Source organism: Aurantimonas manganoxydans SI85-9A1, from assembly GCF_000153465.1.
GTDB classification, from domain to species: domain Bacteria; phylum Pseudomonadota; class Alphaproteobacteria; order Rhizobiales; family Rhizobiaceae; genus Aurantimonas; species Aurantimonas manganoxydans.
Map to the genome: position 1 here is coordinate 1,394,046 of NZ_CH672387.1, position 56,385 is coordinate 1,450,430.

Below are 56,385 nucleotides of genomic sequence, written 5' to 3' on the forward strand. Positions count from 1 at the left end.
GCGCCGTCTACCAGACGTTTCGAATCGCCTCAACGGACTCGGTGTTCAGTCCATCGGTACGGGATTGGCGATGTAGCGCAGGTCCGGGCCTTCGAAGCCGACCTGTTCGACCGCGATGATGGCGACCGCGGCGAAGCCGCCGTCGGGGCGCTCGAGCACCCGCACTTCGGCAATGCTGTAGTCGAGCGGGCAGCCGCGGCTGTCCGGAATGCTCGTATCCTCATGTACGAGGCGCGCCATGGCGCCGGGGTCGGCGGCGATCTGCACCAGCCGGTAGCCGACCGTTTCGCCGAAATCGCCGCAATGGCTCGGACCGGCAAGCGACAGCGTCTCGATCCGCAACTCGACGGGGCGATCCGGCGAGGGGGCGATGGCGCGGGGCAGGAAGCGTGCCCGGTGCGGATCGTCCGACAGTTCGGTCGCAGGCTTCGCGAAGACGAGCAGGCCTGCCTCGGGCCGGGGATCGTGCTCGGCGAACAGCGGCGCGGCCCGGCGGCGGGCTTCCTCGCGCGCCATGTCGAGGGTCGCGTTCTCATCGTCCAGCCGCACGCGGATCGGCGAGGGGGCGATAAACCGGTCCTCGGCGAGGTCGAGGAAGAAGATCTCGGCATAGGGAAAGCCCGATCCGTCATGGATGCCCGACTGGCCGAAGGCGTAGACCTGGCCGTCGGGCGAGAAGCCGTAGGATTCGAGGGTCGCGAAATCGCCGGCCTTCGCCATGGTCGGGCCAAGGGCGAGGGCCGCCAGGACCAGCCAGCGGAGAAGACCCGTCGTGAACCGCGTCGGCATATGGTCTCTCCCGATGTCGTTGTGTCCGGTCCGCCCTAGGCCGTCGACCAGACCGGCAGCCGATCATACGCCGTCGCGTTCGCCGCCGATACGCCCCGGGCGATGGCGCGCGCCATGGTGGCTGCGGCCGCGGCGGCGAGTTTCATCCGGTCGATGGGGGCCGGCGTGATGCCGCTGGTGCCGGTGGCCGCCGCGAAGACCAAGTCGCCGTCGAAATCGGTGTGGGCAGGCCAGATCGCCTTCGCGAACCCGTCCTGTCCGGCGATCGCCAGGCGCTTGGCCGCCGCCTTGTCGAGCACGGCGTCGGTGACCACGATCCCGATCGTGGTGTTGGTGCCGGGGCGTGGATCGAGCTTGGTGCGGACGGCAACCGCATCCGCCGGCAGGGGCGTCGGCAGGCCGAGCCCGCCGAACTCGCCTTCCATCTCGAAGGGGGCCGCCCAGAAATGCCGGCCGGTGCCGATGGTCGGGGAGCCGACCGCGTTGACGGCGACGAGGGCCGCGACGACGATGCCGCTCGGCAAGAGCGTCGAGGCGGTGCCGAGGCCGCCCTTGAAGGTCGCCGTGGTGCAGCCAATGCCGGCGCCGGCCGTGCCGATGGCGAAGTCGGCGGATGCGCTGCTGGCTGCGGCGTAGCCGAACTCGCGATAGGGCGGATAGCGGTCCCAGCCGGTGTGCTTGTCGCCGCCATTGGCGAGGTCGAACAGGATCGCCGCCGGCACGATGGGCACGCGCACGTCGCCGACGGCAAAGCCGCGGCCGGCCTCCCGCAGGAAGGCCTGCACGCCCGATGCGGCATCGAGGCCGAAGGCGGAGCCGCCCGACAGCACCAGCGCGTCGATGCCGGCAACGGTGTTTTCGGGCGCGAGAAGATCGGTCTCGCGGGTACCCGGCGCGCCGCCGTGAACGGCGACGGAGGCGACCGCCGGCCGGTCGAACAGCACCGCCGTTGAGCCGCTCTTCAGGGCCTCGTCACCGCCATGCCCGACGCGGACACCCGCGACATCGGCCAGGCTGTTGCGCGGTCCTGGACGCCAGACGCCGGACAAGGCTTCAGCTCCCGCCGGCTTCGGCGAAGCGGCCGCCGCGCCATTCGAACACCCGGTAGAGATCGAGATCGGAATCGCCCTTGGCGTCGAAGCCGATCTCGCCGAGACGCGTCGGGAAGCTGTCGGCATTCAGGATGTCGGGCAGGGCGCGGCCGGTCTCGGCGGCGCGGCGGGCGGCCGTCACGGCGATCTCGGTCGCGGCGAAGGCCGGGCCGAAATAACCCTGCGGCGGCAGGTCCGCATTCGCGCCCTCGGCGGATGCCAGTTCGGGGAAGCTGGTGCGCGGTGCGACGGCAATGACGCCCTCGGGCAGCGGCACGTCGAGGCTGGTCTCATCGAGCAGTTCCTCGCCGCCGATCACCTGCAGCGCCAGGCCGTTGGCGGCCGCGTCGCGGATGATGATCGCCACGTCCGGCCGGTTGCCGGCGATGAAGAAGCGGCTGATGCCGGTCCGTTCCAGCCGGCGCACGAGGCCAAACTGCTTCTCCTCGGCCGGGCGGTAATTGTCGACGCTCTGGGGTTCGATGCCGCGGTCGCCAAGGAGCCGGCGCACCGTGTCGGCAAGGCCGCGTGCGGCGATGGAGCCGTCGTCGATCAGGCCCAGCGGCTCGCCTTCCCAGCGATCGGTCAGCGTCCTGGCGATCGCCGCAGCCTCGGCATCGGAGCGCGGCGCGATGCGCCAGACCAGATGGCCGGTGCGCTCGCGCCGGTCGGTCAGCCGGTTGGCCCGCACGCCGACATCGATCACCGGAATGCCGGCCTCGGTCAGCACCGGCAGCGCCGCCTCGATCGCCTCGGTGCAGAGAAAGCCGACCACAGCGCTCGCATTCATCGCGACGAAGGTCTCGGCGGCCTGTCGTCCGCCCTCGGTCGAGCATTTCGTGTCGGCCTCGACGATCTCGATGCCGGCGCCCTGGTCCATCGTGGCGGCGGCGGCCCGCGCACCGGCGACGAGCTGGGTGCCGAGAATCGCCTGGCTGTCGCTCAGCGGCGCGGCGACGCCGAGCAGCACCGGTGGGCTCGCGGTCGTGGCATCGGCCGCCTGGGCGACTGCCGGGGAAGCGGACCAGAGGCCGGCAACAGCCAGGATGGCGAGGAGGGCGGCGGGGCCGAACGGGCCGGGACGGAACTGCAGCATGGTCATGGGGCAAGCCTACAGCAGCGGGCGGGCGAGCGGAATCGGCTTTCGCGGGCAGGCGGGCGCGCACACCGCAAAGGACAGGGCGTTGCCGGTGGGATTGCGGCGCGCCCCCGTGCGAAACCGATCCGCGCGCCCTATGTTTACCCGGAAAGCTCCGGGATTCGCTCCCGCAATGTATGGACGATGGTTTGCTGACGACTTCGACGATCGACCGCGACAGCTTCCGCGACGCGATGAGCCGCTTTGCGGCGGCGGTACATCTGGTGACCACCGACGGGCCGGCCGGCCAGCGGGGCCTGACGGTCTCTTCCGCCTGCTCGGTCTCCGATTCGCCGGCAACGCTCCTGGTGTGCCTCAACATGTCGAGCCCGGAGAACGACCGCTTCGAGGCCAACGGCAATTTCGCCGTCAATCTGGTCGCCGCCGCCGACGAGCCGGTGGCCCGGGCCTTCGCCGGCGAGGGGCGGCTGGCGCCGCAAGAGCGGTTCGCCACGGCCGAGTGGGACACGCTGCAGACCGGCGCGCCCGTCCTCACCTCGGCGCTGGCAAGCTTCGACTGCCGGCTGATCGAGGCGAGCGTCGTCGCCACCCACCGGGTGCTGATCGGCGAGGTCGTGGCGGTTCGTACCAATCCAAGGGCGGCGTCCCTGGTCTATCTCGACCGGGCCTACCGCCACCTCTGACCGGCCGCGAGCCGGCCGACGACGCCATCTGCTTGAAGGAAGCGACGTGACACATTCTTTGCCGGTATCCATCGACGAGACCGAACAGTTGCTCGACAGCCAGAACTACGTGGCGGACCGGGCGCTGGCGACGGTGCTGTTCCTCGCTCTGAAGATGGGCCGGCCGCTGTTCCTGGAAGGCGAGGCGGGCGTCGGCAAGACCGAGATCGCCAAGGTGCTGGCCGCCGCGCTCGACCGGCCGCTGATCCGGCTGCAGTGCTACGAGGGGCTCGATGTCTCCTCGGCGCTCTACGAGTGGAACTACGCCGCGCAGATGATCGAGATCCGCATGCGCGAGGCCTCGGGCGACATTTCCCGCGACGCCATGCGCTCGGAGATCTTCTCCGAACGGTTCCTCATCCGCCGGCCGATCCTGCAGGCGCTGGAGGGCGAGCCCGGCCGTGCGCCGGTGCTCTTGATCGACGAACTCGACCGGACCGACGAGGCCTTCGAGGCGTTCCTGCTGGAAATCCTCTCCGACAACCAGGTGACCATCCCCGAGCTCGGCACCATCCGCGCCGCCGAGCCGCCGATCGTCGTCATCACCACCAACCGCACCCGCGAGATCCACGACGCGCTGAAGCGCCGCTGTCTCTATCATTGGGTCGACTATCCAGCCTCGGATCGCGAGCTCGACATCGTGCGCCGCAAGGCACCGCGCGCCAATGCCGAGCTGTCGGCGGAACTCGTCGCCTTCGTCCAGCGGCTGCGCGGCATCGACCTGTTCAAGGCGCCGGGCGTCGCCGAGACCATCGACTGGGCCAATGCCCTGACCGAACTGAACGCCGTAGCTCTCGACCCGGCGCATGTCTCCGATACGCTCGGGGTGCTGTTGAAATACCAGGACGACATCCAGCGGATGGAGCGGGGCGAAAGCCGCGAGATCCTGACCGAGGTGAAACGCGAACTGGCGAAAGCGTCCTGACGCCATGACGGATTCGGACCCGGAGGATGGCGCGCCGGCAATTGCCGACCCCGAGGGCCGGCTGGCCGACAACATCGCCTATTTTGCCCGCGCGCTGCGCAAGGCCGGGCTGAAGCTCGGTCCGTCGGCGACGCTGGACGCCATTGCGGCGGTGAAGGCCGCGGGGCTGTCCTCGCGTGACGATTTCTACTGGACCCTGCATGCCGTGCTGGTCTCCCGGCACGAGGACGACGCCGTCTTCAACGAGGCGTTCCGGCTGTTCTGGCGCTCGCGCGAACTCATCGAGAAGATGATTGCGATGTTCTCGCCGACCGCGCCGCCGCGGCCGTCCAAGCCCGAGAAGAAGCGCGCCGGCGAGGACCGCGCCGCCGAGGCGATGTTCGAGGGCGCCAAGGAGCGGGTGACGAAGCAGGAAAAGCCGGAGATCGAGATCGACGCGAGCCTCACCGTCTCGGGCAACGAGGTGCTGCGCCGGAAGGACTTCGCCCAGATGAGCGTCGCCGAGGTCGAGGAGGCCAAGCGCGCCATCGCCGCCCTGCGGCTGCCGCAGGACCGGGTGCGCACGCGGCGCTTCCGCAGCGATCCGCGCGGCGCCAGGATCGATCCGCGGGCAATGATGCGCGCGTCGATGCGCACCGGCGGCGATCTCGTCCTGCCCAAGTTCCGTTCACCGCGCGAGGTGCATCCGCCGCTGGTGGTGCTGGCCGACATCTCCGGCTCGATGAGCCAGTACAGCCGGATCTTCCTGCATTTCCTGCATGCTTTGACCGAGCAGCGGCGGGGCGTGCACACCTTCCTGTTCGGCACGCGGCTGACCAACGTGACCCGCCAGATGCGGCACAAGGACCCCGACGAGGCGCTGGCCGACTGCGCCGGCGCGGTGCGCGACTGGTCCGGCGGCACGCGGATCGGCGAGGCACTGGCCGAGTTCAACCGGGTCTGGTCGCGCCGGGTGCTGACGCAGGGCGCGGTGACGATCCTGATCACCGACGGGCTGGAACGCGACAGTGTCGACGACCTCTCGCAACAGATGGAACGGCTGCATAAATCCAGCCGGCGGCTGATATGGTTGAACCCGCTGCTGCGGTTCGACGGTTTTTCGGCCCGGGCGAAGGGCGTGCGGGCCATGCTGCCGCATGTCGACGAGTTCCGCGCGGTGCATTCGCTGGAGGCGATGAGCGCGCTCTGCGCGGCGTTGTCCGAGGGTGGCGACCGCAACACCGATCCGCGCCGCTGGATCGCGGCGGCCGATCGCGCCGCCGCGGCGGCCTGAGCCGCAGGCGGACCGGCAGGATGTGCTTGAAGGAAGACGCAAGATGAGCCAACCCGAATTCGACGTGCTGAAGACCGCGGAAGCCTGGGCGGGCGAGGGGCGCAGCCTCGCGCTGGCCACCGTCGTGGAGACCTGGGGCTCGGCGCCGCGTCCGACCGGCAGCCATCTGGTGATCGATGCCGAGGGCAATTTCGAGGGCTCCGTCTCCGGCGGCTGCGTCGAGGGGGCGGTGGTCGCCGAAGCCGTGGACGTGATCGAGGCCGGCGCGCCGCGCATGCTGGAATTCGGCGTGGCCGACGAAACCGCCTGGCGCGTCGGGCTGTCCTGCGGCGGCCGGATCCGGGTCTATGTCGAACGGGTGAACTGATGGACCGCGCGCTTCTCTCTGAACTCAACGCCGAGCGCGAGGCCCGGCGGGCCGCGGTCGTCGTGACCGAGCTCTCCAGTGGCACCCAGCGGCTGGTGCGCGAGGCCGCGGTCGCGACCGATCCGCTGGCCGAAGAGATCGGCCGGGTGATCCGCTCCGGCAAGTCGGGGATCGTCCAGACCGGCGACGGCGAGGCGTTTCTCAACGCCCATCTGCCGCCGGCGCGCCTCGTGGTGATCGGCGCCGTCCATATCAGCCAGGCGCTGGCGCCGATCGCGCGGCTGGCCGGCTACGACATCGAGATCATCGATCCGCGCACCGCTTTCGCCACGCCGGAGCGCTTTCCCGACATCGCCCTCCATGCCGAATGGCCGGAGGACGTCCTGAAGGGCCGGCCTCTCGACGCCTATACGGCGGTCTGCGTGATCACCCATGATCCGAAGATCGACGATTTTCCGCTGATCGCGGCGCTGAAGGCCGGCTGCTTCTATATCGGCGCGCTGGGCAGCCGGAAGACCCATGCCAAACGCGTCGACCGGCTGGTGGAGGCCGGCATCGCGCCGCATCTGATCGAGCGGATCGAGGCGCCGATCGGCGCCGATATCGGTGCCGCTACGCCGGGCGAGATCGCCGTCGCCATCATGGCCTCGGTCGTCGAGGCCTTCCGCAAGCGCAAGATGTTCGCCAATCGCCGGGGCGAGACCGAGGCCGCATGATCTTCGGGGACGTCGCTCTTGCCGATGCCGAGGGCGCGATCCTCGCCCATTCCAAGGCGCTCGACCGCGGCCGGCTAAAGAAGGGCACGCGGCTGTCGGCCGACGACGTCGCGCGGCTGCGCGAGGCCGGGATTGCGACGGTGGTCGCGGCGCGGCTGGAGCCGGGCGACCTGACCGAGGACGAGGCCGCCGCCGCGATCGGCGCGGCACTGGCCGGCGCCGGCGTGCGGGCGGGGGCCGCCGCCACCGGTCGGGTGAATCTCTTCGCCGAGCCCGCCGGGCTGTTTCTGCCGGATCGCGGCGTCGTCGATGCGCTGAACGCCATCGACCCGGGCATCACGCTCGCGACGCTCGCCGAGCATGCCCCGGTCGGCGCCGGACAGATGGTGGCGACGGTGAAGATCATCCCGCTCGCCGTCCCCGGCGCGGCCGTCGACAGGGCGGTGCGGCTCGTCGCGGACAGGGCGGCCTTCCGGCTGGCGCCCTTCGCGGCGCGGCGCCTGGCGCTGATCCAGACCGAGCTGCCGGGCGTCAAGCCGAGCGTCCTCGACAAGACGCGGCGGGCGACGGAGGCACGGCTGGCGCTCTCCGGCTCGACGATCGGCGAGGAGATCCGCTGCGCCCACGACACGGCGGCGCTCAAGGATGCGCTCGAACGGCTCGGGCCGGCCGACATCACGCTGGTCTTCGGCGCGTCGGCGGTGATCGACGCCGGCGACGTGATCCCGGCGGCGATCGTGGCGGCCGGCGGCGCTGTCGACCATCTCGGCATGCCGGTCGATCCCGGCAATCTGTTGCTGCTCGGCCGGCTGGAGGGGCGCCCGGTGCTGGGCGCGCCGGGCTGCGCCCGCAGTCCCAAGGAGAACGGATTCGACTGGGTTTTGAATCGCCTGCTGGCCGATCTTGCGGTGTCGGGCGAGGACATCAGGCGCATGGGCGTCGGCGGTCTCCTTATGGAGATCGCCTCGCGCCCGCAGCCGCGCGAGGCGCTGCCGAAAAAAAGCGAGACGCAGGGCGCGGCAGATGTCGGATGATGCCCGGCCGGTCGTCGACGTTGTGATCCTCGCCGCGGGCCGGTCCAGCCGGATGGGCGGACCGAACAAGCTGCTCGCCACCTTCGACGGCGTTCCGCTGGTGCGCCGCTCGACCGAGACCGCGATGGCCTCGGGGGCTCGCCATGTCCGCGTCGTCGTCGGCCACATGCGCGCAGCGATCGGCGCGGCGCTGGCCGGGCTCGACGTGTCGCTCATCGAGAACCCCGCCTATGCCGACGGCCTTTCCGCCTCGCTGAAGGCGGGCTTTGCCGCCTCCGTGGAAGCGGGGGCGGACGGCGTACTCGTCATGCTCGCCGACCAGCCGCAACTCAGGCCCGCCGATCTCGACCGGCTGATCGCCGCCTTCGCGCCTGCGGGCAAGGGCGCGATCGTCGCCGCCTCGGACGGGGGCAAGCGGCGCAACCCGGTGCTTCTGGCCACCGGCTTTGCCGACGAGATCGCGGCGATCGCCGGGGACGTCGGCGCGCAATCGGTGATCGCGGCGCATCCGGAGGCGCTGGTCACGGTGGAGATCGGCGCGGCGGCCAGCGTCGATGTCGATACGCCGGAAGCAATGCGCACGGCGGGCGGGACGATCGCCTCCGGCTGACACGGCTCCTCGGCGCGCCATCGCGTCGCAGTTGATCGTTCGGCCTGCGGCCGCATCTGCCGGTCTCGACGTAATCAGGGAAGGCCGGCACGATCATGGGCAGATATCTCATCTACGGCGGCAATGGCGGCATCGGCGAAGCCATCGCCCGGCGCCTGGCGACGGCCGGACACGACCTCGTCCTTGCCGGCCGCAACGACGAGGAACTGCAGGCGCTGGCCGGCGAGATCGGGGCGCAGACGGTGACCTGCGACGTGACCGACGACAAGGCCATCGCCACCGCGGCCGAGGCGGCGGGGGAGATTCTCGACGGTCTGGTCTATGCGGTCGGGACGATCAACCTGAAGCCCTTCGCCAGATTGAAGGGCGAGGACTTTCTTAACGATTTCAACCTGAACGCGCTGGGGGCTGCGAAAGCGATTCAGGCGTCGTTGCCGGCGTTGCAGAAGGCGCCGGACGGGGCGAGCGTCCTCCTGTTCTCCACCGTCGCGGTGGATCAGGGCTTCGCCGCCCATGCCTCGATCGCCATGGCCAAGGGCGCCGTCGTCGGGCTGACCCGCTCGCTCGCCGCCGAGTTCGCGCCGCAGATCCGGATCAATGCCATTGCGCCGTCGCTGGTCGACAGCCCGCTCGGCAAGCGCGTCGCATCCAACGAGAAGATGGCCGAGGCGGTGGCCAAGATGCATCCGCTGCCGCGTCTCGGCCGGCCCGACGACATCGCGGCGATGGGCGAGATCCTGCTCACCGATGCCGGGTCCTGGATCACCGGGCAGGTCATCGGCATCGATGGCGGGCGTTCGACCCTGCGCGTCGCGCGTGGCTGAACGGGGCAGGGGCGGAAGGTCTTTGTCGGTTTGCTCGAGGTCACGGATGCGCGACCGGCTTGCCAGGCTTTAACGAAGCGTTAACCATAGGGGCAGAGCATCCAGGTGCCGGTTCATGCCGGCCGGCACAGCCAAGGAGCTTGCCGATGCACACCCGCAACGTCGATCCCCAGTTCGAGAACATGCTCAAGGGCTTCGGCCTGACGACCGCCGAAGTGCTTTACCGGATGCCGGACCACCCGGACTTCCTGCAGAGCTTTTCATGGCAGTTCGAGGACATGGCTCCGAGCTATCCGCGCCTGAAGCGCTTCCTCGACCATTGGGACCGCGAGATCGAGGCGGCGATCCACTCCGTCCGGGTGATGCATGCCGGCCTGGTCCGGCCGCGCGAGATCCGGCTGGTCAAGGATGGTGGTCACCTGCACTGAGCGCCTGCGCTTGGCATCGCCGCTACCGGATGAGGCTGCGGCGGGCCGGTGTCGCCCATCCTCAGATCAGGCGCAGGCCCTTGAGGCTGGCATGGCCGTTCTTGCCGATGATGATGTGGTCATGGACGGCGATGCCGAGGGGCTTTGCCGTATCGATGATGGTGCGGGTCATCTCGATGTCGGCCCGCGACGGGGTGGGGTCGCCCGACGGGTGGTTGTGGACGAGGATGATGGCGGTGGCCGACAGCTCCAGCCCGCGCTTGACGACCTCGCGGGTGTAGACCGGCGTGTGGTCGACCGTGCCGGTGCCCTGCACCTCGTCGGCGATCAGGGCGTTCTTCTTGTCCAGGAACAGGATGCGGAACTGCTCGCGGGTCTCGTAGGCCATGGCGGCCTTGCAATAGTCGAGCACCGCCGACCAGGACGACAGCACCTCGCGCTGCCTGACGGCCGAGCGCATGGCCCGCTGGTTGATCGCCACGACGATGGCGATGTCGCGGGCGACGCTGTCCTTGACGCCCGGCACCTCGGTCAGCCGCCGCGGCGGCGCGTTCAGCACTTCGCCCAGCGAGCCGAAGCGGGCGATCAGCGCCTTGGCGATCGGCTTCACGTCGCGGCGCGGAATGGTGCGGAAGAGGACGAGTTCGAGCAGTTCGTAATCGGCCAGGGCATCGGCGCCGGCCTCGGCGAAGCGGGCGCGCAACCGATCGCGATGGCCGAGATGATGGTCGCTCTTCGCCGCGTCCCGGGATTTGCGCGATCGCCCGCCCGACGGCGTGCTGGCCTCCTGAAGACCGGTGAGGACCGGTTCGTCGTCGGAGGCCGCGGCGGTCATCGTGCCCGAACTAGCCGGCCGCGGCGGCGGTCAGCGGCTCGACCGTCAGGCCCGGCGTGTCGAAGCCGCCCGGCGACAGGGTGAACACCTCGCAGCCGGTTTCGGTGACGCCGACCGTGTGCTCGTACTGGGCGGACAGCGACCGGTCGCGGGTCACGGCGGTCCAGCCGTCGGAGAGGATCTTCACATGCGGGCGACCGATATTGATCATCGGCTCGATGGTGAAGATCATGCCGGGGCGTATCTCTGCGCCTTCGCCGCGGCGGCCGTAATGCAGGATGTTCGGCGCATCGTGAAAGAGCTTGCCGACGCCGTGGCCGCAGAAGTCGCGCACCACCGAGCAGCGCTCGGATTCGGCATAGGTCTGGATCGCCTCGCCGATGTCGCCGATATGGCCGCCCGGCCGCACCGCCTCGATGCCGATCATCAGCGAGCGGTAGGTCACGTCGCACAGCCGTTCGGCGGCGCGCTTGACCCGGCCGACCGGGTACATGCGCGAGGAATCGCCATGCCAGCCATCGACGATGAAGGTGACGTCGATATTGACGATGTCGCCTTCCTTCAGCGCCTTGTCGTTGGGAATGCCGTGGCAGACTACATGGTTGATCGAGGTGCAGACGCTCTTGGTGTAGCCGCGATAATTCAGCGTCGCGGGCACCGCGTCGTTGGCTAGGCCGAACTCCATGACGTAGCGGTCGATCGCATCCGTCGTCACGCCCGGCTCGACGATGCCGGCCAGCCCGTCGAGGCAGCGGGCCGTGAGCTGGCACGCCTTGCGCATGCCGGCGAAGGCCGCTTCGTCGTAGAGACGGATCGCACCCGTGTTGCGGGTCGGATTCGCTTCGGCTTCGAGATAGGTGGTCATGGCTGGCGCGCGCTGTCGACGATCGGAAGGACGGTCGTGGGTCGGATATCTGACAGATTGATGTCGCACCGAACGGCATGGGCTTCAACCCCTCGTTCGCGGGCGAGGGCGAATGCCGCGGCATAGGCCGGGTCGAGATCGGCGGCGAAGTCCACCCGGTCGCAGTCGGCGCGCTGGACGATGTAGAGCATCATCGCCCGGTCGCCGGCCGCCACCCGGTCGCCGAGTTCGTCGAGATGGCGGGCGCCGCGGGTGGTCACGCAGTCGGGAAATTCGGCCAGCCCCGGCCGGCGCATCAGATGGACGTTCTTGACCTCGACATAGATCGGCTGGCCGTCCGGCGCCTGGTAGAGCAGGTCGACGCGCGACCGGCGGCCGTAGTTGACCTCGCGGCGGGCCGTGCCGAGACCGGCCAGCGGCGGCACCAGCCCGGCGGCGATGGCCTCTTCGGCAAGGCGGTTCGGCAGGGCAGTGTTGATGCCGACCAGCGTGCCGTCGGCCTCGACGATCTCCAGGGTCAGCGGCAGCTTGCGCTTCAGATTGGCCGAGCGCGACAGCCAGACCCGCGAGCCCTCCGCCTTCAGCCCCATCATCGCGCCGGGATTCGGGCAGTGGACGGTGACGGGCTCGCTCTCGCCGTCGATCACCACGTCGGCGAGAAAGCGCTTGTAGCGCAGGACGAGGCGCGCCGGGATGAGCGGGGAAGGGAAGCTGACCATGGCTGCCGATAGCGGCGGTGGTCGGCCGGCGTCAATGCGACGCGCGGGCTCGGGGCCGCCGGCTCAGGCCTTGATCTGCACGTAGCTGCCGGGCGCGTCCTCGATCGGCTTCAGCTTGCGGCCGCCGGGCTTGCGCGCCTTGACCTTCGTGCCGGACAGCGGTGCGATCCATTCCTGCCAGTGCGGCCACCAGGAGCCGGGCGTCTCCTTCGCCGCCAGCAGCCAGTCCTCGTATGTGTCGACCTCCCTGGGGGCCGGGCCCGTCCAGTACTGGTACTTGTTCTTCTCGGGCGGATTGACGACGCCGGCGATATGGCCCGAGCCGGACAGGACATAGGTGACGTTCGAGCCGAAGGCCCGGCAGCCGGTGAAGACGCTGCGGGCCGGGGCGATGTGGTCTTCCTTGGTCGCCAGATTGTAGATCGGGATATCGACCTGCGAGAGGTCCAGGCGGTGGCCGCCGATCTCCATCTCGCCGCGCGACAGCCGGTTCTCCAGATAGCAGTTGCGCAGGTAGAACAGGTGGTTCGCCTTCGGCATGCGGGTGGAATCGGCGTTCCAGTAGAGCAGGTCGAAGGGCAGCGGTTCCTTGCCGCGCAGGTAGTTGTTGACGAAATAGGGCCAGATCAGATCGCCCGAGCGCAGGAGGTTGAAGGCCGTCGCCATCTGCGAGCCTTCCAGATAGCCCTTCTTCTCCATCGCCCGCTCCAGCGTCTGGAGCTGCGGCTCGTCGACGAAGACCTTCAGGTCGCCGGCATGGGTGAAATCGATCTGGGTGGTCAGGAAGGTGGTCGAGGCAATCCGCGTGTCGCCGGTCGCCTTCAGATAGGCGAGGGAAGCGCCGAGCAGCGTGCCGCCGACGCAATAGCCGATCGTGTTGACCTCCTTCTGGCCGGTGGCCGCCTCGACCGTGTCGAGGCCGAAGACGATGCCTTCCTCGATATAGGCCTGCCAGTCCTTCATCGCCTGCCGGTCGTCGGGATTGACCCAGGAAATGACGAAGACCGTGTGGCCCTGGCCGACCAACCAGTTGATGAAGGATTTCTCCGGCTTCAGGTCGAGGATGTAGAACTTGTTGATCCAGGGCGGCACGATCAGCAGCGGCCGCTTGAACACGGTCTCGGTCTGCGGCGCGTACTGGATGATCTGGCACACGTCGTTCTGGGCGACCACCTTGCCGGGAGTCAGCGCCATGTCGCGGCCGACCTTGAAGGTCGAGGCGTCCGACTGGCGCAGGCGCAGGGTACCGCCGCCGGCCTGCATGTCCTCGGCGAACATCTTCATGCCGCGCACGAGGTTCTCGCCGTTGGAAGCGACGGTCTCGCGGTAGAGCTCGGGATTGGTCAGGACGAAATTCGACGGCGACAGGGCGTTGCTCACCTGCCTGAGATAGAATTCCGCCTTGTGGCGCGTATGCGGATCGAGGCCCTCGGTGCGCTCCAGAAGATCGTCGGCCCAGCGCGTCGTCAGGATGTAGACCTGCTTCACGAAGTCGAAGAACAGGTGCTCGCTCCACTGCTTGTCGGCAAAGCGCTTGTCGCCCTTGGTCGTCTCGACGGGATTGACCGGCGCCTCGCCGGCCATGCGCCGGATCGAGTTGTTCCAGACATTCATGTAGCTGGAAAAGAGCGCGGTCTGGGCTTCCACCGCCCGGGTCGGATCGGTCAGCCAGTATTCGGACACCTTCGACAGGGTCTGGACGATCTCGCCCAGCGACACCGGATTGTCCTCGACGATCTCGCCGCGTTCGCGCGGGCCCACCCAGGCCGAGGCCGCCTTGCCGACCTCTTCCAGCACATGCGCCATGTTGCGCGCGAAGGCTTCCGGATCCTTGACGACGAAGTCCGGGTCGGGACCGGCGCCGTTTTGCGGTCCGGCGTCGTTCGGCTGCTTGGTCGTCGTCATGCGGCATCCTCCCATGCGGTGCGGGCCTGCTGGTTCCCAGTCTGGCCCGAGGTGCCCGGCCATTGTGTCGAGGATCGGCTCCCGCCACAATCGGGCCCCCAAGCTTTTGTCAAAGCCCGACCTCTAGGATATGAGGTGTGACGCTGTTTCAAGAAGGCCTGATGGCTATGCTTCCGCTTTCCGTTATCCGTCCGTTCGCGATCGTGCTGGCGCTGCTGCCGGCCGCCGCCTGTCAGTCGGAGAACACGTCCGTCGGCGCCCTGCGGCTCGCGGCCTCGCCGGACGTGCCGAGTTCGCAGCGGACCGACGCGGACGGCTATCCACTGCTCGGCGCCTATCCGGGCCGCGCCGCCGAGCAACTGACCGATGCCGAGGTCCAGGCCGAGCAGGCCCGGCTCGCTGCGACGGCCGGCCAGCATGCCAGCGCGGCGGCGCAGCCGAGCGGCTTCGACGGCAAGATCCAGCGCGCCCAGTCGGTGCGCCAGCAGCAGGCCGCGGAGATGCAGGCGGTCCTGGCCACCGAGCCGACGCCGCGCGACGCCGCCGGCAAGCGGCCGGCGCGCACCGGGCCGACGCCCGAGGAAGTCTTGCGCCAGATCGAGGCCGGGCAGTAACAGGCCTTCCGCCGACCTAAATTTCCGCGACCGGCCCACCTGACGACCGGCCCAATCCCCGACCGGCAGTGCGCCGAGGACCGAATATCATGGAAGAATTTCACAAGATCCGCCGGCTTCCGCCTTACGTCTTCGAGGAGGTCAACCGCCTGAAAGCGACGGCCCGCGCCGGCGGCGCCGACATCGTCGATCTGGGCATGGGCAATCCCGACCTGCCGACGCCGAAATTCATCGTCGACAAGATGTGCGAGGCGATCCGCGACCCGCGCACTCACCGCTATTCGGCCTCCAAGGGCATCGCCGGGCTGCGCAAGGCGCAGGCGGCCTATTACGCCCGCCGCTTCGGCGTGACGCTGAACCCAAATACCCAGGTGGTGGCCACGCTCGGCTCGAAGGAAGGCTTTGCCAACATGGCGCAGGCCATCACGGCGCCCGGCGACGTGGTGCTGTGCCCGAACCCGACCTACCCGATCCACGCCTTCGGCTTCCTGATGGCGGGCGGCACGATCCGCGCGATCCCGGCCAAGCCCGATGCCGACTTCCTCGTCGCGATCGACCGGGCGGTGCGCTACTCGATCCCCAAGCCGATCGCCATCATCCTCAACTACCCGGCCAATCCGACCGCCTTCGAGGCCGATCTCGACTTCTATCGCGAGATCGTCGCCTTCGCGCGCAAGCACGAGATCGTCGTGCTGTCGGATCTGGCCTATGCCGAGATCTTCTTCGACGGCTCGCCGCCCCCTTCTATCCTTGAGGTGGAGGGTGCGATGGACGTGGCGGTGGAGTTCACCTCCATGTCGAAGACCTTCTCCATGCCGGGCTGGCGGATGGGCTTTGCCGTCGGCAACGAACGGCTGCTGGCGGCGCTGGCGCGGGTGAAGTCCTATCTCGACTACGGCGCCTTCACGCCGATCCAGGTCGCAGCGACCGCGGCGCTGAACGCCGGCGACGAGGCGATCGAGGAGGTGCGGACCATCTATCGCCGCCGCCGCGACGTGCTGGTCGATTCGTTCGGCCGCGCCGGCTGGAACGTGCCGTCGCCGTCCTCGACCATGTTCGCCTGGGCCCCGCTGCCCGAAGCCTATCGCCACATGGGCTCGCTGGAATTCTCCAAGCTGCTGATCGAGAAGGCGGATGTGGCCGTCGCGCCGGGCATCGGCTTCGGCGAGCACGGCGACAACCATGTGCGCATCGCACTGGTCGAGAACGAGCATCGCATTCGCCAGGCGGCCCGCAACATCAAGCGCTTTCTTGCCACCGGCGCCGAAGCCGGGCAGAAGGTCGAAGCCATCGGCGCCGGCTCCTGACCTCGCCGGCTATTTCGACGCAAACATCGACAGGGACGTCATGAACAGCCCATTGCGGCTCGGCATTGCCGGGCTTGGAACGGTCGGCGCGAGCCTTGGCCGGCTGATCGAGACCAGGGCCGAGGCGCTGGCCAACAAGGCCGGCCGTGCGATCCGCACCACCGCGGTCTGCGCCCGCGATCGCAGCCGTGACCGCGGCTTCGACAGTTCCGGCCTCGCCTGGTTCGACGATCCGGTGAAGCTGGCGGCAGAAGCCGACATCGACGTCTTCGTCGAGCTGATCGGCGGTTCGGAAGGCCCGGCGCTGGATTCGGTGAAGGCGGCGCTGAACCGCGGCCTGCCGGTGGTGACCGCCAACAAGGCGCTGCTCGCCCATCACGGCGTGACCCTGGCGCGGCTGGCGGCCCGCAAGAAGACCGAGATCCTGTTCGAGGCGGCCGTCGCCGGCGGCATCCCGATCGTCAAGACCATGCGCGAGGCGCTGGTCGGCAACGATGTCAGCCGCGTCTACGGCATCCTCAACGGCACCTGCAACTACATGCTGACCCGCATGGAGAAGGAGGGGATCGCCTTCGACGCCTGCCTCGCCGACGCCCAGCGGCTCGGCTATGCGGAAGCCGACCCGACCTTCGACATCGGCGGCTTCGACGCGGCCCACAAGCTGGCGATCCTCACCTCGCTCGCCTTCGGCTGCGAGCTGGACCTGGAATCGGTGTTCATCGAGGGCATCGAGACGGTGACCAACGACGACATCGCCGCGGCGGCCGAGCTCGGCTACCGCATCAAATTGCTCGCAGTGGCCATGCGCACCGATACCGGCATCGAGCAGCGTGTCCATCCGGCGATGATCCCAGCCGATTCCGCGCTGGCGCGGGTCGACGGCGTGACCAATGCGGTGGCGGTCGACAGCGACCTGCTCGGCTCGATCCTGCTGGCCGGTCCGGGGGCCGGCGGTGAGGCGACCGCCTCGGCGGTGCTGTCGGACATCATGGACGTCGCCGGCGGCACCCTGCGGCCGACGCTCGGCATGCCGGCAGCCAATCTGGCGCCCTACAAGCGGGCCCGCATGCGCGCCCATGAGGGCGGCTACTACATTCGCCTGTCGGTGCTCGACCGGGTCGGCGCCTTCGCCTCGATCGCGCGGCGCATGGCCGAGAGCAAGATCTCGCTGGAATCGATCGTCCAGCGGCGGCGCGACGAGACCGCCGACGCGTCGATCGCGCCGGTGGTGCTGGTCACCCACGAGACCACCGAGGCGGCTGTCCGCAAGGCGCTGGAAATGGTGTCCAAGGACGGGCATCTGTCCGGCGAGCCGAAGATGATCCGCATCGAGGCGCTCGACTGAGCGCTTCATTCGCCGGAGGGCCCGGGAGGCGGCTTCTCCGGCACGGTGACCGGTGACATTGTGCTTTCGCACATCCGGCGCATATCAGGCCTGCACGCCCGGCACTGGCACGATTCGGGCGGCGGGGACGCGACGAGGGAGAGACGCGCGATGACCAGGGCACCTGACGAGACCGGCACGCTGGACCGGATTCTGACGCTCGAAATCGCGCGGGTCACCGAGCGGGCCGCCGTCGCGGCGGCGCATCTGCGCGGTCGCGGCGACGAGAAGGCCGCCGACCAGGCCGCCGTCGACGCCATGCGTTCGGAGCTCAACACGCTGGCGATCGAGGGCGTCATCGTCATCGGCGAGGGCGAACGCGACGAGGCGCCGATGCTGTTCATCGGCGAACAGGTCGGCACCGGCGAGGGGCCGGCGGTGGACGTGGCGCTGGATCCGCTCGAGGGCCGCACGGTCTGCGCCAAGAACCTGCCCAACTCGCTCGCCGTCATCGCCATGACCGGACGCGGCAGTCTCCTGAACGCGCCGGACGTCTACATGGAGAAGATCGCCGTCGGACCGGGCTATCCGGAGGGCGTGGTCGATCTGGCCCAGCCGCCCGAGGTCAATCTGCAGGCGCTGGCGAGGGCCAAGGGCGTCGCAGTCTCCGAGATCACCGCCTGCATCCTCGACCGGCCGCGCCATGCGCCGCTGATCGAGGCGGTGCGCGAGGCCGGGGCCGCCATCCGCCTGATCGGCGACGGCGACATCGCCGGCGTCATCCACACGACGGATCCCGAGCAGACCGGCATCGACATCTATATGGGCATTGGCGGCGCGCCCGAGGGCGTCCTGGCGGCCGCGGCGCTGCGCTGCACCGGCGGCCAGATCCAGGGCCGCCTGCAGCTCAACACCAACGACAAGCGCGCCCGCGCCGAAAAGATGGGCATCTCCGATCCGTACCGGATCTACTCGACCCACGAGATGGCCTCGGGCGACGTCATCTTCGCCGCGACCGGCGTGACCGACGGCAATCTCCTCGACGGCGTGCGCTTCTACAACGACCGCATCGTCACCCACACGCTGCTGATGCGCTCGCGCTCGCGCACCGTGCGCGAAATGCGCGCCTATCACCACGACAAGTCCAAGTTTCATCTGTGAGCAGTCGCGGGGACGGCCTTGCGCCGCCCCGCCGCCATCGCCACAACAGCATCCATGGCCGCACCCCTGCGCACATTTCTCGACGTCGATCGCTCGATCGGCGGTCGCCGCTGGCTGAACGCGCTCGACGAGCGGGCCGAAGGCGCCGCCCTGAAGATGGCGCAGTCGCTGGGCCTGCCGGACATCGTCAGCCGGGTGCTGGCCGCCCGCGGCATCGCCGAGGCAGATGCGACCGGCTTCCTCGATCCGCGCATCCGCGACCTGATGCCCGATCCCTCGCGCCTCACCGCCATGGACGCGGCCGCCGAACGCCTCGCGGACGCCATCGGCCGGCGCGAGAGCGTGGCGATCTTCGGTGACTATGACGTCGACGGCGCGGCCTCCTCGGCGCTGCTCTGGCGTTACCTCAAGCATTTCGGCATCGACGCGGCGATCCGCATTCCCGACCGGATCACCGAGGGTTACGGCCCGAACCCTGCGGCGATGCGCGAACTCGCCGCCGACGGCGCCACGCTGATCGTTACCGTCGACTGCGGCACCGGCAGCTTCGAGGCGATCGAGGCGGCGCGTGCCGAAGGCGTCGACGTGGTCGTCCTCGACCATCACCAGACCGGCCCCGAGCTTCCCGACGCCAATGTGCTGGTCAATCCGAACCGCCAGGACGACCTCTCGGGGCTGGGGCATCTGTGCGCGGCCGGCGTGGTGTTCATGACGCTGGTGGCCGTGTCGCGCGAGCTGCGCCGGCGGGGCATGGCCCAGTCGAAGTTGCCGGACGTCTTCGGCCTGCTCGACCTCGTGGCGCTGGCAACGGTCTGCGACGTGGTTCCGCTCGTCGGGCTCAACCGCGCCTTCGTGGTGCAGGGGCTGAAGGTCGCCCATGCCCAGCGCAATGGCGGGCTGGCGGCGCTCGGCCGGGTCTCGCGCCTGTCCGGGCCGATGGAGACCCATCATTTCGGCTTCATGCTGGGACCGCGGATCAATGCCGGCGGCCGAATCGGCGACGCGGCCCTCGGCAGCCGGCTGCTCTGCCTCGACGACGACGCGGCCTGCGACGAGGTCGCCGCGCGCCTCAGCGCCCTCAACGAGGAGCGCCAGGCGATGGAGCAGACCATGCTGGCCGAGGCCGACGCCGAAGTCGCCGCCGAGATCGGCTCAGGGGAGGGCCCGGCCGTGCTGGTCGTCGGCTCGAACGACTGGCATCCGGGCATTGTCGGGCTGATCTCGGCGCGCCTGAAGGAGCGCTATCGCCGTCCGGCCTTTGCCATCGCCTTCGACGGGTCGGGCCGCGGCACCGGGTCGGGCCGCTCCATCGGCGGGTTCGATCTCGGCCGGCTGGTGCGCGAGGCGGTGATCGAAGGGCTGCTGGTCAAGGGCGGCGGCCATGCGATGGCGGCCGGCGTGACCATCCAGAAGGATCGGCTCGGCGATTTTCGCGGCTTCCTGGAAGAACGCGCCGCCGCGGCCGTGAGCGCATTGCGCGAGGGCGATTCCCTCAAAGTCGATGGCACGGTCAGCGCGGCCGGGCTGACGCCCGACCTCTATGCGACGATCATGCGGGCCGGCCCCTTCGGCTCGGGCCATGCCTCACCGATCTTCGCGCTCGCCCGGCACCGGATCGATTCCTCCTCGATCGTCGGCAATGGCCATGTGCGGGCGACGTTGCGCGGTGCCGACGGCGCGCGCGTCTCGGCCATCGCCTTCAAGACGGCGGACACCGAGGTTGGCCAGAGACTGCTCAGTTCCCGCGACCGGCCGATCCATGCCGTCGGGACATTGTCGCTGGACCGCTTCCGGGGCCGCGAGGAAGTGCGCTTCCGGCTGCTCGACCTCGCCGAAGCCTTCGACTGAACTCGCCGTCACCCGCCGGAACCCCGCGGTTTGCTTGTGCCGAGGGGAGAATTGGCTAGGGTCCGGCCCGAACGATTCCCCATCAGCGAGGACACGCATGAAGTACCGTCCACTCGGCCGGACCGGCCTGAGCGTCAGCGAGATCTGTCTCGGCACCATGACCTGGGGAAGCCAGAACAGCGAAGCCGAGGGCCATCAGCAGATGGACTACGCGGTGGAGGCGGGCGTCAATTTCTTCGACGCCGCCGAAATGTATCCGACGACGCCGATGACCGCCGAGACCGTCGGCCGGACTGAGGAGATCATTGGGACGTGGTTCGCCGCGTCGGGCAAGCGTGACGACGTCGTCCTGGCCAGCAAGATCACCGGCCAGGGCAACGCCAAGGTGCGCGGCGGCGAGCCGATCACCGGCGCCAGCGTCCGGGCGGCGGCGGAGGCCAGCCTGAAGCGGCTGCAGACCGACCGCATCGACCTCTACCAGCTGCACTGGCCGAACCGCGGCTCCTACCATTTCCGCCAGTCCTGGACCTACGATCCGAGCGGCCAGGATCGCGAAGCGGTCGAGGCCAACATGATCGAGGTGCTGGACGCGCTGGACGCTCTGGTGAAGGCCGGCAAGATCGGCCATGTGGGCCTGTCCAACGAGACCTGCTGGGGCACGCAGAAATTCCTGCAGATCGCCGAGGCGCGCGGCCTGCCGCGGGTCGCCTCGATCCAGAACGAATACAGCCTGATGCACCGGCTGTTCGACCTCGACCTCGCCGAGCTGGCGGTGAACGAGGATGTCGGCCTGCTGGCCTATTCGCCGCTCGCCGCCGGCCTCCTGACCGGCAAGTACAGCGGCGGCGCCAGCCCGAAGGGTGCGCGGCTCGCGGTCAATGACAACGCGCTCGGCGGCCGCTACACGCCGGAGAACGCGGTCATCGCCGATGCCTACGGCGCCGTCGCGAAAAAGCACGGCCTCGATGTCTGCCAGATGGCGATCGGCTTCTGCCTGACCCGGCCGTTCATGACTGCGGCGATCATCGGCGCGACCAATATGGACCAGCTGCGCAACAACATCGCGGCGGCGGACGTGACGCTCAGTGATGACGTCCTGGCCGAGATCGACGCGCTGCATCGCGCTCATCCGATCCCGATGTGAACCTTCAGGCGGCCGCCGCGCCTTGCCTGAGGGGCGGCCGCACTTGACAGAGAGGCCGGCGCTGCCGACAGCGTCGGTCGGGACACACGCCGGCACCGGCGAACGCCTTGGGAGGAATGACGATGCACGGAAATGGTTTGAAGACGTTCGCAGCCGCTGCGGCCGTACTGGTCGCGGGGCTCCATGCGACGCCCGGCGCCGCCGAGGAGCGGATCTCCTACAAATCCGCCAAGAGCGGCACGTCCTACTACCAGATGGGTGTCGAGCTCGCGAATGCGGTCAAGGGCGGCACCGAGGGCGAGGTCATCGTCACGGTCGAGGAGAGCCAGGGCTCGGTCCAGAACGTCATGGAAGCGGCGGCCCGCGCCGGCAATTACGTCTTCACCGCGCCTCCGGGCCTCGTCTCGGCTGCGGCGGCTGGCACCGGCCCCTTCGCCGAGCGCCAGAATCCGCGCTTTGCCGAGATCCGCTCGCTGTTTCCGATCCCGTCGCTGACCATGCATTTCGTCATGCGCGGCGATGCCGATGCGCGCGCGCTGGAGGACATGGCCGGCAAGACCATCCTTCTCGGCAAGGGCTCCTTCGGCGCCACCGAGGGCGAGAAATATCTCGAGCTCTTCGGTCTCGCCGACAAGGTGACGGTCGCCGACGCCGAACTCGGCAATGCTTCGGACGCGCTGAAGAACGGCCAGATCGACGGCTTCGTCACTGCCGGCTCATTCCCGGCACCGAACGTCATCGAGGCGTCGGCCAGCACGCCGGTGAGCCTGATCACGCTGACCGACGAGCAGGTGGCCGAGACCGGCCGCACGCGTCAGGTCATCCCGGCCGGCACCTATGCCGGCATCGACGAGGACACCGTCACCACCTCGCTGCCGGTCGTCGCCTTCACCACCACCGCCACGAGCGAGGAGACCGCCTATCTCCTGACCAAGACCTTCTGGGACGAGAAGGCGGCGATGGGCGAGAGCGCTCGCTGGTGGAACGCGGTCACGCCGGAACTGCTGGAAGGCAGTGGCGTCAAGCTGCATCCAGGCGCCGCCCGCTATTACGAGGAAGCCGGGATCGATCTGCCCGACGATCTGCGCTGAGACGACCGGGCCCGTGCCCTGAACCGACAAAGACCCTTCCGGCCCCGGTAGCGCGCGACGCTGCCGGGGCCGACCTGCAAGTGCGACGCGCCGCGCGACGGCCCGCGCGAGGATGATGCGATGAGTACGATGGTAGCCGACGACGCGGCCGTGCGCCCTCCGATGTGGTTCGTCTGGCCGGTGCTCGGGCTGCTCTCCATCGTCTTCCATCTGGGACTGATCTTCAGCGGTCTCGTGCCGGCGCTGGTCGCCCGGCCGATCCACATGGCGCTGGCGCTGCCGTGGCTCTTCGTCTTCCTGGCCAAGACCCGCATGCAACTCCTCACCGGTTGGGTGCTGCTGATCCTCGGCGAGATCGGCTGCCTCTACATCGCGCTCAACGCCGGCCCGCTGTCCGACCAGTACGGCTTCATCGACAATGGCTTCCAGATGGCGGTCGCGATCACGCTGCTCGCCATCACGCTGGAGATGGCGCGCCGCGCGATCGGCTGGCCGCTGCCGCTGGTGGCGCTGATCTGCCTCGCCTACGGCCTCCTGGGCCAGTATGTGCCGGGCGAATACGGCCATCCGGGCTTTCCCTTCGCCAGCTTCCTCGGCACCATGACCATCACCGAGGGCGGCATCTGGGGCTCGCTCACGGGCGTGTCCGTCGGCATCGTCTCGATCTTCGTCATTCTCGGCGCCGTGCTGAATGCCGGCGAGGCCGGGCAGGGCTTCATGAATGTCGCGACGCTGGCGGCCGGCCGTCTGCGCGGCGGTGCCGGCAAGGTCTCGGTGCTGTCCTCGGCGATGTTCGGCTCGATCTCCGGCTCGGCCTCGGCCAATGTCGCCTCGACCGGCGCGGTGACCATTCCGGCCATGACCCGGCTCGGCTATCCGCGGGCGCTGGCCGGCGCGGTCGAGGCGGTGGCCTCGTCGGGCGGCCAGATCATGCCGCCGCTGATGGGGGCAGGCGCCTTCGTCATGGTCGAGCTGACCGGCACGCCCTATGCGACCATCATGGGGGCGGCACTGCCGCCGGCGATCCTCTACTTCCTGACCACCTGGATCGGCATCGACCTGTTTGCCCGGCGCTACGGCCTCGGTGCCGTCGATGCGGCGGACCGCCCCTCGGTTCGCGACGTGGTGATCACCTCCATGTTCTTCGCGGTGCCTTTCGGCATCTTGCTGGAGCGCATGTTCGTCGGCGGCTTCACGCCGCAATATGCCGCCTGCCTGGCGATCCTCGCCGCCGCGCTGCTGCTCTTCGTCAATGTGCGCGGCGAGGTGTCGCTGCACCGCTTCGTCGAGCGGGCCGGCGGCGCCGCGGTCAGCGCCGGCCAGCAGATCGCGGTGATCGGCGCGATCATCATCTGCGCCTCCATCGTCATCGGCGTCCTCGGCATGACGGGGCTCGGGGTGAAGGTCACCTCGACGATCCTGTCGGTGGCCGACGATTCCCTTTGGCCCGCCCTGTTCCTCACCGCGATCGCCTGCATCCTGCTCGGCATGGAGGTGCCGACGACGGCAGCCTACGTGATCTGCGTGACGATTGCCGGGCCGGCGCTGGAACGGCTCGGCATCGAGCCGCTGCTGGCGCATCTCTTCGTCTTCTGGTTCGCGCTCCTGTCGACCATCACTCCGCCGGTCTGCGGCGCCGTGTTCATCGCCGCCGGCATGGTCGGCGAGAACTGGCTGAAGGTGGCCGGGTCCGCCATGCGCCTCGGCATCGGGCTCTATGTCATCCCGCTGGCGATGATCGCCAATCCGGCGATCATCCACATGGCCGACCGTCCGGCCGAGGCCGGCCTCGCCTTCGTAAAGATCGCCATCGCGCTCTGGGCGCTGTCGCTGGCCTTCATCTGGAAGGGGCCGGTGTGGATGCGGCTTGCCGCCGGCCTTGGCGGGCTGATCGTCTGCTTCGCGTCGCTCTGACGGGCGCACAAGCAGAACCCGCGGGGCGCGGATTGCCAAGCCGCCAGGGGCGATGCGACATTCCCGGCCGATCGCAGGGAGACATGCGGCACACTGGGGAGCATCGCCGGTCGGATTGCACCGGAAGGCGGGGGCCCGACCGGTGGTGCGCCGTTGATGCCGGTTGTCGCGGAGCATCGCGGCGGCTGGCCCGAGGGGAGGACAGACATGACGACCACCACCACACGCGCGGCGGTGCTGCGCAGATCGCCCGTCGAGGGCCCCTATGCCACGTCGCGGCCGCTCTCCATCGAGACCGTCGAGCTCGCGCCGCCGGGGGACGGCGAGGTGCTGGTGCGCATCAAGGCCGCCGGGCTCTGCCATTCCGACCTGTCGGTGATCGACGGCGTGCGGCCGCGGCCGACCCCGATGGTGCTCGGCCATGAAGCCGCCGGCATCGTCGAAACGGTCGGTGCGGGCGTCGACGACCTGGCCCCCGGCGACCACGTGGTGATGGTCTTCGTGCCGTCCTGCGGCCATTGCAGCCCCTGCGCCGAAGGCCGGCCGGCGCTGTGCGAGCCGGGCAATGCCCGCAACGGCGAGGGCACATTGCTGTCGGGGGAGCGGCGCCTGTCCTGCGAGGGCGAACCCGTCCACCATCATCTCGGCGTCTCGGCCTTTGCCGAGCGTTCCGTCCTGTCCCGCCGTTCGCTGATCAAGATCGATCCGGAGCTGCCGCTGGAGATCGCGGCGCTGTTCGGCTGCGCGGTGCTGACGGGTGTCGGCGCGGTGGTCAACACCGGCCGGGTCAAGGCCGGCGAGACGGTCGCCGTGGTCGGGCTCGGCGGCGTCGGCCTCAGTGCCATTCTCGGCGCGGTCGCGGCCGGGGCTTCGCGGATCATCGCGGTCGATCTGCAGGCCGACAAGCTGGACATGGCGAAGACGCTGGGGGCGACCGACATCTTCAATGCCGGCGAGGCGGGCGTTGCCGATGCGGTGCGCGCAGCCACCGGCGGCGGTGTCGATCATGCCTTCGAGATGGCCGGCTCGGCGCGGGCGCTGGAACTCGCCTTCGCCATCACCCGGCGCGGCGGGGCAACGGTGACCGCCGGGCTGACGCCGCCGACGGCGACCATGGCGCTGTCGCCGCTCAAGCTCGTCGCCGAGGAGCGGACTTTGAAGGGCAGCTATGTCGGAAGCTGCATCCCGAGCCGCGACATTCCCCGCTATATCGCGCTGTATCGCGGCGGACGGCTGCCGGTGGACCGGCTGTTGACCAGCCGCGGAACGCTCGACGATATCAACGAAGGCTTCGATGCGCTCGCGGCTGGCCGCACGGTCCGCCACGTCGTCCTGCTGTGACGCGGGGCCCGTTCATGCCGGCCGGCAACGCGTGAACCCGCGTCGCCGGCCGGTCGTGTCGCTCAGCCGGTGGCGGCAAGCTGTGCCGCTTCGAGCCCCGGAATGGTCTGGACGACGGTGAAGCCCTCGAACTCGGGGTGGCCGAGATACATGGGCTGGCGTTCGCCGGCACTGCGGTGGGCGGCCCGGAACGCTTCCGACTTGGTCCAGCCGGTGAATGCGGCCTCGTCGGCCCAGATGGTGTGCGAGGCGTAGAGGACGTGGTCCTCGCGCGCCGGCCCGCGCAGCAGGTGGAACTCGACGAAGCCCGGCACCGTCTGGAGCTGGGATTCGCGATTGCGCCAGACCGCCTCGAATTCCTCCTCCTGTCCGGGAAGTACCTTGAAGCGGTTCATTGCGATGAACATGGTCTGATCCTCGTGTTTGTGTGTCAGTTGTCGACGCCGAACTTGATGCTCACGCCGAACATCGCCTCGAAGCCGGGCGCCGGGTCGGTCTCGCTCGCCGGGAAGCCGGAATAGGCCTGGTACTGCCGGTCGAAGAGATTGCGGATGCTGGCGTCGAAGCGGGTATTCTCGTTGGGTTCGTAGGCGACGAAGAGGTCGAAGACGTCGTAGCGGTCCGAGGCGAGGGTCGGATCGGTGACGTCGTCCTTGGCCGCCACCGCATGCCAGCGGCCGCCGAAGGTCAGGCGTTCGTTGAGCGCGCGGAAGCCCAGCGTCGTCGTCAGCTTGTCGGGATAGACCGAGTTGAGCGGATCGCCGTTGCGGCGGTTCTCGCCGTCGATGATCGCGCCGGCCAGGCCCACATAGCCCCAGCGCCAGTCATAGCTGGCTTCCAGCTCGACGCCTTCCAGCCGGGCTTTGTCGATGTTCTGGTACTGCAGCGCATCGTAGGGCAGGCGCGCAAAGCAGATCGGCCCGCGCCCGGCCAGGCACGGATTGGCAACGCCGGGCCGGTCGAGCGTGGCATATTCGATGTAGTCGTCGACGTCGTTGCGGAAGACCGCCAGCTTGGCGCGCAGCCCGTCGCCGCCCACGAGCACGTTGTCGTAGGAGAGGTTCACGCCGGCCTCCAGCGTGTGCCCGACTTCCGGAGACAGGCCGGCATTGGGCAGCAGCTCGAAGGCGGCGGGCGCCGGATGAAGACCCGAGACGACCGCCTCGTTCAGGGTCGGCGAGCGCAGGCCTTCAGCGTAGGTGCCGTAGATCTGGAAGCCCTGGATCGGCGTGACGCCGACGCTGAGCTTCGGGGAGAACCGGTCGCCGGTGTTCTCTTCGGTTGTCGCCGTGCTGGTCAGGTCGAAATGGTCGAAGCGACCGCCGCCGATCACCTCCAGCCAGGTGTCGTATTCGAACCGGGCCTGGACGAAGCCGCCATAGACCTCGCGCGTGCCGGACGGCGTGAAGAGTTCGGTCGAACCGACATCGTCGTGCGTCTCCACCTCGTCGCGGAAATAGTCGACGCCGTAGGTGAGGGTGGTCGGCACGATGCCGAGGTCGAAGCGCGAGGCGTTGTAGAGATCGAAGCCGGTCGTCGCCACCTCGACGTCGCGGCGCGCCGCGGCGGGATTCTGGTCGATCTGAGTGTAGTCGGTCTCGTTGCGATAGAGGTTGAAGTTGAGGTCGATCAGCGGCGTGTCGGGGCTGACGAAGCTGTAGCCGAGCCGGTAGGTGGCGTTGCGCACGTCGGTGTCGCGATCGGCGCCGGAGCCGGTCGATGAGACGAAATCATTGTCGTAGATGACGCCTGACAGGGTGATCTCGTGGCCGTCGGCGGGGCGCAGCCGCGCCTTCAGGACACGGAGCGCACGTCGAAGCCGGTGTTGTCGACATCGTTGCCGTCACCGTCCCGGTCGTCGTCCTCGTCGCGGTAGACGAAGGCGCCGTAGACATCGGCGTCCTCGGTGAGGCGCACGCCGGCTTCCAGCTTGCCCAGCCAGGCCGGTCCGTTGGTGCCGTAGACCGTGCCGAGGCGCGCCGCGTAGCGCTCGGACGGCGTCAGGAGGTCTTCCAGCTCCAGCGTGCGCATGGCCACGACGCCGCCGATCGCGCCGGAACCGTAGGCATTCGCCACCGGGCCACGGATCACGTCGATACCGCCCAGAAGCGCCGGGTCGACATAGACGAGATTGCTGTCGAGATGGCCCTGGACGCCGAAATTCTGGCGGGCGCCGTCGATCATCACGTTGACCCGGCCGGAATCGCGCAGGCCGCGGACGGAAATGGACACGCCGGGATCGTCGCGGTCGCTGGTGGTGGACACGCCCGGAATCGTCGCCAGCACGTCCTCCAGATCGCCGGCATTGTAGCGGGCGATCTCGTCACGGCCGACGACGCTGACGCCGCCAAGGCTCTGGATCGGGCTCTGGGGACCGCGATTGGCGAGGATCGACACCTCGTCGAGCTGGATCGCCGTCGCATCCAGATCAGACACGTCGACCGGTTCGTCTGCGGGTTGCGCGTCCTGCGCCATGGCGACGGTCGAAAGGGCGAGAAGCGAAACGCCCGTCGCCAGGGAAAGAAGGAGAGGTGGTGTCGCGCCGCGAAGGCGCCCGTCTGGATGGGCCATGGTTTCCCGCTGTCGTTTGAGAGGCGTGACGGGCTGGCTGGCTACGGTCAGGAGCGGCTGGCTGGCATCCGGAGGCGGACGGCTTGTCGACCGTGGCGCCTTGCTTGCATTCGATATTTAACATGACTATCAGAGTCAACATTGTTGCCGAGGGGGTGGCAAAGTCCGGCGGGCTGGGGTGTCCAGCGCGGGACGACGACGATGAGGGTGCAGATGATGGGCGAAACGGCGCCGAAGCCGCAGACGGGGACCGGCCATGAGGCGGGCGGCACCGGCGGCGGAACGCTGCCGATGCTGAATGCCGCCGAGCTGTTTTCGGCCGGGCGGGAAGTCCAGATCCGGCACGCCGGCGACATCTACCGGCTGCGGCTGACGTCCAACAACAAGCTCATCCTGACCAAGTAGGACATCCAGCATGCAAACCCTTTTCCGTCGCTTCACGCTCGCCGCCGCGGCGCTGTCGCTTCTGCCGGCCCTGTCGGCTCAGGCGATGGCGGAGAGCCGCAGCGTCGTCGACGCCCATGGCCGCACGGTCGCGATCGCGGATACGGCCCGAATCGTGTCGATCGGCGGGGCGGTGACCGAGATCCTCGATGCGCTCGGCATGGCCGACAACATCGTCGCGGTGGACACGACCAGCACCTATCCCGCGGCAATGACGGACAAGCCGGATGTCGGCTACATGCGCGCCCTGGCGGCGGAAGGCATCCTGGCGCTGTCGCCGACGCTGATCGTCGCCATCGAGGGCGCCGGCCCGCCGGACGTGCTCGACGTCCTGGAGGCGGCATCGGTGCCCTTCGTCAACATTCCCGACACGCCGACGGCCGACGGGATCGTCGCCAAGATCCGCGCCGTGGCAGACGCCGTCGGGGCAGAGGAGAAGGGCGAGGAACTGGCCGCGGCGGTCGCGGCGGACCTGGAGGCGGTGACCGCGGCGACCGCAAGCATCGACGAGCGGGCGAGCGTTGCCTTCGTCCTGGCCATGCGGGGCGGGGCGCCGCTGGTCGCCGGCCGCGAGACCTCGGCGGATGCCATGCTGGCAATGGCTGGCACCGACAACGCCTTTGCCGCCTTCACAGGCTTCAAGCCGGCCACCCCGGAAGCCGTCGTCGCCGCCGCGCCCGATGCGGTCGTCACCATGCAGTCGGGCGAGCATGCCGACGGCCTCGAACACGTTCGCGCCGACCCGGCCTTCGCAACGACGCCGGCGGTGAAGAACGACCGGCTCTTTGCCTATGACGGGACCTACCTCCTCGGCTTCGGCCCGCGCACGGCCCATGCGATCCGGGATCTGGCCGCGGATCTGTATCCCGGGCTCGATCTGCCGGCGCTGCCGCCGCGTGCCTGGGTCGAGCCGCGGTGAACGTCTCCGGCGAACTGGTGGGCGCGCGAACCGGGAGGGGCGTGCGCCTTCTGCGTTCCCGCGACCGCGCCGCGCTGGCGCGGATTGGCGTCGTCGCCGCGGCGATCCTCGCGGTGCTGGTCTGCCTCGTCGCGCTGACGGTCGGGGCGGCCGGCCTGTCGCTTTCGGCGACGCTCGACGCGCTGGTCACGGCCGCCACCGGCCGCCGGGAGACGCTGGACCTGTCGCTGGCCACCATCGTCCTCGACATTCGCCTGCCACGTGTCATTGCCGGCATGCTGGTCGGGGCGGCGCTCGCCCTGTCCGGCGCGATGATGCAGGGGCTGTTTCGAAACCCGCTGGCCGATCCGTCGCTTGTCGGAATCTCCTCAGGTGCCGCGCTCGCCGCCGTGACCAGCATTGTCCTCGGCGAAATGGCGGCCGGCTGGCTGCCGGAGTTGGTCGCGCGACACCTCCTGCCGATCGCCGCCTTCCTCGGCAGCCTTTGCACGACTATCATCCTGTACCGGCTGTCGACAGTCGCCGGCCGCACCTCGGTGGCCGCCATGCTGCTCGTCGGCATCGCGCTCGCCGCGCTCGCCAGCGCCCTCATCGGCGTGCTCGTCTTCATCTCCAACGACCAGCAATTGCGCGAACTGACCTTCTGGACCATGGGCGGGCTTGGCGGGGCCACATGGCCGAAGATCGCGGCGGTGCTGCCGCTGATGCTGCCGGCCTTTGTCGCCGCGCCGTTCCTTGCCCGCAGCCTCAACGCCATGACCCTCGGCCACACGGAAGCGTTTCACCTGGGCATCGACGTGCAGCGCGTGACGCGGCTCGCGGTGTTCGTCATTGCCGGGGCGATCGGCGCGGCGGTCGCCGTCTCGGGGATCATCGGCTTCGTCGGCCTGATCGCGCCGCATCTGCTGCGCACGCTGATCGGCCCGGACCACCGCACCCTGCTGCCCGCGGCGGCGCTGTTCGGCGGCAGCCTCGTCGTCGCCGCCGACACCGCGGCGCGGACCATCGTCGCGCCCGCCGAACTGCCGATCGGCATCCTGACCGCGCTGGTCGGGGCGCCGTTCTTTCTCTGGCTGCTGCTGCGGCGGCGCGGCGGGCTGGTGGTCTGATGCTGGAACTCGCCGACATTTCGGTTTCCTTGAGCGGCCGGACCATCCTCGACGGCGTCAGCCTTGCCGTCGCTCCCGGCGAATGCGTCGCCGTGATCGGTGCCAACGGCGCCGGCAAGTCGACGCTGCTGAAGGTGTTGAGCGGGCAGATGCGGCCGGACCGCGGGGCCGCGCGCCTCGACGGATGCGCGATGGGCGACATCAGTGCCGCTGCGCTGTCGCGGCGCCGTGCCGTGGTCGCCCAGAGCGTGGCGCTCGCCTTTCCCTTCACCGCCGCCGAGATCGTCGGCTTCGGCGCCGAGGCGGGCGGGGCGCTCGGCCGGCGGCGCGACGCCATCGCCGCCGCGGCGCTGGCGCAGGTGGACATGGCCGGCCATGCGACGCGGCTGGTGCCGAGCCTGTCCGGCGGCGAGGCCCAGCGCGTGCATCTTGCGAGGGCCATCGCCCAGCTCGAAGCGGCGATGGAAACGACGGCCGGCAAGAGTGCGGACGGGCATTACCTGCTTCTGGACGAACCGACCGCCAGTCTCGATCTGCGCCATCAGGTCGAGACCCTCTCGCTGGCCCGGCGGCTGGCGGGGCGGGGCATCGGTGTCATCGTGGTGCTGCACGACCTCAATCTCGCAGCGCTTGCGAGCGACCGCATCGTCGCGCTCAAGTACGGGCGCGTCCTGGCCAACGGGCCGGTCGGTACGGTGGTCGACGACGCGCTGGTCGATGCGGTCTACGGCATCGCCCTGCCTGTCGGCCGGACACCTCCAAATCTGCCCTTCGTGCTGCCCCAGACCGCACCGACCGGCGCCGCCTGATCGGGTTCCGGTCGCAGCGTTCCATTGCCCTTGCGACAGCTGTGCCGTGGCACCCCGTTCCGGCTAACAATTGGCTGCCGGGAGTTATCCGCAATGTAGCAATGGGTTAAGCAGGCACGTGTCAGGTTGCCGCGTGAGCAACTGGCAGGATTCCCGCAATGACCAGACCTGACGACAGGCGCGCCGGCGCCCTGATTCGGCGCGTGGCCGCCGTTCTTGCCCTGTCGACGGCATGGCTCGGCGCCGCACCCGCGATCGCCGAGGACCAGCCGGCCGGCACCAGCCAGACCCGGATCGCCCGCGACATCGTCGCCGGGCTCGACAAGGTTTTCGGCGGACCGCACAAGGGCTACCGGGCGGCCCATTCCAAGGGCATCCTGCTGGACGGGACGTTCCGCCCGTCCAAGGACGCCACATCGCTGACCCGCGCCGAGCATCTCACCGAGGGCGATGTGGCCGTGACGGTCCGCTTCTCGAATTTCGCGGGCGTGCCCCATGTCGGCGACAATACCGGCGACGCAAACCCCAAGGGCATGGCGATCAAGTTCCTGCTGCCGGACGGCGGCTCCACGGACATCGTCGCCCATTCCTTCGACGGCTTCGCCGCCCAGACGCCGGACGAGTTCCGCCGCTTCGTCCAGGCGCTCGGCTCGTCCGATCCGCAGGACTTCGCCGATCATGTGGCTGCGCATCCGGCCGCAAAACGCTTCATCGAGGCGCCGAAGCCCGCACCGGTCAGCTTCGCCACCGAGGTCTTCTACGGCGTCAACGCCTTTTCCTTCACCAATGCGGCCGGCGAATCGCGCTTCGGCAAGTATCGGCTGGTGCCGGTCGCGGGCGTCGCGCATCTGAGCGCGGTCGAAGCGGCGGAAAAGGACCCGGACTATCTGTCGCAGGACATGGCCGAGCGTCTGGAGGACGGGCCGGTGCAGTTCCGCCTGCTGGTCCAACTCGCAGGCGAGGGCGATCCGATCACCCAGGCGGCGTTTCCCTGGCCCGAGGACCGCGAACAGGTCGAGCTCGGCGTCCTGTCCCTGACGGCGCTGGCTGCCGATTCGGTTGCGCGGCAGCGCGAGCTGGTCTTCACGCCGCTCAGTCTCGTCGGCGGCATCGCGCCGTCCGACGACCCGATGCTGATCACGCGCACCCGCAGCTACCGCATGTCCTATAGCCGACGGCTGACCGCCGCCACGGACAGCCACCAGCCCCGACACGGAAAGGACGCCGGAAAATGATCCGTCTCGCCACCTGCGCCGCCCTGTGTGGCTTCACCCTACCGATCGCAGTTGCCGTAGCGGCCGGGCAGACGGTCGTGATCGACCAGATCGACCGCATGTTCGACCGCAAGACGGTCACGATCGAAAAGGGCGACACGTTGCGCTTCACCAACCGCGACGAGTTCCTGCACCAGATCTACGCCGAAACCGATGGTTTCAGCTTCGATTCCGACGAACAGGCGCCCGGCGAGGTGATCGACGTGACCTTTCCGCGACAAGGCAACTACGAGGTTCGATGCGGCATCCACCCGCGCATGAGCCTCGCCGTTTCGGTCGAATGATACCCGGCAGATTCAGCCCCTCCTAACGCTCCGGGACTACGAGACCGATCCATGCCTATCCGGTTGAAACTTCTTGTCGGCTGCCTGTGCCTGACACTCGTCACGCTTGGTCTCGGCGTGTTCACGCAGAACTCTCAGCGCGAGGCCGGTAATCTGGCCACCCGCATCTACGATGAAGCCCTTCTCTCGCTGAGCTATCTGCGCTCGGCCCAGAACTCGCTCCTGCAGATCGAGATGGACGATCTGCAGCTGCGTTCGGGATCGCGACGAACCGATGGCGAAGCATTTCTGCCGGCGCAGACGGCGCTGTCGATCGCCCTGCCGGACATCATGGCCGATCTCGACGTCGCCCTGGAGCGGGCGATGTCGTCGGGCGGTCGCCGCAAGATCGGCGAGATCCGCACCGGTCTGCAATTGCTGCAGCAGGACTTCGCTACGCTCGAGAGCGACGCACTGCGGATGCGGTTTTCTGCACTCGACGGCGAATTCGACACGGCGGTCGAGATCCTTGCCGGCGATGGCTACCGCTTTCGCCGGGAAGTCGGAGAGCTGATCGACGCCTCCCTGCGCAGTGCCCAGGCCGCCATGGCGGCCGCCGTGGTGCTCGCAGTCATCATCTCGCTGGTGCTGGCGCGGATGATCGTGCCGTCGCTGAACCGGGCCGTGCAGGTTGCCGAATCGATCGCCCGCGGCAGGCTCGACAACGACATCCTGCCGCGCGGACACGACGAGACGGCCCAGTTGATGCGGGCCCTGTCGACAATGCAGCGCAGCATCGGCGAGCATATCGATCGCATCCGCGAGTTGATGGCCGAGCAGGCGGACAACTACGACAGCCATATCGCCATCCAGAACAGTCGCTTCGAGGCGGCGCTTCACAACATGACTCAGGGTCTGTGCATGTTCAACGGCAACGAGCGGCTGGTGATCTTCAATCGCCGCTTTGCTGAGATGTTCGGCGGGCTGCAGATCGGCGTGTCGGCGCGCCAGGTGCTGCTCGACCCGGAGATCCAGCATCTTCTGGCGCCAGGCCCGGACGGCAGCTTCACCCATGAACTTCCCGATGGCCGGATGATCGCCACCTCCCGGCAGGCGATCGAAGGAGGCGGCTGGCTCGACACTTTCGAGGACGTCACGGATCAGTATCGGGCACAGGCGAAGCTCTCCCATATGGCGCTGCACGACGCGCTCACCGGACTGCCCAACCGGGTGCAGTTCCGCGACCGGCTTGAGGTGGCGACGCGGACGGCTGCCGGTGTCGCCAACACCAGCGTGCTCTGCCTCGACCTCGACGGCTTCAAGGCGGTCAACGACACCCTCGGGCATCCGACCGGTGACGCGCTGCTGCGCGCTGCCGCAGCGCGGCTGCTGTCCTGCGTCAGGCAGGGGGACCTCGTGGCGCGCGTCGGCGGCGACGAGTTCTCGATCATCCAGTTGGCTGGCGATCCGCATCTTGCCGCCGCATCCCTGGCGCAGCGCATAGTCGACGCCTTCATCGAGCCGTTTCCCATTGACGGGCGGCCGATCTGCGTCGGCGTCAGTGTCGGCATCTTCGTTACTGCGGAGATGGCCGAGGCCGGCCGTGCGATCGACGCGGACAGCATCATCAAGAATGCCGACGTGGCCCTGTACCGGGCCAAGAGCGAGGGGCGCGGCACCTTCCGCTTCTTCGAGCCGGACATGGATGCGGGGCTGGAGGCGCGGCGGCAGCTCGAACTCGACCTGCGGCTTGCGGTCGAGAACGAGGAATTCGCGCTGTTCTACCAGCCCTTCGTGGATGTCGAGCGCCAGGTCGTCACCGGGTTCGAGGCTTTGCTGCGCTGGCATCATCCGCAGCGCGGCCTGGTCTCGCCGGCCGAGTTCATCCCGGTCGCCGAAGATTGCGGGTTGATGGCGTCGATCGGCGCCTGGGTGCTGGAGACCGCGTGCCGGCAGGCGGCCGCGTGGCCGTCGGAGCTTGCGGTCTCGGTCAATCTTTCGCCGGTGCAGTTCCGCGATCCGGGCCTCGCCGATATCGTGGAGGCGGCGCTGGCGCGCGCCGGCCTGGCGTCCGAACGGCTGCGGGTCGAGGTCACGGAATCGCTGCTGCTGCAGCACAGTGCGACAGTGCTCGCGACGCTCGAGCGGTTCCGCGACCAGGGCATCGGCATCTCCATGGACGATTTCGGTACCGGCTATTCCTCGCTCGGCTATCTCAGCCGGTTTCCCTTCGACAAGATCAAGATCGACCAGTCCTTCGTCCGCAACCTCGACGATCGCGAGAACATGGCGATCATCCGCGCCGTCATCGGGCTCAGCCGGGCGATGGATCTGTCGGTGATTGCCGAAGGGGTCGAGACGGCGGCCCAGCGCGATATCCTGCTGCGCGAGGGCTGCCGCGAGATGCAGGGTTATTTCTTCTCCCGTCCAAAACCGGCTGATGAATTGGCGCGCATGCTCCTGAGCATCGGATGTGGGACGACGGAGGCGGACGTTGACATGCCTCGTGAGATGGCTCCCTCGACACCCTTGCTACTGGCCGACGCCGCGCCTCGCGCCGAGGCGCTGATCGCCTGAAACTTCACACCGGCTGTGCGGTCGGTCCGGGTGGCACGGCAGGGGGCGTCGCATGACGCAGGGCCGCGCGGTAGCAGGCCAGCCCTACGAGGGTGAGGATCGCGACGGTCGCCAGCGCGATGTCGTAGCCGCCGGCCGCCCAGAGCAGCGAGCCGACAAAGGGCGACAGCGCGTAGGCGCACAGATACGGCACGGCCATGGCGCCGCTGATCGCGCCGAACCGCGCCTGGCCGAGGATCTCCCGTGTCATCACCGGCCGCATGATGCTGAGGACGCCGTAGCCGCTGCCCTGCAGGACGACGAAGGCGATCACCAGGAGGGGCGCGAATTCCGCCGCGATCAGGCAGAGCGTCGCCGTGATCACGAAGCCGAAGGACAGCGTCGTCACCCATGCATTGGACAGGCGGGCGCCGGCGAGCATCAGGGCCAGCCGCCCGGCGACCTGCATCGGCCCGATCATCGCCGCGGCGAGGACCGCCAGATCGAGACTGACGCCCCGGTCGGCGAGGATCGGCAGCAGATGGTTCAGCACCACGCCGTGATTGAAGCCGAGCAGCGAAAAGCCGGCGGCGAGATACCAGAACAGCGGGCGGCGCAAGAGGGCGGGGGCCGGCGCGGACGACGCTGCCGTGGCCGACGCTGAATTGACAAGGGCCGGACTTGCGGCCGCCTCGCCGGTGCGGATTGGTGCGTGCGGTTCAGCCAGTAGCCCGGCCGAGGCTTCGAGCGCCCGGGCGCCGAGGACGATCAGCGGCACGCCCAGGCATCCGACGAGCGCGGCGAACAGCCAGACGGCGCCCTGCCAGCCGGCCGTCTCGGCCATGAAGTGATTGAGCGGAAAGGACAGGGTGCCGGCAAAGCCCGCCACCAGCGTGACCCGGGTGATCGCCGGACGGGCATCGGCCCCGAGCGCCCGGGTGACCAGCGCGAAACAGGGCTCGTAGAGGCAGCCGCCCATCGACGCGCCGATCCCGAGCCAGAGAAGTGTGAAGGCGGGAAGCGTCTCGGCGAAGGGCAGGAGCGCCAGCAGGATTGCGCCTGACAGGGCAGCGCTGCCCATGACCAGCGGACCGTGGCCGCGATCGATCAGGCGACCCGACACGGGCGAGACCAGTGCCGAAACAATGACCGCCGCCGCGAAGGCCGCCGTCAGCCAGGTCTTCGGCCAGCCGGCATCGGCCTCCCAGCGCAGGAGCAGCGCCGGGAAGAGATAGTAGAAGCCGGCCCAGACGATGGTCTCGCCGAAAGCCAGGCAGAGAACCGCGCGTGCCGCACGCATCCGGGCTTTCCCGGTGAGCCTAGCTGCCCAGATGCGCCTTCAGGAAATCGACGGTGCGGTCCCAGGCCAGCCCGGCGGCGACCTCGTCGTAGCGGGCCTGCGAGGTATCGTTGTTGAAGGCGTGGTTGACGCCCGCGTAGACATGGACCTGATGCTCGGTCCCGGCGGCCTCCAGCGCGTCGCGATAGGCGTCGATGCCGGCATTGATGCGCTCGTCGAGGCCGGCGTAATGCAGGAGCACCGCCGCCTTGATGTCGGCGACCTTGTCCGCATCCGGCTGGCGGCCGTAATAGGCGACACCGGCGGCAAGGTCCGGATCGGCGACGGCGAGGTCGTTCACGAGACCGCCGCCCCAGCAGAAGCCGACTGCCCCGACGCGGCCATTGCCGTCCTCGCGGCCGGCGAGCCATGTGCGGGACGCCATGGCGTCGGCGATACGGGCCTCGGTGTCGAGCGCGCCGATCATCTCGCGGGCCTTGTCCGCGTCCGGGGGCGTGCCGCCGGCCGGCGACAGGAAGTCGGGCGCGACGACGAGGAAGCCTCCCAGCGCCAGCCGCCGGGCGACGTCCTGGATATGGGCGTTGAGGCCGCGGTTCTCGTGGATCACGAGCACGGAGGGCAGGGCATCGGTCGCATCGGCGGGCCGGGCCACATAGGCCTTCATCTCGCCGCTGGCGCCGGGATAGGTGGCCCAGACGCCGGCCAGACGCGGATCGTCCGGTGCGACGATGGCGGCGCGGGCGCTGGATGCGGCCATCAGCGGGGCGATCGCGGCCGCGGCCGTCGCCGAACCGGCCAGTGCCGTCAGCTTGCGCATGAAGCCGCGGCGATCGAGCGTCAGGTGCGTGTATTCGTCATAGGCATCGATCATCGCCTGGGTGATCGTCGGGGTCCTGTCGTCCATGATCGCCTGCTCCATCACCGTTCGCAGGGCATACTAACCCGTTGCGCCCCCGGCGCAACGCGGCGGCAATCGCGCATCACGACCGCGCCATGCCGGCTTCCGGCGACCGCTTCCCTAGTGTTCCGCGCACGAAGTCTTACATTGGCGCGGATGACTGATTTCGACGAATCAACCGGGGTCCCGGCGGCCCGTCCCGGCGGTATCGCCGCCCGTGCGCTGTCGGCCCGCGGGGTGGCCCGCAATGCGCGCGCGCCGGACTATCTCTCCGGCCTCAATGCCGAGCAGCGCGCCGCCGTGGAGACTACCGAGGGCCCGGTGCTGGTGCTGGCCGGCGCCGGCACGGGCAAGACGCGCGTCCTGACGACGCGCATCGCCCATATCCTCGCCACCGGCCGGGCCTGGCCGTCGCAGATCCTTGCCGTGACCTTCACCAACAAGGCCGCGCGCGAGATGAAGCAGCGCATCGGCCTTCTGGTCGGCGAACAGGTCGAGGGCATGCCGTGGCTCGGCACCTTCCACTCGATCGGCGTGAAGATCCTGCGGCGGCATGCCGAGCTGGCCGGGCTGAAGTCGAACTTCACCATTCTGGATACGGACGACCAGATCCGGCTGATCAAGCAGCTCATCAAGGCCGAGAATCTCGACGACAAGCGCTGGCCGGCCCGCACCTTCGCCAACATGCTGGATGGCTGGAAGAACAAGGCGCTGACGCCGAAGGACATTCCCGAGGGCGACGCGCGGGCCTTCGCCAACGGCAAGGGGCGCGAACTCTACGCCGCCTATCAGGCGCGGCTGCAGTCCCTCAACGCCTGCGATTTCGGCGATCTCCTGCTGCATCCGATCGCCATCTTCCGGGACAACCCGGATGTCCTCGCCGAGTATCACGACCGCTTCCGCTACATCCTGGTGGACGAGTACCAGGACACCAATGTCGCCCAGTATCTCTGGCTGCGGCTTCTGGCCCAGCGTTCGCAGGCGCGGGGCGAGCGCTCTACCCCGCTTCGGCGGGTTGCGGCGGCCGTCACTCATAGCGGTGTCGCGGATGCAGGCGGAGCAGGTGAGTCGGATCCGCCAGCGGTCAACATCTGCTGCGTCGGCGACGACGACCAGTCGATCTATGGCTGGCGCGGCGCCGAGGTCGACAACATCCTGCGCTTCGACCGGGATTTTCCCGGCGCGACGGTGATCCGGCTGGAGCGCAATTATCGCTCCACCGCCCATATCCTCGGCGCGGCCTCGCATCTGATCGCCCATAACGAGGACCGGCTCGGCAAGACGCTGTTCACCGACCATTCCGACCCCGATCACCAGAAGGTCGAGGTCAATGCCGGCTGGGATTCGGAGGAGGAGGCGCGGGCGATCGGCGAGGCGATCGAGGATCTGCAGCGGCGCGAGGACCACAATCTCAACGACATGGCGATCCTGGTGCGCGCCTCGTTCCAGATGCGCGAGTTCGAGGACCGCTTCGTCACCATGGGGCTGAACTACCGGGTGATCGGTGGTCCGCGCTTCTACGAGCGGATGGAGGTGCGCGACGCGCTCGCCTATTTCCGCTGCGTCTGCCAGCCGGCCGACGACCTCGCCTTCGAGCGGATCGTCAACACGCCAAAGCGCGGGCTCGGCGACGCCACCATGCGGCTGCTGCACGACTATGCCCGCGCCCGCGGCGTGCCGCTGATCGCGGCGGCGGTGGAGATGGTGGAAACCGAAGAGCTGAAGCCCAAGCCGCGCAACGCGCTGCGCCGGGTGGTCACCGATCTGGTGCGCTGGGCCGAGCAATTGTCCACCGCCAAGCACACCGACCTTGCCGAGCAGATCCTCGAGGAATCCGGCTACACCGAGATGTGGCAGAACGACCGCTCGGCCGAGGCGCCGGGCCGGCTGGAGAATTTGAAGGAACTCATCCGCTCCATGGAGGCCTATGACACGCTGCCCTCCTTCCTGGAGCATGTGGCGCTGGTCATGGACACCGAGCAGAACGCCGAGATGGACGCCGTCTCGATCATGACGCTGCACGCGGCCAAGGGGCTGGAGTTCGAGACCGTCTTCCTGCCCGGCTGGGAGGAGGGGCTGTTTCCCCACCAGCGCGCCCTCGACGAGGGCGGTCGTTCCGGCCTCGAGGAAGAGCGCCGGCTGGCCTATGTCGGCATCACCCGCGGCAAGCAGCGCGTGAAGATCTGGTTCGTCTCCAATCGCCGCATCCACGGCATGTGGCAGTCGACCATCCCCTCGCGCTTCCTCGACGAACTGCCCGAGGCGCATGTCGAGGTGATGGAGGCCAACACCTCCTATGGCGGTTACGGGGCCGGCGGCTTCGGCGGCTATGGCGCCAGCCGCTGGGACGGTGCGGCGGCCTTCCAGGAGGGCGCCTACACGACGCCGGGCTGGCGCCGCGCCCAGGCAGCCAATGCGGGCTTTGCCGGCGGCAATGGCGGGCGCGGCCGGGGCGGCGACGGCTGGTCGGGCGGGCGTACCCGCGAGATCAGCTATGACGAGGGCGGCGTCGGCGCCCGCGGCGGCCAGCACGGCGGCAAGGGCCACAACCAGCCGCCGCGCACCGGCTTCGGCCTCAACGCTGCGGCCCGCAAGGGCGGTCCGCGCGATATCGAGGGCGAACTGGTGGCCAAGTCGGTGGCCACCGAAGACAGCCGCTTTGCCTCCGGCGACCGGGTCTTCCACCTGAAGTTCGGCAACGGCACCGTCGCCAGCGTCGAGGGCAACAAGCTGACCGTCGATTTCGACAAGGCCGGCCAGAAGCGCGTGCTCGAAGGCTTCGTGGAGCCGACCTGAGCATCGGCCGGCCGTCGCCCGTCTGACGGCCGGCCGGCCCCGTTGACGGGCACAGCTCCCGCTTCTCACCGCAAAGAGCGACGATGGATTACGACGCGATCATTCTGGGTGCCGGCGGTGCCGGGCTTCTGGCGGCGGCGACGGCCGGGCAGGCGGGAGCGCGCGTCCTCGTCCTCGACCATGCCGACGCGCCGGGAAAGAAGATCCTGATCTCCGGCGGCGGGCGCTGCAATTTCACCAATCGCGAGACCGAGCCGCACTGCTACCTGTCGGAGAACCCGCATTTCGCCAAGTCGGCGCTCAGCCGCTACACCCAGTGGGATTTTCTCGCGCTGGTCGAACGCTACGGCATCGCCTGGCACGAAAAGACCCTTGGGCAACTGTTCTGCGACGGATCGGCGAAGCAGATCGTCGACATGCTGCTGGCCGAATGCCGATTGGGCAACGTCGAGATCCGCCTGTCGACGCCGGTGGGCGAGATCGCCCATGCCGACGGTCGCTTCCAGGTCGCCGGCGCATCCGCACCGGCGCTGGTCATCGCCACGGGCGGGCCGTCAATCCCGAAGATGGGCGCCACCGGCAAGGCCTACGAGATCGCCGACCGCTTCGGCCTGAAGCTTGTCACCCCGCGCCCGGCGCTGGTGCCGCTGACGCTGGGCAAGGACGAGATGCTGTTCCGCGAGATTTCCGGCGTCGCTTGCCCGACGATCGCGCGGGTGCGCGACATCGCCTTCGAGGAGGCGTCGCTGTTCACCCACAAGGGCCTGTCGGGCCCGGCAATCCTGCAGGTCTCGTCCTACTGGTCGCCGGGGGAGACCATCGAGCTGACGCTGGTCAAGGATGCGGCCGAGATGCTGCGGGCGGCGAAGCGGCGCATGCCGCGCGCCCACATGAAGGCGGCGCTCGCCGAGCGGTTGCCCAACCGCCTCGCGGACGCCCTGGCCGAGCGCATCGGCGAGACGCGGCCACTGGGTGCCATCACCGATGCCGAGCTGGATCTGGCCGCCGACATGCTGACGCGGCTGCGCTTCCGCCCGACCGGCACCGAGGGCTATGCCAAGGCCGAGGTGACCGCCGGCGGCATCGATACGGCGGAGCTGTCGTCGAAAACCATGGAAGCCAAAGGCGTTTCCGGCCTCTACGCCATCGGCGAGGCCGTCGATGTCACCGGCTGGCTCGGCGGCTACAATTTCCAGTGGGCCTGGGCCTCGGGCGTCGCCGCCGGCAAGGCGATCGCCGCGCGGTCGGGGTGAGGGCGTGGAATGCGGCGGGGTGGTGGTGTGGCATGGTGGCGCCCCCTCAAACACGGGCGTCATCCTTGTCTGTTGACGGCCTCTTGCAATTGGAGAGGCTGATCGGCGGGCAGCGCACCGTGTCATCCTTGGTCGTTGGAGACCGTGCCCGAGCAAGGTTCGCCGCCCGCCTTTCGTCATCCACCCCGAACAGTTGCCGGGGCCGGCGTGACAGCGCCGAGCCCGCAGGACAAGGATGGGACTTATGATGATAGACCGGACCGTGCTGGGTATCGATATCTCTGGAGCGCATCTCGACGTCTTTGCTCATCCCGAAGGGCGGGCCAGACGCCTGACCAACGATGCCGACGGGATCGCTGCCGTGACGGCCTTGGCGGCAAGGCGGCAGGCTTTCGTCGTGATCGAGGCCACCGCGCCGTTCGACCAGCCGCTGATCCGTGCCCTGGAGGCGGCGGGCCTGGTGTTCCACCGGGCCAATCCCCGCCGCGCCCGCGACTTCGCCCGGTCGGCCGGCCTTCTGGCCAAGACCGATGCGGTCGATGCCCGCATGCTGGCCCTTTACGGCACGGCTCTGGCGCTGCGGCCGACGGAGAAGGTGGCGCCCGCGCGGCTGGCGCTGCAGGGCTTGGTCAGCCGCCGCGACCAGCTCGTCGCAATGCGCAAGGCCGAGCGGGTGCGGTTGCGGACCATGAGCGAGCCGTGCATCGCCGAAAGTCTCCTCGCGGTGATCGCCCTCCTCGACGCGCAGATCCGCACCATCGAGCGCCGCATCGAGGCGACGGTCGCGGCCGATGCCGCTTTGGCCCGCCAGCGCCGCGTGCTGCGCGCAGCTCCCGGCATCGGGCCGGTCGCCGCTTCGGTGCTGCTGGCCAGCCTGCCCGAACTCGGCCGCGTCAGCCGCCGGGCGATCGCCGCCCTGGCGGGGCTTGCCCCCATTGCCCGGGACTCCGGCCTGCTGCGCGGCAGACGCTGCGTCCAGGGTGGCCGCAAGCGCGTGCGCGACGCCCTCTACATGGCGGCGCTCGCCGCCGTGCGAACAACGCCGTGGAAGGCCCTCTTCGCCACCATGACGACCGCCGGCAAACCAGCAAAGCTCAGCCTGATCGCCATCGCCCGCAAGCTCCTCGTCACGCTCAACGTGGCAATCCGAACCGGAGAATATCAGCCGCGCCCAGCCACCCCTTGACGCATACTCACACAGTTGCTCGGGCTTGACCCGAGGACCCATGCCAGATCGTTGACGCTGCCGCGGCGTTGCCGAATAAGAGTTCCCGCCAACGGCGGCTCACCACGCAGCCATCGACCGCCCTTCAATCCCCCCTACCGCTTGAAGCGGCGGTCGGTGAAGTTGCGGCGGTCTTCGGCGATGCGCTGGGTAATGGCGAGCGCGGTGTCGTCGCCGGCGACGGCGGCGAGGCGCTCGACCTGATTGATCGCCACCAGCCGCAGCAGATCCTCGCGCACGGTGCCGTTGGCGTCGCGGGGCAGGGTCGCGACCACCTGGACGAGGTCGGGACGGGGACGCGGCGCGTCGCGGAGGCGTTGCTCCAGCGCCGGCGCATCGATGCTCGGTGACGGTTCGGCGAAGAGATAGAGGCCGACGCCGCGCTGGCGCGGATAGGGATAGGGCACGAGGGCGAAGCCCGCGATGGCGGGATCGGCGGCGACCCGCGCCTTGACTGCCGCCCCGTCGGTGTCCATCCGGTCGCGGGTGCCCTCGCCATCCGACCAGTTGAAGATGCCCCGGGTGACCATGTTGTAGACCGGCTTGAAGGTGGCCATCCAGACCCGCGCGGGCAGGCTCTTGGTCGCGAGCATGCGCCTTTCGGACGCCGTCAGCGCCTCGCGGCAGAAGCTGCGCTTGTGCTTGAGGAGATGGCGCAGATCCTCTCGGGCCAGCAGCCGGAACAGGCGCGTGCGGCGCGGAAAGAAGGTGGCGAGCTGCATGTCGATCAGCGCCGCCTTGCCGTCCGGGGTCATCAGCCAGTTCTGCGGCTTGGCGAGATCGTTGTGGGTGATGCCGGCCCGGTGCAGCGAGCGCAGCAGCCGCTTGGCGTCGCGGAAATAGGCGGCGTTGCCGATCGGGCGGGCGACGTGCAGCGGCGTGCCCTCGATCCAGGACCGGTAGAGCGCCTCGGAATCGACGCCGAGAAGGGTTGGCGTTCCGGCAACGGGACCCAGCGTCTGCAGCGCCCGGATCTCGCGCCCGGCGAGGTGCCAGGCGAAGCGGCGGACCCAACGCGCGGCGATTCCGACGCGGCGCCGCGTCACCGGGATGTCGGGCGCATTGGCGAGGTGACCGGCGGCGATCTCGCCGAAGACGTCGCGTTTGAGTACCGTATCGACAACGAAGGGCGCGGCAAGAACGGGAAGCGGGGGACGATGCTGGGGCATGGATCTCGTGGACTGGGCAGGAATGTCGCCTAGCTTCTGCCAAGCAAGCGCGATCGCGCGGCGCCGGACGCGCGACCGATCTTTGCGGAATTATCGACCCTTGCGAGGCGAAATGGAAGTCGAAACCCACCTGTTCCCGGCGCGGGACGATATTCCCAACAGCTCCTTGCCACTGCTTGTGTTGTGCGAGGCTGTCGGTGCGGAAGACGCGACCGCGTCCGCAATGACCGAACGCTTCCTGGATCATGGCTGGCAAGGCTGCTGGACCTACACGGTCTTCGACTACTGGCACTATCATGCCGACGGCCACGAGGTGCTCGGCTGCGTCGGCGGCGAAGCGGAGATCGGCTTCGGCGGGCCCGGTGGGATCACGGCGCGGATGCGGCCGGGCGACGTGGTGGTGATCCCGGCCGGTGTCGGGCATCGGCGGCTGTCGGAGCCCCCCGACTTTGCCGTCGTCGGCGCCTATCCGCCCGGCCAGAGCGGCACCATCCTTCGCGCCGGGGACCGCGATTCGGCGGATGCGCAAAAGCAGATCGCGGCGCTGGCACTGCCGCCGCGCGATCCCGTGACGGGCGCGCAGCCGGGCTGTCTGGCGGCGTGGCATGGCTGAAGCCTGGCACCGGCCCTGGTGGAGAAGCTGCGAATCTTTCGCCCACAGCCTTTCAATCGCCGGGCGAGGGTGAAATAGAAGGGCGACTTACAGCCCGTCCGATCCATCCCAACAGCGTTCCCGTGATCATGTCCGTCGAAAGCCCGTCCGTCCCGTCCGCTGCGTCGCCCGCACCGGAGGCGGAGGCGCCGCCGGACCGGGAAATGTCGCTGCCGATCATGCTGGTGCTGGCGCTGGTGGTTGGGATCGTCGCCGGCCTCGGCGCGATCGTCTTCAAATATCTGATCGCCTTCATCTACAATCTGGCCTTCTACGGCGAGCTCAGCCTGCATCTCGAGCCGAACGCCTATGGCGCGCCGAGCCCGTGGGGCATGGGCATCATTCTGGTGCCGGTGATCGGCGGTCTCGTCGTCGTCTGGCTGGTGCGCAGCTTCGCGCCCGAGGCCAAGGGCCACGGCGTGCCGGAGGTGATGTATGCGATCTATCACCAGAACGGGAATGTGCGCGGCGTCGTCGCGCTGGTGAAGTCGCTGGCCTCGGCGATCTCCATCGGCACCGGCGCCTCGGTCGGCCGCGAGGGCCCGATCATCCAGATCGGCTCATCCTTCGGCTCGACGTTCGGCCGGGCGCTGGGTCTCGTACGCCACCAGAAGATCACGCTGCTGTCGGCCGGGGCGGGCGCCGGCATCGCGGCAACCTTCAACACGCCGCTCGGCGGCGTGCTGTTCGCCTCGGAAGTGCTGCTGCCGGAAATCTCGGCCCGCACCTTCCTGCCGGTCGTCGTGGCGACGGCGACCTCGACCTATGTCTTCCGCCTGGCGATGGGCATCGAATCGGCCTTCATCGTGCCGCTCGGCGGCCTGCCCGAAGGCGCTGCGGTCAACGGCGCCGAACTGTTGCTGGCGGCGATCCTGGGCGCGGTGATGGGCGTTGCCGCCTGGGCCTTCGTCAAGCTGCTGGCCAAGTCCGAGGACGTCTTCGAGCAGTCGAACCTCAACCCCTATGTCCAGAACGTCATCGGCATGACCGCCGTCGGCGTGATGGGCTATCTGTTCCTGTCCTGGACCGGCCACTACCACATCTATTCGGTGGGCTACGCCACCATCCAGGACATCATCAGTGGCGCCGACATGACCGTCGCGGTGCTGATCATGCTGTTCGTCGGCAAGCTCGTCGCCACCTGTCTCAGCCTCGGGGCCGGGGCGTCGGGCGGCATCTTCTCGCCGAGCCTGTTCATGGGCGCGGCGCTGGGCGGCGCGGTGGGCCTGATCGGCAACACGGTCCTGCCGGGCGCCGGCCTGACGATGGAGACCTTCGCGATCATCGGGATGGGCGCCATGGTCGGCGGCGCCACCAGCGCGGCGATGACGGCGATCGTGATGATCTTCGAGATGACTCGCGACTACGAGATCATCCTGCCGCTGGTGCTCGCGGTGGCGATCGCCATCGGCGTGCGGCGCTCGCTGACCCTGGCCGACATCTACACGATCAAGCTGCGCAACCGCGGCCGGCCGATCCCGACCGACCGGACCACCAATATGTTCATGGTGCAGCCGGTGACCGAGGTGATGTCGAAGACCTTCGAGATCCTGCCCGGCGCCATGACCGTGTCGGAAGCCTTGAAGCGCATCGACGTGGAGACCTCGCGGGTGATCCTGACCGACGGCAACCGGATCACCGGCTTCGTGCGCTTCGGCACGATTCCCTACCGGGCCGATCGCTTCGCCACCCAGACCCTCGACGACATCGGCTCGTCGGAGTTCATCCTCGCCTCGACGGTGCACAATCTGAACACGGTCATCACCCGGATGAACCGGCGCAACCGCTCCTACGCCATCGTCGTCAGCGAGACCCGCGGCGTGCCGCGGCCCGAGGACATTGCCGGCGTCATCAGCCGCGAGGAACTGGCCAACGCGGTGGTGCGCAACCACTACGGGTGATCGACGCGGTTCGAGGGGCGCGCCGGCGGTCAGGCGCGTCCCGATGCCGACTCGTTGCCTGGGCGGGGAAGCCTTGCCGCGCAGGCTCTCGGTGTCCGGCGTTCTGCCCGGAATCCTGCGCCACGCGGCTTCGCGCAAAGGTCTTGGAACCAAGCACGAGCCCACTCGTATTGTCAGTGGTTTACCACCTGACAGATCGAGATGCTCTCCATGGATTTCCCGCACCCTCCAGTGACCGCGACGGTCGGCGGACAGCCGATCCACGCGATGCTGATCCCGTTTCCGTTCGTCTGTTTCACCCTGACCCTTCTGACCGACATCGCCTATTGGCAGACCGGTCACCTGATGTGGCACAATTTCTCGTCCTGGCTGCTGTTCGCCGGCCTGATCTTCGGTGGTTTCGCGCTGCTGGCCGGCCTCGTTGACTTCATCGCCCAGCCGCGCCTGCGGGCCCAGCCGCCCGCCTGGGCCTATGCGATCGGGACGGTCTTCGTGCTGGCGCTCGGCTTCCTCAACAGCCTCGTCCATGCCGGTGACGGCTGGACGGCGATCGTTCCCTACGGTCTCGCCCTGTCGGCCGTGAACGTGATCCTCATCTTCGTCACGGCCTGGCTCGGCCGTTCGATGGTCTTTCAGTACGGTGTCGGAGTGCGTAACCATGATTAATCGCAAGCCATCCATCCGGACCGCCATTCTCGGCGGCAGTGCCATGGTGCTGCTGGCGATCGCAGGCTGCAGCGACGAGGGCGGCGATTTCGACGTGTCGTCCCAGATTGGCCCCGATCCGGTCCTGCCGGAGCCGAGCACCGCGCTGCTGCCCGATCTGAAGGTGGCCGAGGTCGTCGGCTGGGAGGAGGGGCAGACCCCGACCGTTCCCGAAGGCCTGACGATCACTCCCTACGCGACCGATCTCGCCAATCCGCGCACGGTCCACACGCTGCCGAATGGCGATGTGCTGGTGGTGCAGTCGCGCGGCCCGTCGGGCAAGCCGGTGGAGCGGCCGAAGGACGTGATCCGCGGCTGGATCATGTCGCTGTCCCATGGCAGCACCGGCCCGCAGAAGGAGAGCAACCTCATCACCCTGCTGCGCGATACCGATCGCGACGGCACGGTGGACGAGCGCACGGATCTCCTGACCGGGCTGCATTCGCCCTTCGGCGTCGCCTGGGCCGACGCCACGCTGTATGTCGCCGCCGCCGATGCGGTGCTCAGCTATCCCTATGAGCTGGGTCAGACCGAGCTGACGGCGGAGCCGACGGTGCTGACGCCGCTGCCGGGCGGGCCGATCAACCATCACTGGACCAAGGACCTGGCGCTGAGCCCCGACGGCACGATGCTCTATGCGTCGGTCGGCTCGAACTCCAACGCAGCCGAGCGCGGCATGGAAGCCGAGAAGGGCCGCGCCGCGATCTGGCAGATCGACCGCGAGACCGGGGCGAGCAAGGTCTTCGCCTCCGGCCTGCGCAACCCCAACGGCCTGGCGTTCCAGCCGGATACGGGCGAGCTCTGGGCGGTCATCAACGAGCGCGACGAGCTCGGGCCCAACCTCGTGCCCGACTACATGACCTCGGTGAAGGAGGACGCCTTCTACGGCTGGCCCTACAGCTATTACGGCGACCACGTGGACGAGCGTATCTATCCCCAGCGCCCGGACATGGTCGAGAAGGCCATCGCCCCCGACTATGCGCTGTCCAGCCACGTCGCGGCGCTCGGCCTGACCTTCACCAAGAACTCGGCCCTGCCGCAAGCCTATGCCAATGGCGCCTTCATCGGCGAACACGGCAGCTGGAACCGTAGCAAGTTCAACGGCTACAAGGTGGTCTATGTCCCGTTCACCGACGGCAAGCCGGACGGCATGGCTCAGGACGTGGTGACGGGCTTCCTCGATGGTGAACAGGCCCGGGGACGTCCGGTCGGTGTCGGTATCGACGGCACGGGCGCGCTGCTCGTGGCCGACGATGCCGGCAACACGGTCTGGCGCGTCGCGGCGGCCGACGGCACCGTCTCCGACCAGCCGGTCGGAACCGATCAGATCACCGGCAGTGCCGCTGCGCGCGCAGAGGGTGACGGCGCGGCTGCGCCTGAGGCCGGCGCGGACGCAGCGGCGCCCGCCGAGACGCCCGCGGCTCCCGGTGGGGATACCGCCACGCCGGCAGCACCGGCGGACGCCGGAACGGTGCCGGCAACGCCGGACGCCGAGGCCGCACCGGCCCCGGCCGACGATGCAGCGCCTGCCGCCACGGACGAGCCGGCAGGTGACGCACCTGCGGAGACCGAGGCCGACACGGCGCGGCAGCCAGCACAGACCGAGATCGCGCCGGCCGTCCAGCCGAGCGGTTCGGTCGAGCAGGCGCCGGAACCGCAGCAGTAGCGTTCCGCACTTCGCAGCGGCCTCGATATCAAGACGACGGCGTCCGGTCTCACCGGGCGCCGTTTTCATGTGCACGGGGCGTTCGGAAAGTGAGAGTCGGACCCGACGGTTATGCGGCGCTCTGAATCCGATGGACGCACCCGAGAGGCGGCCGCCGGCTGCGATCAGGCCGCGTGGCGAAGTTCGGCTGCGGTCTCGGACGGGGCGGAGATGACAACGCGGTTGCGGCCATTGTCCTTGGCCCGGTAGAGGGCGCGATCCGCCGCGAGCAGCACGGCGTCCATTGTGTCGGCGGGGGCGAATCCGGCAATGCCGAAGCTGGCGCTGATCCGGTGGCCGGCGGCCAGCGCCTCGTGCTCGGTGTGGTAGAAAGTCAGCCGCAGGGTCTCGGCCACCCGGGCCGCCTGCCGGGCGCTGCAGTCCGGCAGGATCAGCGCGAATTCCTCGCCGCCGATGCGTCCGGCCCGGTAGCCGCTGCGCCCGATCAGATCGCCGAAGGCCCGGATGATCGTGTCGCCCACCGCATGGCCGTAGCTGTCGTTGACCTGCTTGAAATGGTCGATGTCGCACAGGATCACGGCGCCGCCACGCTTCAGCGTGCGGGTCAGCGACTGGTCGAAGCCGCGGCGATTGAGGAGCCCGGTCATGGCGTCGCGCTCCGACCTGCGTCGGTAATCGGTGATGACGCCGCTGATGATGCGGGCGAGCAGCAGGAAGACCACGAGCGGCGTGACCAGACCCGAGAGTGTCAGGAGGGTGGTCTCCAGGCCGGAGGTCTTCACAGCGTGGTAGCTGGCCGTGCCATCGAAGAGCATGGGAAACAGCGGCAGGCGAACGAGGAAGATGCCCGACACGAGACAGAGCGCGACGGCCAGCGCCGTATCGAGCCAGCTCCGCTCTTCAGCTTCGGCAAGGCGCCAGACGCTGTCGAGGATGGCCAGCGCGCAGGCGGTCTGCAGCGGCAGGGTCTGGTAGATGAAGGGCACGTCCAGTGCCAGCAGCAGCAGGGATGCGGCCGCGAGGCCGGCGACCGTGCCGATCAGCGCGCCATGCCGCTGCGTGCTGCGCGTGGTGAGCCGGATCGACTGGCCGACGCACAGATAGGCGGCCGGCAGAAGCAGGGTGATAGCAACGAGTTCGGCGCTGGAACTCTGCAACTGGCTGAGGACCAGGACTTCGACGCTGCCGATCAGCAGCGCGGCGGCCAGCCAGGCCAGCGCCGGCTCGGTCCGCATCCCGGCATAGATCGCCGCGCACAACACCGAAAGACCGCCGAAAACGACGATATTCACTGCGCTCAACGTTACCGTCACGTCCATCGTGGCGCAGCCCCTCCGCCTTGTCCCCGGCGGCAATCATAAGCATCACGGGTTAACGATCTGCGGATTGTGCCGGGTGGGGCGGGGTGTTGTCGGTGTTCTCAGGAGTGCTGCGCGGAAGGCTTCCGCGTCAGCGGCGCGGCATCCCGATCGACCGGCCGAGGCGCTCGGGCCGGGCCAATTCGGCGTGGGCGGCGGCAGCGGCCGAGACGCGGGCGAAGGTCCCGGACGGGAAGGGCGCCACCTTCGGCGCGTCGCCGCGCTGGTCGATCGACAGGCTCAGGCTTTCCAGCGTCGCGGCGGCCCAGTCGTCGGAGTGGTGCAGTTCCTGAAAGATGTGCAGCCGCTTCTCGTCGAGCCCGACGATCTGCGAGGTCACGTAGACCTCCGCCTGCGGCGGCACTTCGCGCAGGTAGCAGACATGGGCTTCCGCCGTGTAGGTGGTGTAACCGCGCTCGGCACGATAGGTCTCGCCGAGGCCGATCGAGTCGAACAGGCCGTCGATCCCCTTGTCGAAAAGGACATGGTAATAGGCAAGGTTCAGATGCCCGTTATAGTCGATCCATTCCGGGCGGACGGCCATCAATCCTGAACGATAGGGCAACGCGGTCGGCGACGTCATGGTGGCTCCTGGCAAGATGGCACTGGGTCAGGCAAAGCGTGCGGGGCGCGGGAAGTCAAACCGGCTGACGGCGCCGCGGTACGCGGCGAAACGGGATGCGGCCGAGGCCGCGCATGCGCTGCCGGGGGGCGGCGCAGGGACGGAGAGGGAGAACGACATGGCGCTGGCGGATATTCTGGCCGAGCGGCCGGCAAGGCGCGAGGGAATCGCCGGGGCGGTCGCGGTGCTGAAGCAGCGCTTCGGCGAGCGGCTGGTGACCGGCGAGGATGTGCGCCGGGCGCATGCCCATTCGACCACCTACATTCCGAACCAGATGCCCGACGCGGTCGCCTTCGCCGAGAGCGAGGAGGAGGTGCAGGAAATCGTGCGCATCTGCGCCGAATACCGCACGCCGATCGTCGCCTTCGGAACCGGCTCGTCGCTGGAAGGCCACGTCAACGCGCCCCAGGGCGGCATCTCGCTCGATCTGTCGCGGATGGATCAGGTGCTGGCGGTGCATCCCGAAGATCTCGACTGCGTCGTCCAGCCGGGCGTCACCCGCGAGGCGCTGAACGCGCATCTGCGCGACACCGGCCTGTTCTTTCCCATCGATCCCGGCGCCAATGCCAGCCTCGGCGGCATGGCGGCGACGCGCGCCTCCGGCACCAATGCGGTGCGCTACGGCACGATGCGCGACAACGTCATCGGCCTGACCGCGGTGATGGCCGACGGCAGCCTGATCCGCACCGCGCGCCGCGCCCGCAAGACCTCCGCCGGCTACGACCTGACCCGGCTGCTGGTCGGCTCGGAGGGCACGCTCGGCATCATCACCCAGCTCAATCTCAAGCTCTACGGCATTCCGGAGACGATCCTGTCGGGCGTCTGCCCCTTCCCGGACGTGCGCAGCGCCTGCGACGCGGTGATCCAGACCATCCAGATCGGCATTCCCGTCGCCCGGATCGAGCTGCTCGACGCCCAGTCGATGCAGGCGGCGATCGCCTATTCGCAGCTCGATCTGCAGCCCCAGCCGTCGCTCTTCGTGGAATTCCACGGCTCGCAGGGCTCGGTGGCCGAACAGGCCGAGATGTTCGAGGCCATCGCCGGCGAGCATGGCGGCGGGCCGCTGAAGAGCGCGGCGCGCACCGAGGACCGGGCGCAGCTGTGGAAGGCGCGCCACCAGTTCTACTGGGCGGCGCTGGCGCTGCGGCCCGGCGCCAAGGGCATCGCCACCGATGTCTGCGTGCCGGTGTCGCGGCTGGCCGACTGCATCGCCGAGACCCAGGCCGATATCGACGCGGCCGGTCTCGTCGCGCCCATCGTCGGCCATGTTGGCGACGGCAATTTCCACGTCACGCTGCTGCTCGACATGGAATCGCAGGCCGAAATCGATGCCGCCGAGGCCTTCATGGCGCGACTCGCCGAGCGGGCGGTCGCCATGGACGGTACCTGCACCGGCGAGCATGGCATCGGTCAGGGCAAGCGGTCCTATCTGCGCAAGGAACTGGGCGGCGCGGTCGACGTGATGAAGACCATCAAGAGCGCGCTCGACCCGCTCGACATCTTGAACCCCGGAAAGATCCTCCCGTAATCTCAGACGGATAGCCCCGGGGCGGGCGAGGGGCGCTGCGCCGCGCGGATCGGTTCGACGACCGGTCGCCGGGCGCCTCGCCGGTTTCGCGCTGCCCCCGCGTCCTCTAGGATCAGCGTCGGACAAGCGGCTGCGGCCATTGTCGGGCCTGTCGACCGGGCATCTTCAGGAAAACAGCAGGAAAAGGAGCCCGTACTGGTCAGAGCCTTCGTCTTCCTCGGCGGACTTCTCGTTCTCGCGCTGCTCGGCGCGTTGTTCGCACCGTATTTCATCGACTGGACTGCCTATCGCACGGATTTCGAGCGTCAGGCCTCGCAGATTCTCGGCCGCAAGGTGGTGGTCGAGGGCGAGGCCGAGGCACGTCTGTTGCCGTTCCCGTCGGTGACCTTCGGCGATGTGACAGTGCTCGGCGACGACGGCGAAGCACTCCTGACCATCGCGCGCTTCCGCATGGACGCCGAACTGGCGCCGTATCTGTCCGGCGAGATCCGCATCTACTCGATGACCGTCGACACGCCGGACATCCGGGTGCCGGTGCTGGCGGACGGGACGATCGACTGGGTCGTCGAGCGGCCGGCGATTCCGCGCGGCGCGACGGTGGTGCTGGAGAATGTCGCCGTCGAGAACGGCACGGTGACGGTCGAGAACGGGCTGACCGGCCGCACCCACCGGCTGGAAGATCTCAACGCCACCCTCTCGGCAGGGTCGCTGGCCGGTCCGGTGGACGGGCGCGGCAGCATCGTGGTCGGCGGCGAGGTCATCGCCTTTTCGGTCGGCATCGGCACGCTGCAGGAGGGCGGCGACCTGCCGGTGCGCATCGAGACGGCGAACGAGACGCTGGCGACCTCGCTGACGCTGGACGGCAGCGCCAGCCTGAAGGACGGCCGCCCGGGCTTCGCCGGGTCCATCGCGGTGACCCGGCCGCTGCCGCCGGCTTCAGTCACGGCGGAAGAACTGGCGGCGCCCGATCCATTTGCAGCGGCGGCGCCCGAGGCGGCCGGCGAAGCCGCGTCCGAGCGGCCCGCCGTGATGCCGGTGAAGGCAGTCGGTGCGATCGTCCTGTCGCCGACGGCGGCGGAGGTCAGCGACATTCGCGTTCAGGCCGGCGAGGCGACGCGCCCCTATCTCCTGACCGGTGAAGGCCGGTTCGATTTTGCCGGCATCCCGAAATTCCATCTGACTCTCGAAGGCGAGCAGATCGACGTGGACCGGATCGCCGCCGAGGAGAATGGCGACGCCTCGCAGGTCCTCGGGCTTGCGGAGCGGGTCGAGGCGATGCGGGCGGTTCTTGCCGAAATCCCGCGGCCGACGATCCCCGGCACGGTGGAAATCTCGCTGCCGGTCATCATGGCCGGCGACACGATGATCCGCGATGCGACCTTGGCGGCGAGCCCGACCGAGACCGGCTGGTCGCTGTCTCGGCTGATCGCGCAGCTTCCCGGGCGGACCCGGCTGGAAGCCACCGGCCTCGTCGATCTGGACGAGAGCTTCGGCTTCACCGGCGATCTGCTTCTGGCCTCCAACCAGCCCTCGGGCTTTGCCGACTGGCTGACCGGCGAGATCGACCCGGCCATCCGCCGGCTGGGCCGGGCCGGGCTGTCCGCCAAGGCCGAGCTGAGTGCCGAGCGGCAGGCCTTTACCGAGATGGAAATCGATGTCGGCGGTGACCGGATCACCGGCTCGCTGGAGCGCGCCCGCGCGGCCGACCATACCCGCATCACGGCCGACCTCGACGGCAAGGCGGTCGACCTCGACGCCGTCATGGCGTTGTCGCAGCTGTTCACCGGCAATGCCGATTCGCTGGCCAATGCCGACCGCTTCGACGTGGCGCTGACCGCCGGTCCGGTGAATCTGCGCGACGCGTCGGCCGACCGGATCGATGCCGATGTGAGCTTCGACGGCGATACGCTGGCCATCACCACCTTCGCGGTCGAAGGGTTGTCGGGCGCAACGATCAACGCCTCGGGCGAATTGTCGGACCTTGCCGGCGATGCGCAGGGCCGTCTGGCGGTGTCGCTGCAGTCGGATGCGCCGAAGCGGCTCTTCGATTTTCTTCTGAAACGCTTCCCCGAGGTGCCGCTGCTGAAGACGCTGGACAGCCAGGCCGCGCATCTGGCGCCGTTGGCCCTGTCGGGCGAGGTCGAGACGCTGGAGGGCGAGGCCGGCAAGAAGCCGACGCTGTTCGTGCGCCTCGACGGCACCGCCGCCGGCAGCAAGATCGATCTGTCCTCGTCCATCGAGAACGGCCTCTATGCGCGCACGGAAAGCGGCCGGTTCGGCCTCGACCTGCGGCTCGAGAACGACGCCCCGACGGTGCTCCTGTCGCAGCTCGGCATTCCGGCCATCGACATCGGTGCGCCGGCGCCGCTGGAGGCGGAGCTGTCGCTGTCGGCGGCCGAAACCGGCCCGGTCGTAACCACCGCGACGCTGCGCGCGCCGGGCAGCGAGGTCAGCCTCGACGGCCTGCTGGAAGTCACGCCGGAGGGCATCTCCGGGGCGGAAATCTCGGCCTATCTGCGCAGCGAGGACGCGGCGCCGTGGCTGTTGACCGGCGCGGTCGATCTCGGCCAGTCGCTGGACGCGGTGCCGCTGCAGCTCAGTGGCGCCCTTGTCTATGACGGCGGCCACTGGAGCCTCAACGATGTCTCCGGCGAGGTCGCCGGCACCCGCATCGCCGCCGGTCTCGACAAGGCCGTCGACGAGGAGGTGACGGGCCATGTCGATCTCGACCGCCTGTCGTTGCCCTGGATCGCGCATCTCGTCTTCGGCCGGCCGGTGACCGAAGGGCTGGGCGGCGAAGGATGGCCAACGGAGGCCTTCCGCGACAACCTGTTGCCGCGGCTACCGTTCTCGCTGCGGATAACGGCCGACAATGTCCTTGCCGGCGACAACACCTTCACGGATTTCTCGGCGACGATGTCGGGCGGGGCCGGGGAGGCGGCGTTCTCGGATGCGAGCCTGACCTTGCCGGGTGGCACGCTGACGGGAACCTTCGCCCTGCGCAATGCCGACGGGCTCGGCCGCGTTACCCTCGATGCCGCCACCGAAAGTTTCGCGCTCGACAGCGTCTGGCCGGGGCTTGCGGCCTTCGAGGCCGATCCGCGGATGGATGCCACGATCCGCCTGGAGGGCACCGGCCAGTCCTATGCCGCCCTGGTATCGGGCCTCACCGGTGCGGGTCGCGTGGAGGCGCGCGACCTGGTCTTGCCGGGCATTCCCCAGGCTTTCCTGTCGCCACTGCTCGCCGTCGCCGATCAGGAGGGGTTCAGCCCAGACACCGATACGCAGGCGGCCCTTGCGATGGTCAGCGGCGGGGCCGGTTTCGCGATCGCCGAAGCGGCATCGGATTTCGCCGTGACTGCGGGCCGGGCACGATTCTCGCCGGTGACGGCGCGCGACGACGGCGCGACGCTGACCATAA

General features: G+C 68.8%; 49 protein-coding genes (1 of these 49 cut by a window edge). 34 read left to right on the forward strand and 15 right to left on the reverse strand.

Annotated features, from left to right (window positions below; translation table 11 throughout):
• Positions 1–45: 45 nt before the first annotated feature.
• The 3 genes from SI859A1_RS06565 to SI859A1_RS06575 are packed head-to-tail and all read right to left on the reverse strand — an operon-like array spanning position 46 to position 2,982.
• Positions 46–789 (reverse strand): DUF2259 domain-containing protein, encoded by a 744-nt coding sequence (locus SI859A1_RS06565; protein ID WP_009209042.1) that lies wholly within the window; start codon positions 787–789, stop codon positions 46–48.
• A 35-nt stretch (positions 790–824) separates the two neighbouring features.
• Positions 825–1,838 carry a P1 family peptidase gene (locus tag SI859A1_RS06570; RefSeq protein ID WP_009209043.1) on the reverse strand — a complete coding sequence of 338 codons (1,014 nt, stop codon included), beginning with the start codon at positions 1,836–1,838 and terminating at the stop codon, positions 825–827.
• A gap of 4 nt (positions 1,839–1,842) precedes the next feature.
• Positions 1,843–2,982, reverse strand: a complete 1,140-nt coding sequence (locus SI859A1_RS06575) for a branched-chain amino acid ABC transporter substrate-binding protein (protein WP_009209044.1) — start codon at positions 2,980–2,982, stop codon at positions 1,843–1,845.
• Positions 2,983–3,167: 185 nt separating this feature from the next.
• On the opposite strand from SI859A1_RS06575, the gene SI859A1_RS06580 reads away from it, so the two are divergent.
• The 9 genes from SI859A1_RS06580 (at position 3,168) to SI859A1_RS06615 (ending at position 9,878) form a co-directional block, all read left to right on the forward strand.
• Positions 3,168–3,662 (forward strand): flavin reductase, encoded by a 495-nt coding sequence (locus SI859A1_RS06580; RefSeq protein ID WP_244400929.1) that lies wholly within the window; start codon positions 3,168–3,170, stop codon positions 3,660–3,662.
• A 46-nt stretch (positions 3,663–3,708) separates the two neighbouring features.
• Positions 3,709–4,626, forward strand: coding sequence for an AAA family ATPase (locus SI859A1_RS06585; protein WP_009209046.1), 918 nt, complete (start codon positions 3,709–3,711; stop codon positions 4,624–4,626).
• Positions 4,627–4,630: 4 nt separating this feature from the next.
• Positions 4,631–5,899: a vWA domain-containing protein gene (locus SI859A1_RS06590; protein ID WP_009209047.1), complete on the forward strand. Its 1,269-nt coding sequence runs from the start codon at positions 4,631–4,633 to the stop codon at positions 5,897–5,899.
• A 43-nt stretch (positions 5,900–5,942) separates the two neighbouring features.
• Positions 5,943–6,266 (forward strand): XdhC family protein, encoded by a 324-nt coding sequence (locus tag SI859A1_RS06595; protein WP_024348580.1) that lies wholly within the window; start codon positions 5,943–5,945, stop codon positions 6,264–6,266.
• Positions 6,266–6,982 (forward strand): XdhC family protein, encoded by a 717-nt coding sequence (locus SI859A1_RS06600; protein WP_009209049.1) that lies wholly within the window; start codon positions 6,266–6,268, stop codon positions 6,980–6,982. The genes SI859A1_RS06595 and SI859A1_RS06600 overlap by 1 nt, the downstream gene beginning before the upstream one ends.
• Positions 6,979–8,016, forward strand: coding sequence for a molybdopterin-binding protein (locus tag SI859A1_RS22360; RefSeq protein WP_009209050.1), 1,038 nt, complete (start codon positions 6,979–6,981; stop codon positions 8,014–8,016). The genes SI859A1_RS06600 and SI859A1_RS22360 overlap by 4 nt, the downstream gene beginning before the upstream one ends.
• Entirely contained in the window at positions 8,006–8,626 is a 621-nt protein-coding gene (locus tag SI859A1_RS22365; RefSeq protein WP_009209051.1) for a nucleotidyltransferase family protein, read from the forward strand. The genes SI859A1_RS22360 and SI859A1_RS22365 overlap by 11 nt, the downstream gene beginning before the upstream one ends.
• Positions 8,627–8,721: 95 nt before the next feature.
• Positions 8,722–9,450, forward strand: coding sequence for an SDR family NAD(P)-dependent oxidoreductase (locus SI859A1_RS06610; RefSeq protein ID WP_009209052.1), 729 nt, complete (start codon positions 8,722–8,724; stop codon positions 9,448–9,450).
• 146 nt (positions 9,451–9,596) lie between these two features.
• Positions 9,597–9,878: an usg protein gene (locus tag SI859A1_RS06615; RefSeq protein ID WP_050767462.1), complete on the forward strand. Its 282-nt coding sequence runs from the start codon at positions 9,597–9,599 to the stop codon at positions 9,876–9,878.
• A gap of 61 nt (positions 9,879–9,939) precedes the next feature.
• Here SI859A1_RS06615 and radC read toward each other — a convergent pair whose 3' ends face one another.
• The 4 genes from radC to phaC all read right to left on the reverse strand — a co-directional run bounded on the left by radC (position 9,940) and on the right by phaC (position 14,202).
• Complete coding sequence (gene radC, locus SI859A1_RS06620) at positions 9,940–10,713, reverse strand: RadC family protein (RefSeq protein ID WP_009209054.1); 774 nt, start codon at positions 10,711–10,713, stop codon at positions 9,940–9,942.
• A 10-nt stretch (positions 10,714–10,723) separates the two neighbouring features.
• Positions 10,724–11,578, reverse strand: coding sequence for a type I methionyl aminopeptidase (gene map / locus SI859A1_RS06625; RefSeq protein ID WP_009209055.1), 855 nt, complete (start codon positions 11,576–11,578; stop codon positions 10,724–10,726).
• Positions 11,575–12,297 carry a DNA/RNA nuclease SfsA gene (gene sfsA, locus SI859A1_RS06630; protein WP_009209056.1) on the reverse strand — a complete coding sequence of 241 codons (723 nt, stop codon included), beginning with the start codon at positions 12,295–12,297 and terminating at the stop codon, positions 11,575–11,577. Before sfsA ends, map begins: the two co-directional genes overlap by 4 nt.
• A 63-nt stretch (positions 12,298–12,360) precedes the next feature.
• Entirely contained in the window at positions 12,361–14,202 is a 1,842-nt protein-coding gene (phaC, locus tag SI859A1_RS06635) for a class I poly(R)-hydroxyalkanoic acid synthase (RefSeq protein ID WP_040325481.1), read from the reverse strand.
• Positions 14,203–14,363: 161 nt separating this feature from the next.
• On the opposite strand from phaC, the gene SI859A1_RS06640 reads away from it, so the two are divergent.
• The 9 genes from SI859A1_RS06640 (at position 14,364) to SI859A1_RS06680 (ending at position 25,946) form a co-directional block, all read left to right on the forward strand.
• On the forward strand, positions 14,364–14,816 hold the full coding sequence (locus tag SI859A1_RS06640; RefSeq protein WP_148233759.1) for a hypothetical protein: 453 nt from the start codon (positions 14,364–14,366) through the stop codon (positions 14,814–14,816).
• 89 nt (positions 14,817–14,905) lie between these two features.
• Entirely contained in the window at positions 14,906–16,123 is a 1,218-nt protein-coding gene (locus SI859A1_RS06645) for an LL-diaminopimelate aminotransferase (protein ID WP_009209059.1), read from the forward strand.
• Positions 16,124–16,163: 40 nt separating this feature from the next.
• Entirely contained in the window at positions 16,164–17,468 is a 1,305-nt protein-coding gene (locus SI859A1_RS06650; RefSeq protein WP_009209060.1) for a homoserine dehydrogenase, read from the forward strand.
• Positions 17,469–17,618: 150 nt separating this feature from the next.
• Positions 17,619–18,608: a class II fructose-bisphosphatase gene (gene glpX, locus SI859A1_RS06655; protein WP_009209061.1), complete on the forward strand. Its 990-nt coding sequence runs from the start codon at positions 17,619–17,621 to the stop codon at positions 18,606–18,608.
• Between the two features lie 54 nt (positions 18,609–18,662).
• Entirely contained in the window at positions 18,663–20,456 is a 1,794-nt protein-coding gene (gene recJ, locus SI859A1_RS06660; RefSeq protein WP_009209062.1) for a single-stranded-DNA-specific exonuclease RecJ, read from the forward strand.
• A gap of 97 nt (positions 20,457–20,553) precedes the next feature.
• Entirely contained in the window at positions 20,554–21,600 is a 1,047-nt protein-coding gene (locus SI859A1_RS06665) for an aldo/keto reductase (protein WP_009209063.1), read from the forward strand.
• Positions 21,601–21,722: 122 nt separating this feature from the next.
• Positions 21,723–22,691 carry a TAXI family TRAP transporter solute-binding subunit gene (locus tag SI859A1_RS06670; RefSeq protein WP_040326361.1) on the forward strand — a complete coding sequence of 323 codons (969 nt, stop codon included), beginning with the start codon at positions 21,723–21,725 and terminating at the stop codon, positions 22,689–22,691.
• Between the two features lie 120 nt (positions 22,692–22,811).
• Positions 22,812–24,605, forward strand: a complete 1,794-nt coding sequence (locus SI859A1_RS06675; RefSeq protein ID WP_009209065.1) for a TRAP transporter permease — start codon at positions 22,812–22,814, stop codon at positions 24,603–24,605.
• A 207-nt stretch (positions 24,606–24,812) separates the two neighbouring features.
• A complete protein-coding gene (locus SI859A1_RS06680; RefSeq protein ID WP_040325485.1) occupies positions 24,813–25,946 on the forward strand; it encodes a zinc-dependent alcohol dehydrogenase family protein in 1,134 nt (377 codons plus the stop codon).
• A gap of 62 nt (positions 25,947–26,008) precedes the next feature.
• Here the strand turns inward: SI859A1_RS06680 and hmuQ are convergent, their stop codons facing one another.
• From hmuQ to SI859A1_RS20240, 3 genes are read right to left on the reverse strand one after another with little or no spacing between them, the layout of a single operon-like run.
• Positions 26,009–26,353 (reverse strand): heme-degrading protein HmuQ, encoded by a 345-nt coding sequence (hmuQ, locus tag SI859A1_RS06685; RefSeq protein ID WP_009209067.1) that lies wholly within the window; start codon positions 26,351–26,353, stop codon positions 26,009–26,011.
• A gap of 23 nt (positions 26,354–26,376) precedes the next feature.
• Entirely contained in the window at positions 26,377–27,744 is a 1,368-nt protein-coding gene (locus tag SI859A1_RS20235; RefSeq protein ID WP_081451343.1) for a TonB-dependent receptor domain-containing protein, read from the reverse strand.
• Complete coding sequence (locus SI859A1_RS20240; protein ID WP_161600112.1) at positions 27,741–28,382, reverse strand: TonB-dependent receptor plug domain-containing protein; 642 nt, start codon at positions 28,380–28,382, stop codon at positions 27,741–27,743. The genes SI859A1_RS20235 and SI859A1_RS20240 overlap by 4 nt, the downstream gene beginning before the upstream one ends.
• A 336-nt stretch (positions 28,383–28,718) precedes the next feature.
• Between SI859A1_RS20240 and hemP the strand changes: the two genes are divergently transcribed.
• The 7 genes from hemP (at position 28,719) to SI859A1_RS06725 (ending at position 35,912) form a co-directional block, all read left to right on the forward strand.
• The gene (gene hemP, locus SI859A1_RS21355; protein ID WP_244400931.1) at positions 28,719–28,922 is read left to right on the forward strand and encodes a hemin uptake protein HemP; all 204 of its coding nucleotides are present in this window, start codon (positions 28,719–28,721) and stop codon (positions 28,920–28,922) included.
• 10 nt (positions 28,923–28,932) lie between these two features.
• Entirely contained in the window at positions 28,933–29,880 is a 948-nt protein-coding gene (locus SI859A1_RS06700) for a heme/hemin ABC transporter substrate-binding protein (RefSeq protein ID WP_009209070.1), read from the forward strand.
• Positions 29,877–30,989 carry a FecCD family ABC transporter permease gene (locus SI859A1_RS06705; protein ID WP_009209071.1) on the forward strand — a complete coding sequence of 371 codons (1,113 nt, stop codon included), beginning with the start codon at positions 29,877–29,879 and terminating at the stop codon, positions 30,987–30,989. The genes SI859A1_RS06700 and SI859A1_RS06705 overlap by 4 nt, the downstream gene beginning before the upstream one ends.
• On the forward strand, positions 30,989–31,798 hold the full coding sequence (locus tag SI859A1_RS06710) for a heme ABC transporter ATP-binding protein (protein ID WP_009209072.1): 810 nt from the start codon (positions 30,989–30,991) through the stop codon (positions 31,796–31,798). Before SI859A1_RS06705 ends, SI859A1_RS06710 begins: the two co-directional genes overlap by 1 nt.
• Before the next feature lie 158 nt (positions 31,799–31,956).
• A complete protein-coding gene (locus SI859A1_RS06715) occupies positions 31,957–33,033 on the forward strand; it encodes a catalase family peroxidase (RefSeq protein ID WP_009209073.1) in 1,077 nt (358 codons plus the stop codon).
• A complete protein-coding gene (locus SI859A1_RS06720; protein ID WP_009209074.1) occupies positions 33,030–33,356 on the forward strand; it encodes a cupredoxin domain-containing protein in 327 nt (108 codons plus the stop codon). The genes SI859A1_RS06715 and SI859A1_RS06720 overlap by 4 nt, the downstream gene beginning before the upstream one ends.
• Before the next feature lie 51 nt (positions 33,357–33,407).
• Positions 33,408–35,912: an EAL domain-containing protein gene (locus tag SI859A1_RS06725; protein WP_009209075.1), complete on the forward strand. Its 2,505-nt coding sequence runs from the start codon at positions 33,408–33,410 to the stop codon at positions 35,910–35,912.
• Between the two features lie 4 nt (positions 35,913–35,916).
• Here the strand turns inward: SI859A1_RS06725 and SI859A1_RS06730 are convergent, their stop codons facing one another.
• Together SI859A1_RS06730 and SI859A1_RS06735 are read right to left on the reverse strand one after the other, a co-directional pair.
• Positions 35,917–37,191, reverse strand: a complete 1,275-nt coding sequence (locus SI859A1_RS06730; RefSeq protein WP_009209076.1) for an MFS transporter — start codon at positions 37,189–37,191, stop codon at positions 35,917–35,919.
• Positions 37,192–37,210: 19 nt separating this feature from the next.
• Positions 37,211–38,095: a dienelactone hydrolase family protein gene (locus SI859A1_RS06735; protein WP_040326367.1), complete on the reverse strand. Its 885-nt coding sequence runs from the start codon at positions 38,093–38,095 to the stop codon at positions 37,211–37,213.
• Positions 38,096–38,245: 150 nt separating this feature from the next.
• Between SI859A1_RS06735 and SI859A1_RS06740 the strand changes: the two genes are divergently transcribed.
• From SI859A1_RS06740 to SI859A1_RS06750, 3 genes are all read left to right on the forward strand, one after another.
• On the forward strand, positions 38,246–40,885 hold the full coding sequence (locus tag SI859A1_RS06740) for an ATP-dependent helicase (protein ID WP_040325488.1): 2,640 nt from the start codon (positions 38,246–38,248) through the stop codon (positions 40,883–40,885).
• A gap of 83 nt (positions 40,886–40,968) precedes the next feature.
• Complete coding sequence (locus SI859A1_RS06745; RefSeq protein WP_009209079.1) at positions 40,969–42,138, forward strand: BaiN/RdsA family NAD(P)/FAD-dependent oxidoreductase; 1,170 nt, start codon at positions 40,969–40,971, stop codon at positions 42,136–42,138.
• Positions 42,139–42,382: 244 nt separating this feature from the next.
• Positions 42,383–43,324, forward strand: a complete 942-nt coding sequence (locus SI859A1_RS06750; protein WP_040325081.1) for an IS110 family RNA-guided transposase — start codon at positions 42,383–42,385, stop codon at positions 43,322–43,324.
• 134 nt (positions 43,325–43,458) lie between these two features.
• Here SI859A1_RS06750 and SI859A1_RS06755 read toward each other — a convergent pair whose 3' ends face one another.
• Positions 43,459–44,532: a serine/threonine protein kinase gene (locus tag SI859A1_RS06755; RefSeq protein WP_009209080.1), complete on the reverse strand. Its 1,074-nt coding sequence runs from the start codon at positions 44,530–44,532 to the stop codon at positions 43,459–43,461.
• A gap of 112 nt (positions 44,533–44,644) precedes the next feature.
• On the opposite strand from SI859A1_RS06755, the gene SI859A1_RS06760 reads away from it, so the two are divergent.
• The 4 genes from SI859A1_RS06760 (at position 44,645) to SI859A1_RS06775 (ending at position 49,456) form a co-directional block, all read left to right on the forward strand.
• Positions 44,645–45,145, forward strand: a complete 501-nt coding sequence (locus tag SI859A1_RS06760) for a cupin domain-containing protein (RefSeq protein WP_009209081.1) — start codon at positions 44,645–44,647, stop codon at positions 45,143–45,145.
• 203 nt (positions 45,146–45,348) lie between these two features.
• The gene (locus SI859A1_RS06765) at positions 45,349–47,085 is read left to right on the forward strand and encodes a chloride channel protein (RefSeq protein WP_244400935.1); all 1,737 of its coding nucleotides are present in this window, start codon (positions 45,349–45,351) and stop codon (positions 47,083–47,085) included.
• A gap of 201 nt (positions 47,086–47,286) precedes the next feature.
• Positions 47,287–47,751 carry a DUF2231 domain-containing protein gene (locus SI859A1_RS06770; protein WP_009209083.1) on the forward strand — a complete coding sequence of 155 codons (465 nt, stop codon included), beginning with the start codon at positions 47,287–47,289 and terminating at the stop codon, positions 47,749–47,751.
• Positions 47,744–49,456: a PQQ-dependent sugar dehydrogenase gene (locus tag SI859A1_RS06775; protein WP_009209084.1), complete on the forward strand. Its 1,713-nt coding sequence runs from the start codon at positions 47,744–47,746 to the stop codon at positions 49,454–49,456. Before SI859A1_RS06770 ends, SI859A1_RS06775 begins: the two co-directional genes overlap by 8 nt.
• A gap of 164 nt (positions 49,457–49,620) precedes the next feature.
• Here the strand turns inward: SI859A1_RS06775 and SI859A1_RS20250 are convergent, their stop codons facing one another.
• Positions 49,621–50,748: a GGDEF domain-containing protein gene (locus SI859A1_RS20250; RefSeq protein WP_050767466.1), complete on the reverse strand. Its 1,128-nt coding sequence runs from the start codon at positions 50,746–50,748 to the stop codon at positions 49,621–49,623.
• Positions 50,749–50,905: 157 nt separating this feature from the next.
• Entirely contained in the window at positions 50,906–51,397 is a 492-nt protein-coding gene (locus tag SI859A1_RS06785; protein WP_040325490.1) for a thioesterase family protein, read from the reverse strand.
• A 157-nt stretch (positions 51,398–51,554) separates the two neighbouring features.
• Between SI859A1_RS06785 and SI859A1_RS06790 the strand changes: the two genes are divergently transcribed.
• Together SI859A1_RS06790 and SI859A1_RS06795 are read left to right on the forward strand one after the other, a co-directional pair.
• Positions 51,555–52,964 carry an FAD-binding oxidoreductase gene (locus SI859A1_RS06790; protein ID WP_009209087.1) on the forward strand — a complete coding sequence of 470 codons (1,410 nt, stop codon included), beginning with the start codon at positions 51,555–51,557 and terminating at the stop codon, positions 52,962–52,964.
• Positions 52,965–53,159: 195 nt separating this feature from the next.
• On the forward strand, positions 53,160–56,385 hold the 5' portion of the coding sequence (locus SI859A1_RS06795) for an AsmA family protein (RefSeq protein ID WP_276324909.1). The gene runs 692 nt beyond the window's last position; the window shows 3,226 of its 3,918 coding nt (coding positions 1–3,226); the start codon lies at positions 53,160–53,162; its stop codon lies off the right edge, out of view.

Coding starts and splice junctions, on each gene's coding strand:
- SI859A1_RS06755 (WP_009209080.1), bottom strand. CDS start 44,532: ATGCCCCAGCATCGTCCCCCGCTTCCCGTTCTTGCCGCGCCCTTCGTT.
- SI859A1_RS06765 (WP_244400935.1), top strand. CDS start 45,349: ATGTCGCTGCCGATCATGCTGGTGCTGGCGCTGGTGGTTGGGATCGTC.
- SI859A1_RS06720 (WP_009209074.1), top strand. CDS start 33,030: ATGATCCGTCTCGCCACCTGCGCCGCCCTGTGTGGCTTCACCCTACCG.
- SI859A1_RS06640 (WP_148233759.1), top strand. CDS start 14,364: ATGGCTATGCTTCCGCTTTCCGTTATCCGTCCGTTCGCGATCGTGCTG.
- SI859A1_RS06735 (WP_040326367.1), bottom strand. CDS start 38,095: ATGGACGACAGGACCCCGACGATCACCCAGGCGATGATCGATGCCTAT.
- SI859A1_RS06670 (WP_040326361.1), top strand. CDS start 21,723: ATGCACGGAAATGGTTTGAAGACGTTCGCAGCCGCTGCGGCCGTACTG.
- SI859A1_RS06600 (WP_009209049.1), top strand. CDS start 6,266: ATGGACCGCGCGCTTCTCTCTGAACTCAACGCCGAGCGCGAGGCCCGG.
- SI859A1_RS06710 (WP_009209072.1), top strand. CDS start 30,989: ATGCTGGAACTCGCCGACATTTCGGTTTCCTTGAGCGGCCGGACCATC.
- SI859A1_RS06575 (WP_009209044.1), bottom strand. CDS start 2,982: ATGACCATGCTGCAGTTCCGTCCCGGCCCGTTCGGCCCCGCCGCCCTC.
- SI859A1_RS22365 (WP_009209051.1), top strand. CDS start 8,006: ATGTCGGATGATGCCCGGCCGGTCGTCGACGTTGTGATCCTCGCCGCG.
- SI859A1_RS06750 (WP_040325081.1), top strand. CDS start 42,383: ATGATGATAGACCGGACCGTGCTGGGTATCGATATCTCTGGAGCGCAT.
- SI859A1_RS06775 (WP_009209084.1), top strand. CDS start 47,744: ATGATTAATCGCAAGCCATCCATCCGGACCGCCATTCTCGGCGGCAGT.
- SI859A1_RS06730 (WP_009209076.1), bottom strand. CDS start 37,191: ATGCGTGCGGCACGCGCGGTTCTCTGCCTGGCTTTCGGCGAGACCATC.
- SI859A1_RS06725 (WP_009209075.1), top strand. CDS start 33,408: ATGCCTATCCGGTTGAAACTTCTTGTCGGCTGCCTGTGCCTGACACTC.
- sfsA (WP_009209056.1), bottom strand. CDS start 12,297: ATGGTCAGCTTCCCTTCCCCGCTCATCCCGGCGCGCCTCGTCCTGCGC.
- SI859A1_RS06700 (WP_009209070.1), top strand. CDS start 28,933: ATGCAAACCCTTTTCCGTCGCTTCACGCTCGCCGCCGCGGCGCTGTCG.
- SI859A1_RS06715 (WP_009209073.1), top strand. CDS start 31,957: ATGACCAGACCTGACGACAGGCGCGCCGGCGCCCTGATTCGGCGCGTG.
- SI859A1_RS06680 (WP_040325485.1), top strand. CDS start 24,813: ATGACGACCACCACCACACGCGCGGCGGTGCTGCGCAGATCGCCCGTC.
- hemP (WP_244400931.1), top strand. CDS start 28,719: ATGAGGGTGCAGATGATGGGCGAAACGGCGCCGAAGCCGCAGACGGGG.
- SI859A1_RS06770 (WP_009209083.1), top strand. CDS start 47,287: ATGCTCTCCATGGATTTCCCGCACCCTCCAGTGACCGCGACGGTCGGC.
- SI859A1_RS06615 (WP_050767462.1), top strand. CDS start 9,597: ATGCACACCCGCAACGTCGATCCCCAGTTCGAGAACATGCTCAAGGGC.
- SI859A1_RS06760 (WP_009209081.1), top strand. CDS start 44,645: ATGGAAGTCGAAACCCACCTGTTCCCGGCGCGGGACGATATTCCCAAC.
- SI859A1_RS06565 (WP_009209042.1), bottom strand. CDS start 789: ATGCCGACGCGGTTCACGACGGGTCTTCTCCGCTGGCTGGTCCTGGCG.
- SI859A1_RS06595 (WP_024348580.1), top strand. CDS start 5,943: ATGAGCCAACCCGAATTCGACGTGCTGAAGACCGCGGAAGCCTGGGCG.
- recJ (WP_009209062.1), top strand. CDS start 18,663: ATGGCCGCACCCCTGCGCACATTTCTCGACGTCGATCGCTCGATCGGC.
- SI859A1_RS06650 (WP_009209060.1), top strand. CDS start 16,164: ATGAACAGCCCATTGCGGCTCGGCATTGCCGGGCTTGGAACGGTCGGC.
- radC (WP_009209054.1), bottom strand. CDS start 10,713: ATGACCGCCGCGGCCTCCGACGACGAACCGGTCCTCACCGGTCTTCAG.
- SI859A1_RS06790 (WP_009209087.1), top strand. CDS start 51,555: ATGGCGCTGGCGGATATTCTGGCCGAGCGGCCGGCAAGGCGCGAGGGA.
- phaC (WP_040325481.1), bottom strand. CDS start 14,202: ATGACGACGACCAAGCAGCCGAACGACGCCGGACCGCAAAACGGCGCC.
- SI859A1_RS06610 (WP_009209052.1), top strand. CDS start 8,722: ATGGGCAGATATCTCATCTACGGCGGCAATGGCGGCATCGGCGAAGCC.
- SI859A1_RS06740 (WP_040325488.1), top strand. CDS start 38,246: ATGACTGATTTCGACGAATCAACCGGGGTCCCGGCGGCCCGTCCCGGC.
- SI859A1_RS06665 (WP_009209063.1), top strand. CDS start 20,554: ATGAAGTACCGTCCACTCGGCCGGACCGGCCTGAGCGTCAGCGAGATC.
- glpX (WP_009209061.1), top strand. CDS start 17,619: ATGACCAGGGCACCTGACGAGACCGGCACGCTGGACCGGATTCTGACG.
- SI859A1_RS06675 (WP_009209065.1), top strand. CDS start 22,812: ATGAGTACGATGGTAGCCGACGACGCGGCCGTGCGCCCTCCGATGTGG.
- hmuQ (WP_009209067.1), bottom strand. CDS start 26,353: ATGTTCATCGCAATGAACCGCTTCAAGGTACTTCCCGGACAGGAGGAG.
- SI859A1_RS06590 (WP_009209047.1), top strand. CDS start 4,631: ATGACGGATTCGGACCCGGAGGATGGCGCGCCGGCAATTGCCGACCCC.
- SI859A1_RS06785 (WP_040325490.1), bottom strand. CDS start 51,397: ATGACGTCGCCGACCGCGTTGCCCTATCGTTCAGGATTGATGGCCGTC.
- SI859A1_RS06645 (WP_009209059.1), top strand. CDS start 14,906: ATGGAAGAATTTCACAAGATCCGCCGGCTTCCGCCTTACGTCTTCGAG.
- map (WP_009209055.1), bottom strand. CDS start 11,578: ATGACCACCTATCTCGAAGCCGAAGCGAATCCGACCCGCAACACGGGT.
- SI859A1_RS06745 (WP_009209079.1), top strand. CDS start 40,969: ATGGATTACGACGCGATCATTCTGGGTGCCGGCGGTGCCGGGCTTCTG.
- SI859A1_RS22360 (WP_009209050.1), top strand. CDS start 6,979: ATGATCTTCGGGGACGTCGCTCTTGCCGATGCCGAGGGCGCGATCCTC.